This window comes from Actinomadura sp. B10D3 (genome assembly GCF_039871695.1).
GTDB classification, from domain to species: Bacteria; Actinomycetota; Actinomycetes; order Streptosporangiales; family Streptosporangiaceae; genus Spirillospora; species Spirillospora madurae.
In genome coordinates this window covers 1-54,756 of the sequence record NZ_JBDPLY010000004.1, presented here as the reverse complement: position 1 = coordinate 54,756, position 54,756 = coordinate 1, and the positions used below count along the sequence as shown (strand labels likewise).

General features: G+C 74.3%; 53 protein-coding genes and 1 pseudogene (1 of these 54 only partly in view). 31 read left to right on the top strand and 23 right to left on the bottom strand.

Annotation, left to right across the window (positions count from 1 at the left end; all coding sequences use genetic code 11):
* On the top strand, positions 1 to 988 hold the 3' portion of the coding sequence (locus ABGB11_RS08745) for a lactate utilization protein B (RefSeq protein WP_347631312.1). 389 nt of this gene lie to the left of the window's left edge; 988 of the gene's 1,377 nt are visible here — the last part of the coding sequence; the start codon falls outside the window, past its left edge; the stop codon is at positions 986 to 988.
* Positions 985 to 1,635, top strand: coding sequence for an LUD domain-containing protein (locus ABGB11_RS08740; protein WP_347630677.1), 651 nt, complete (start codon positions 985 to 987; stop codon positions 1,633 to 1,635). Before ABGB11_RS08745 ends, ABGB11_RS08740 begins: the two co-directional genes overlap by 4 nt.
* A gap of 18 nt (positions 1,636 to 1,653) precedes the next feature.
* On the opposite strand, the gene ABGB11_RS08735 is transcribed toward ABGB11_RS08740, so the two are convergent.
* On the bottom strand, positions 1,654 to 2,220 hold the full coding sequence (locus ABGB11_RS08735) for a TetR/AcrR family transcriptional regulator C-terminal domain-containing protein (RefSeq protein ID WP_347630675.1): 567 nt from the start codon (positions 2,218 to 2,220) through the stop codon (positions 1,654 to 1,656).
* Between the two features lie 143 nt (positions 2,221 to 2,363).
* Between ABGB11_RS08735 and ABGB11_RS08730 the strand changes: the two genes are divergently transcribed.
* Together ABGB11_RS08730 and ABGB11_RS08725 are read left to right on the top strand one after the other, a co-directional pair.
* A complete protein-coding gene (locus ABGB11_RS08730) occupies positions 2,364 to 2,780 on the top strand; it encodes a plectin (protein ID WP_347630673.1) in 417 nt (138 codons plus the stop codon).
* 178 nt (positions 2,781 to 2,958) lie between these two features.
* A complete protein-coding gene (locus ABGB11_RS08725; RefSeq protein ID WP_347630671.1) occupies positions 2,959 to 3,681 on the top strand; it encodes a maleylpyruvate isomerase N-terminal domain-containing protein in 723 nt (240 codons plus the stop codon).
* Here the strand turns inward: ABGB11_RS08725 and ABGB11_RS08720 are convergent.
* A complete protein-coding gene (locus ABGB11_RS08720) occupies positions 3,629 to 5,002 on the bottom strand; it encodes a nitrate/nitrite transporter (protein ID WP_347630669.1) in 1,374 nt (457 codons plus the stop codon). The two genes, ABGB11_RS08725 and ABGB11_RS08720, sit on opposite strands and share 53 nt — an antisense overlap.
* 192 nt (positions 5,003 to 5,194) lie before the next feature.
* Here ABGB11_RS08720 and ABGB11_RS08715 point away from each other — a divergent pair, with 192 nt between their 5' ends.
* Positions 5,195 to 5,443 (top strand): hypothetical protein, encoded by a 249-nt coding sequence (locus tag ABGB11_RS08715; RefSeq protein ID WP_347630667.1) that lies wholly within the window; start codon positions 5,195 to 5,197, stop codon positions 5,441 to 5,443.
* Positions 5,444 to 5,522: 79 nt separating this feature from the next.
* On the opposite strand, the gene ABGB11_RS08710 is transcribed toward ABGB11_RS08715, so the two are convergent.
* Positions 5,523 to 6,032 carry an NUDIX hydrolase gene (locus ABGB11_RS08710; RefSeq protein WP_250355380.1) on the bottom strand — a complete coding sequence of 170 codons (510 nt, stop codon included), beginning with the start codon at positions 6,030 to 6,032 and terminating at the stop codon, positions 5,523 to 5,525.
* Between the two features lie 289 nt (positions 6,033 to 6,321).
* On the opposite strand from ABGB11_RS08710, the gene ABGB11_RS08705 reads away from it, so the two are divergent.
* The 4 genes from ABGB11_RS08705 (at position 6,322) to ABGB11_RS08690 (ending at position 10,901) form a co-directional block, all read left to right on the top strand.
* The gene (locus tag ABGB11_RS08705; RefSeq protein WP_347630665.1) at positions 6,322 to 8,466 is read left to right on the top strand and encodes a molybdopterin-dependent oxidoreductase; all 2,145 of its coding nucleotides are present in this window, start codon (positions 6,322 to 6,324) and stop codon (positions 8,464 to 8,466) included.
* A gap of 87 nt (positions 8,467 to 8,553) precedes the next feature.
* On the top strand, positions 8,554 to 8,946 hold the full coding sequence (gene nirD / locus ABGB11_RS08700; RefSeq protein ID WP_347630663.1) for a nitrite reductase small subunit NirD: 393 nt from the start codon (positions 8,554 to 8,556) through the stop codon (positions 8,944 to 8,946).
* Positions 8,930 to 10,144 carry a uroporphyrinogen-III synthase gene (locus tag ABGB11_RS08695; RefSeq protein ID WP_347630661.1) on the top strand — a complete coding sequence of 405 codons (1,215 nt, stop codon included), beginning with the start codon at positions 8,930 to 8,932 and terminating at the stop codon, positions 10,142 to 10,144. Before nirD ends, ABGB11_RS08695 begins: the two co-directional genes overlap by 17 nt.
* Positions 10,137 to 10,901: a sirohydrochlorin chelatase gene (locus tag ABGB11_RS08690; RefSeq protein ID WP_347630659.1), complete on the top strand. Its 765-nt coding sequence runs from the start codon at positions 10,137 to 10,139 to the stop codon at positions 10,899 to 10,901. The genes ABGB11_RS08695 and ABGB11_RS08690 overlap by 8 nt, the downstream gene beginning before the upstream one ends.
* Here the strand turns inward: ABGB11_RS08690 and ABGB11_RS08685 are convergent.
* The gene (locus tag ABGB11_RS08685) at positions 10,853 to 11,362 is read right to left on the bottom strand and encodes a MarR family winged helix-turn-helix transcriptional regulator (protein ID WP_347630657.1); all 510 of its coding nucleotides are present in this window, start codon (positions 11,360 to 11,362) and stop codon (positions 10,853 to 10,855) included. The genes ABGB11_RS08690 and ABGB11_RS08685 overlap by 49 nt on opposite strands.
* Positions 11,363 to 11,480: 118 nt before the next feature.
* Between ABGB11_RS08685 and ABGB11_RS08680 the strand changes: the two genes are divergently transcribed.
* The 3 genes from ABGB11_RS08680 (at position 11,481) to ABGB11_RS08670 (ending at position 14,634) form a co-directional block, all read left to right on the top strand.
* On the top strand, positions 11,481 to 12,464 hold the full coding sequence (locus tag ABGB11_RS08680; RefSeq protein ID WP_347630655.1) for an ATP-binding cassette domain-containing protein: 984 nt from the start codon (positions 11,481 to 11,483) through the stop codon (positions 12,462 to 12,464).
* 2 nt (positions 12,465 to 12,466) lie between these two features.
* Entirely contained in the window at positions 12,467 to 13,351 is an 885-nt protein-coding gene (locus ABGB11_RS08675; protein ID WP_347630653.1) for an ABC transporter permease, read from the top strand.
* 77 nt (positions 13,352 to 13,428) lie between these two features.
* Positions 13,429 to 14,634, top strand: a complete 1,206-nt coding sequence (locus ABGB11_RS08670; protein WP_347630651.1) for an esterase-like activity of phytase family protein — start codon at positions 13,429 to 13,431, stop codon at positions 14,632 to 14,634.
* Positions 14,635 to 14,709: 75 nt separating this feature from the next.
* On the opposite strand, the gene ABGB11_RS08665 is transcribed toward ABGB11_RS08670, so the two are convergent.
* Together ABGB11_RS08665 and ABGB11_RS08660 are read right to left on the bottom strand one after the other, a co-directional pair.
* A complete protein-coding gene (locus tag ABGB11_RS08665; RefSeq protein WP_347630649.1) occupies positions 14,710 to 16,086 on the bottom strand; it encodes an RNA polymerase sigma factor in 1,377 nt (458 codons plus the stop codon).
* Positions 16,087 to 16,344: 258 nt separating this feature from the next.
* A complete protein-coding gene (locus ABGB11_RS08660) occupies positions 16,345 to 17,508 on the bottom strand; it encodes an AMP-binding protein (protein ID WP_347630647.1) in 1,164 nt (387 codons plus the stop codon).
* 111 nt (positions 17,509 to 17,619) lie between these two features.
* Here ABGB11_RS08660 and ABGB11_RS08655 point away from each other — a divergent pair, with 111 nt between their 5' ends.
* The 3 genes from ABGB11_RS08655 (at position 17,620) to menD (ending at position 21,198) form a co-directional block, all read left to right on the top strand.
* Positions 17,620 to 18,519, top strand: a complete 900-nt coding sequence (locus ABGB11_RS08655) for a 1,4-dihydroxy-2-naphthoyl-CoA synthase (protein ID WP_347630645.1) — start codon at positions 17,620 to 17,622, stop codon at positions 18,517 to 18,519.
* 64 nt (positions 18,520 to 18,583) lie between these two features.
* The gene (locus ABGB11_RS08650) at positions 18,584 to 19,534 is read left to right on the top strand and encodes an o-succinylbenzoate synthase (RefSeq protein ID WP_347630643.1); all 951 of its coding nucleotides are present in this window, start codon (positions 18,584 to 18,586) and stop codon (positions 19,532 to 19,534) included.
* Positions 19,531 to 21,198, top strand: a complete 1,668-nt coding sequence (gene menD, locus ABGB11_RS08645; protein WP_347630641.1) for a 2-succinyl-5-enolpyruvyl-6-hydroxy-3-cyclohexene-1-carboxylic-acid synthase — start codon at positions 19,531 to 19,533, stop codon at positions 21,196 to 21,198. Before ABGB11_RS08650 ends, menD begins: the two co-directional genes overlap by 4 nt.
* A 188-nt stretch (positions 21,199 to 21,386) precedes the next feature.
* On the opposite strand, the gene ABGB11_RS08640 is transcribed toward menD, so the two are convergent.
* A complete protein-coding gene (locus ABGB11_RS08640) occupies positions 21,387 to 22,181 on the bottom strand; it encodes a tyrosine-protein phosphatase (protein WP_347630639.1) in 795 nt (264 codons plus the stop codon).
* Positions 22,182 to 22,385: 204 nt separating this feature from the next.
* On the opposite strand from ABGB11_RS08640, the gene ABGB11_RS08635 reads away from it, so the two are divergent.
* Both ABGB11_RS08635 and ABGB11_RS08630 read left to right on the top strand, forming a co-directional pair.
* Positions 22,386 to 23,420 (top strand): acyl-CoA desaturase, encoded by a 1,035-nt coding sequence (locus tag ABGB11_RS08635; RefSeq protein WP_347630637.1) that lies wholly within the window; start codon positions 22,386 to 22,388, stop codon positions 23,418 to 23,420.
* A gap of 22 nt (positions 23,421 to 23,442) precedes the next feature.
* Positions 23,443 to 24,258 (top strand): DNA-formamidopyrimidine glycosylase family protein, encoded by an 816-nt coding sequence (locus ABGB11_RS08630; RefSeq protein ID WP_347630635.1) that lies wholly within the window; start codon positions 23,443 to 23,445, stop codon positions 24,256 to 24,258.
* A gap of 14 nt (positions 24,259 to 24,272) precedes the next feature.
* Here ABGB11_RS08630 and ABGB11_RS08625 read toward each other — a convergent pair whose 3' ends face one another.
* The 5 genes from ABGB11_RS08625 to ABGB11_RS08605 form a co-directional block, all read right to left on the bottom strand.
* Positions 24,273 to 25,514: a cation:proton antiporter gene (locus tag ABGB11_RS08625; protein WP_347630633.1), complete on the bottom strand. Its 1,242-nt coding sequence runs from the start codon at positions 25,512 to 25,514 to the stop codon at positions 24,273 to 24,275.
* A gap of 5 nt (positions 25,515 to 25,519) precedes the next feature.
* Positions 25,520 to 26,002 carry a cation:proton antiporter regulatory subunit gene (locus tag ABGB11_RS08620; protein ID WP_347630631.1) on the bottom strand — a complete coding sequence of 161 codons (483 nt, stop codon included), beginning with the start codon at positions 26,000 to 26,002 and terminating at the stop codon, positions 25,520 to 25,522.
* 93 nt (positions 26,003 to 26,095) lie between these two features.
* Positions 26,096 to 27,364 (bottom strand): isochorismate synthase, encoded by a 1,269-nt coding sequence (locus tag ABGB11_RS08615; protein ID WP_347630629.1) that lies wholly within the window; start codon positions 27,362 to 27,364, stop codon positions 26,096 to 26,098.
* Positions 27,365 to 27,548: 184 nt separating this feature from the next.
* On the bottom strand, positions 27,549 to 28,139 hold the full coding sequence (locus ABGB11_RS08610; protein ID WP_347630627.1) for a biotin transporter BioY: 591 nt from the start codon (positions 28,137 to 28,139) through the stop codon (positions 27,549 to 27,551).
* Positions 28,140 to 28,269: 130 nt separating this feature from the next.
* On the bottom strand, positions 28,270 to 29,028 hold the full coding sequence (locus tag ABGB11_RS08605) for a spermidine synthase (protein WP_347630625.1): 759 nt from the start codon (positions 29,026 to 29,028) through the stop codon (positions 28,270 to 28,272).
* Here ABGB11_RS08605 and ABGB11_RS08600 point away from each other — a divergent pair.
* From ABGB11_RS08600 to ABGB11_RS08590, 3 genes are read left to right on the top strand one after another with little or no spacing between them, the layout of a single operon-like run.
* Complete coding sequence (locus ABGB11_RS08600; protein ID WP_347630623.1) at positions 29,027 to 29,827, top strand: SDR family oxidoreductase; 801 nt, start codon at positions 29,027 to 29,029, stop codon at positions 29,825 to 29,827. The two genes, ABGB11_RS08605 and ABGB11_RS08600, sit on opposite strands and share 2 nt — an antisense overlap.
* A gap of 16 nt (positions 29,828 to 29,843) precedes the next feature.
* Positions 29,844 to 30,419, top strand: a complete 576-nt coding sequence (locus ABGB11_RS08595; RefSeq protein ID WP_347630621.1) for a GNAT family protein — start codon at positions 29,844 to 29,846, stop codon at positions 30,417 to 30,419.
* 60 nt (positions 30,420 to 30,479) lie between these two features.
* The gene (locus ABGB11_RS08590) at positions 30,480 to 31,448 is read left to right on the top strand and encodes a trypsin-like peptidase domain-containing protein (RefSeq protein ID WP_347630619.1); all 969 of its coding nucleotides are present in this window, start codon (positions 30,480 to 30,482) and stop codon (positions 31,446 to 31,448) included.
* 23 nt (positions 31,449 to 31,471) lie between these two features.
* Here the strand turns inward: ABGB11_RS08590 and ABGB11_RS08585 are convergent, their stop codons facing one another.
* Positions 31,472 to 32,440, bottom strand: coding sequence for a helix-turn-helix domain-containing protein (locus ABGB11_RS08585; protein ID WP_347630617.1), 969 nt, complete (start codon positions 32,438 to 32,440; stop codon positions 31,472 to 31,474).
* A gap of 91 nt (positions 32,441 to 32,531) precedes the next feature.
* Here ABGB11_RS08585 and ABGB11_RS08580 point away from each other — a divergent pair, with 91 nt between their 5' ends.
* Entirely contained in the window at positions 32,532 to 33,344 is an 813-nt protein-coding gene (locus ABGB11_RS08580) for an NAD(P)H-dependent oxidoreductase (RefSeq protein WP_347630615.1), read from the top strand.
* 39 nt (positions 33,345 to 33,383) lie between these two features.
* Here the strand turns inward: ABGB11_RS08580 and ABGB11_RS08575 are convergent, their stop codons facing one another.
* Positions 33,384 to 34,397 carry an Rv2578c family radical SAM protein gene (locus ABGB11_RS08575; protein WP_347630613.1) on the bottom strand — a complete coding sequence of 338 codons (1,014 nt, stop codon included), beginning with the start codon at positions 34,395 to 34,397 and terminating at the stop codon, positions 33,384 to 33,386.
* Between the two features lie 218 nt (positions 34,398 to 34,615).
* Between ABGB11_RS08575 and ABGB11_RS08570 the strand changes: the two genes are divergently transcribed.
* The gene (locus tag ABGB11_RS08570) at positions 34,616 to 36,166 is read left to right on the top strand and encodes a family 10 glycosylhydrolase (RefSeq protein WP_347630611.1); all 1,551 of its coding nucleotides are present in this window, start codon (positions 34,616 to 34,618) and stop codon (positions 36,164 to 36,166) included.
* A gap of 56 nt (positions 36,167 to 36,222) precedes the next feature.
* Positions 36,223 to 36,417, top strand: a complete 195-nt coding sequence (locus ABGB11_RS08565) for a DUF3040 domain-containing protein (RefSeq protein ID WP_347630609.1) — start codon at positions 36,223 to 36,225, stop codon at positions 36,415 to 36,417.
* 95 nt (positions 36,418 to 36,512) lie between these two features.
* Here the strand turns inward: ABGB11_RS08565 and ABGB11_RS08560 are convergent, their stop codons facing one another.
* On the bottom strand, positions 36,513 to 36,950 hold the full coding sequence (locus tag ABGB11_RS08560) for a helix-turn-helix domain-containing protein (RefSeq protein WP_347630607.1): 438 nt from the start codon (positions 36,948 to 36,950) through the stop codon (positions 36,513 to 36,515).
* A gap of 100 nt (positions 36,951 to 37,050) precedes the next feature.
* Here ABGB11_RS08560 and ABGB11_RS08555 point away from each other — a divergent pair, with 100 nt between their 5' ends.
* The gene (locus ABGB11_RS08555; protein ID WP_347630605.1) at positions 37,051 to 37,947 is read left to right on the top strand and encodes a zinc-binding dehydrogenase; all 897 of its coding nucleotides are present in this window, start codon (positions 37,051 to 37,053) and stop codon (positions 37,945 to 37,947) included.
* A gap of 474 nt (positions 37,948 to 38,421) precedes the next feature.
* Positions 38,422 to 39,063, top strand: coding sequence for an ATP-binding protein (locus tag ABGB11_RS08550; RefSeq protein WP_347630603.1), 642 nt, complete (start codon positions 38,422 to 38,424; stop codon positions 39,061 to 39,063).
* Between the two features lie 14 nt (positions 39,064 to 39,077).
* On the opposite strand, the gene ABGB11_RS08545 is transcribed toward ABGB11_RS08550, so the two are convergent.
* Complete coding sequence (locus tag ABGB11_RS08545; RefSeq protein ID WP_347630601.1) at positions 39,078 to 40,190, bottom strand: WYL domain-containing protein; 1,113 nt, start codon at positions 40,188 to 40,190, stop codon at positions 39,078 to 39,080.
* Between the two features lie 105 nt (positions 40,191 to 40,295).
* The gene (locus ABGB11_RS08540; RefSeq protein ID WP_347630599.1) at positions 40,296 to 43,283 is read right to left on the bottom strand and encodes a hypothetical protein; all 2,988 of its coding nucleotides are present in this window, start codon (positions 43,281 to 43,283) and stop codon (positions 40,296 to 40,298) included.
* A gap of 204 nt (positions 43,284 to 43,487) precedes the next feature.
* Here ABGB11_RS08540 and ABGB11_RS08535 point away from each other — a divergent pair, with 204 nt between their 5' ends.
* A complete protein-coding gene (locus ABGB11_RS08535; protein ID WP_347630597.1) occupies positions 43,488 to 44,543 on the top strand; it encodes a DMT family transporter in 1,056 nt (351 codons plus the stop codon).
* On the opposite strand, the gene ABGB11_RS08530 is transcribed toward ABGB11_RS08535, so the two are convergent.
* The 3 genes and pseudogenes from ABGB11_RS08530 to ABGB11_RS08520 form a co-directional block, all read right to left on the bottom strand.
* Complete coding sequence (locus ABGB11_RS08530; protein WP_347630594.1) at positions 44,441 to 45,214, bottom strand: ABC transporter permease; 774 nt, start codon at positions 45,212 to 45,214, stop codon at positions 44,441 to 44,443. The genes ABGB11_RS08535 and ABGB11_RS08530 overlap by 103 nt on opposite strands.
* A gap of 33 nt (positions 45,215 to 45,247) precedes the next feature.
* Positions 45,248 to 45,508, bottom strand: a complete 261-nt coding sequence (locus ABGB11_RS08525) for a DUF4162 domain-containing protein (RefSeq protein WP_347630592.1) — start codon at positions 45,506 to 45,508, stop codon at positions 45,248 to 45,250.
* Positions 45,509 to 45,671: 163 nt separating this feature from the next.
* Positions 45,672 to 46,286: pseudogene (locus tag ABGB11_RS08520) on the bottom strand (ATP-binding cassette domain-containing protein); the annotation flags it as partial.
* Between ABGB11_RS08520 and ABGB11_RS08515 the strand changes: the two are divergent.
* Both ABGB11_RS08515 and ABGB11_RS08510 read left to right on the top strand, forming a co-directional pair.
* Positions 46,285 to 47,007, top strand: coding sequence for a TetR/AcrR family transcriptional regulator (locus ABGB11_RS08515; RefSeq protein WP_347630591.1), 723 nt, complete (start codon positions 46,285 to 46,287; stop codon positions 47,005 to 47,007). The pseudogene ABGB11_RS08520 and the gene ABGB11_RS08515 overlap by 2 nt on opposite strands.
* 37 nt (positions 47,008 to 47,044) lie before the next feature.
* Positions 47,045 to 48,163 carry a hypothetical protein gene (locus tag ABGB11_RS08510; RefSeq protein ID WP_347630590.1) on the top strand — a complete coding sequence of 373 codons (1,119 nt, stop codon included), beginning with the start codon at positions 47,045 to 47,047 and terminating at the stop codon, positions 48,161 to 48,163.
* A 373-nt stretch (positions 48,164 to 48,536) separates the two neighbouring features.
* Here the strand turns inward: ABGB11_RS08510 and ABGB11_RS08505 are convergent, their stop codons facing one another.
* Positions 48,537 to 49,328 (bottom strand): hypothetical protein, encoded by a 792-nt coding sequence (locus tag ABGB11_RS08505; RefSeq protein ID WP_347630588.1) that lies wholly within the window; start codon positions 49,326 to 49,328, stop codon positions 48,537 to 48,539.
* Positions 49,329 to 49,946: 618 nt separating this feature from the next.
* Between ABGB11_RS08505 and ABGB11_RS08500 the strand changes: the two genes are divergently transcribed.
* Positions 49,947 to 50,360: a hypothetical protein gene (locus ABGB11_RS08500; protein ID WP_347630586.1), complete on the top strand. Its 414-nt coding sequence runs from the start codon at positions 49,947 to 49,949 to the stop codon at positions 50,358 to 50,360.
* Positions 50,361 to 50,430: 70 nt separating this feature from the next.
* On the opposite strand, the gene ABGB11_RS08495 is transcribed toward ABGB11_RS08500, so the two are convergent.
* Complete coding sequence (locus ABGB11_RS08495; RefSeq protein WP_347630584.1) at positions 50,431 to 50,814, bottom strand: thioesterase family protein; 384 nt, start codon at positions 50,812 to 50,814, stop codon at positions 50,431 to 50,433.
* 165 nt (positions 50,815 to 50,979) lie between these two features.
* On the opposite strand from ABGB11_RS08495, the gene ABGB11_RS08490 reads away from it, so the two are divergent.
* Both ABGB11_RS08490 and ABGB11_RS08485 read left to right on the top strand, forming a co-directional pair.
* Complete coding sequence (locus ABGB11_RS08490; protein WP_347630582.1) at positions 50,980 to 51,348, top strand: nuclear transport factor 2 family protein; 369 nt, start codon at positions 50,980 to 50,982, stop codon at positions 51,346 to 51,348.
* 243 nt (positions 51,349 to 51,591) lie between these two features.
* A complete protein-coding gene (locus tag ABGB11_RS08485; protein ID WP_347630580.1) occupies positions 51,592 to 52,473 on the top strand; it encodes a PhzF family phenazine biosynthesis isomerase in 882 nt (293 codons plus the stop codon).
* A gap of 152 nt (positions 52,474 to 52,625) precedes the next feature.
* Here ABGB11_RS08485 and ABGB11_RS08480 read toward each other — a convergent pair.
* Positions 52,626 to 54,756 (bottom strand): DNA-directed RNA polymerase subunit beta (locus ABGB11_RS08480; RefSeq protein WP_347630578.1); only part of this gene is annotated, 2,131 nt, incomplete at its 5' end.

Below are 54,756 nucleotides of genomic sequence, written 5' to 3'. Positions count from 1 at the left end.
GGACGCGCCGTCCCACCCGCTGTCGCCGGCCGCCCACCGGGACCGCGCGGAGATCGGGGAGCTGCTGCGGCGGGAGATCCCGGCGGCGGCGCCGGGGCCCGCCGGCGACCCGGAGGCGCTGGCGGCGGCCGCGCGGGCCCACCTGCGCGACCGGTTCCTCGGCGCCCGGGTCGCGGTCACCGGGGCGAACTTCCTGGTGGCCGAGACCGGCACGGTCGTGCTGCTGGAGTCCGAGGGCAACGGGAGGATGTGCCTCACGCTTCCGGAGACGCTGATCACGGTCGCGGGAATCGACAAGGTCGTCCCGGCGTGGGATGACATGGAGGTGTTCCTCCAGCTCCTCCCGCGCGCGTCGTCCGGTGACCGGATGACGCCGTACGTCTCGTCCTGGACGGGCGTCACGCCGGGCGACGGGCCGCGCGCGTTCCACCTCGTCCTGCTCGACAACGGCCGCACCCGCGCACTCGCCGGCGACACCGGGCGCGAGGCCCTGCGCTGCATCCGCTGCTCGGCCTGCGCGAACGTCTGCCCCGTCTACGAGCGGACCGGCGGCCGGCCCTACGGCCCGGTCCATCCCGGCCCGATCGGCGCGATCCTGACCCCGCTGACGGGCGGGGTGGAGAGCGCGGCGAACGCGTCGCTGCCCTACGCGTCGACGCTGTGCGGCGCCTGCGCCGACGTCTGCCCCGTGATGATCGACATCCCGGACGTCCTGGTGCGGCTGCGCGGCATGGTGGTGGAGTCGCGGCGGCGGCGCCCGGTGCCGACGCCCGAGATGGCGCTGATGCGCGGGCTCGCCTGGACGATGAGCGACCCGCGCCGGCACGAGGCGGCCCTGCGGCGCGGCACCCGGTGGGCGCGGCTGCTGTCGCGCGGCGGGCGCATCCGACGCCTGCCGGGGCTGCTCGGCGCGTGGACCGAGGCGCGCGACCTGCCGGCGCCGCCGGCCGAGAGCTTCCGCGCCTGGTGGGCGAGGACGCGCACGTGAGCGGGCGCGAGGAGATGCTGAGGCGGGTCCGGGAGGCGCTCGGCGGGGCCCGCGGCCCGCGGCCGCCGGTGCCGCGGTCCTACACCCGCCGGCTGCCCGAGGCGGAGGCCGGGAGCCGGGCGGACGTCCTCGCCCTGTTCACCGAGCGGGTCGCCGACAACCGGGCCGCGGTCCGGCACGTCGGCGCGGACGAGCTCGGCACCGCGGTGGCCGCGGCGCTGTGGGGCCGCGAGGCCAAGCGGATCGTCGTCCCGGCGGACCTGCCGTTCGGGTGGCTGGCGGAGCTGGACGGCGTGCGCGCGCTGGCCGACACCCCGCCGGTCGACCTCGACGCCCTCGCCGCGGCGGACGGCGTCGTCACCGGCTGCGCGGCGGCGGTGGCGCGGACGGGCACGGTCGTCCTGGACGGCGGCCGGGCGCAGGGCAGGCGGGCGCTCACCCTCGTCCCCGACTACCACCTGTGCGTGGTCCACGCCGACCAGATCGTCGGAACGGTCCCGGAGGCGGTCGCGCGGCTCGATCCGGCGCGCCCGCTGACATGGATCAGCGGCCCGTCCGCCACCCACGGCGTCGAGGCGGCGCGGGTCGAGGGCGCGCACGGCCCCCGGCACCTGGAGGTCCTCGTCGTCGAGGATCAGCCGTCCTGACCCGGGGGCGGCCGCGGGTCAGCCGACGCCGGCGATCACGAGGTCGAGCCCGGCGGCGAACCGGGCGTCCCAGTCGACCGCGCGGTCGGCGCCGTCCTCGGCGGTGCCGCGCACCTCCAGGGCGGTGTGGCCGATCACGTAGCCGAGCAGGGTGTGGGCGGCGACCGCGGCCGGGTCCTCGCGGACGCCGCCGCGGCGCAGCACCTCCCGCAGGGAGGCGGCCGTCGCGGTGAGCGCGGCCGGGTTGCGGCGCGTGACGACCAGCGGGAGGACGCCGGCGTGCGCGAGCAGCCGGTCCCGGTAGCCGCGGGCCCACGCGCGCAGCACGTCCTGCCAGGGGCCGTCGGCCGCCTCGGCGGCGGGAGAGGAGGCGACGTGCGCGACGAGGCCGTCGAGAAGCTGCTCCTTGCCGCGCGGGAGGTGGTGGTAGATCGCCATCGCCTCGACCTCCAGCGCGTCGCCGAGGCGGCGCATGGTGAGGCGGCCGAGTCCCTGGCCGTCGACGATCTGGAGGGCCGCCTCGATGATCCGCTCGGTGGTGAGCGGGGGGCGGTGCTGGGCGTTGATGCTGGGCTGCCGGACCATGAGCATGAACCTTACTACGTAAAGGGCCGAAGCCGGGTGTCCACCGCCACAACACGCCTGGCCGCCGCGTACGCTTACCTCGGTCGGACACAGCACGACCAGGACGCAGCACAACCGAGCACGACCGTCGAGGGAGTACCACCATGCCGCTGGGCCGCCGGGTGAGCAAGGACGTCGCGGAGCAGTACGAGGCCGACCAGCGGCTGGCCGCCGAGTACGACGAGCGGCTCGCGGCGGCGGGCGAGGCGGAGCGGGCGCTGCGGGACGCGCAGGCCGCGAGCGCGCCCGAGCCGGAGCTCCGCGAGCTGACGCTCGCGTTCGACGAGGCGCTGACGGCCGTCCTCGCCGCCGCGGAGGCGGCCGAGCGGGTCGCGGCGGGCCCGAGGACGTACGTGACGGAGGCGCAGGACGCCAAGGCCCGCCGCGCCGCGGAGATCGCCTACCGCAAGGCCAAGGCGCGCCCGGCGGTGCGCCCGTGGACGGACGAGGTCGACCGGCTGCGCACCGCCCGTGAGGCGCACCGGCTCGCCTTCCGGACGCGGCCGGCCCTGCACGTCTGAGAGGTTCCCGGCGTGTGACGACACAGCGCCACCCGGTGGCGGCCGCCGCCGAACTTTGACAGTCTGCCCTCCCGGGGAACGCCGGGGGCGCCCCGCTCCGCACGCCGCACCGGCGTGGCGTGCGCGCGGTCGCCCGGCGGGGAGGGCGCACGGTGCTCTGGACGTTGGGGGAAGTCAGGTGGAGCGCACGCCGCCGGACCGGTGCCGCGTACTCGAGTCCTACCAGGACGGGGTCCGGGCGATCCGCGCGCTGGCGGAGACCGTCGCGGACTGGGACGCGCCCACGCCCTGCGCGGACTGGCGGCTGATCGATCTCGCGGGGCACCTGCGGTGCGTGGCGGAGAACTTCCTGGAGTACCTCCAGGACGCGCCCGACAGCCGGCTGGCGAAGCTGTTCGCGCAGGACGCGGCGAGCGCGGTGCTGATCAGGCAGCAGGCGCGGCAGAACGCGGCGGAGCTGGCGGTGCTCCCGCCGGACTCGGGCCCGGATCGGATCCTCGCCTTCGGGGTGTCGGCGGGCGCCTACGCCGACCTGATGCCCGACATGTGGGACCGGACGCATCTGATCTACCGCGGCACCAAGTACACCGTCGGCGACCACGCGGGCGCGGCCTGCGTGGAGTGGCACCTGCACGCCTGGGACATGGCCCGCGCGGCCGGGGCGGACTACCGGCCGAAGGACCCGGACCTGCTGGTGCCGGCGTGGCACTGGGGCGTCCCGCACCTGCCGCTGGAGCGGGGGGACGCGTGGGAGGCGGTGCTGCGCTCGTCGGGCCGGTCGCCGCGCTGGCCGGACCCCGGGGAGGGGCCCGGCCGGACGCGGCGGCGCCGCGCGGGGCGGCAGGCGGTCAGACGCCCGCCGGCTTCCCCGGGCGGATCCGCAGGTAGACCAGCCAGGTGAGGACGCAGCACAGGCCGTAGAACGCGATGAACGCGATGTAGGCGCCGTCGCCGGTCCCGTAGGTGAGGAACGACTGCCGGAAGGCGATGTTGACCAGGACGCCGCCGAACGCCCCGACGGCGCCCGCGATGCCGATCAGCGCCCCGGCGAGGCGGCGGGCCTCGTGCTCGGCGGCCACCGGGTCGCCGCCGTTGGCGACGCCGAGCTGGGCCTTCGCCCGGAAGATCGCCGGGATCATCTTGTAGGTGGAGCCGTTGCCGACGCCGCTGAAGGCGAACAGCAGCACGAACCCGGCGAGGAAGAGGGCGAGGGATCTGCTCTGTGAGGCGGCCAGCACGAGGCCCGCGGAGGCGGCCATCGCGACGAACGTCCAGAAGGTGACCTTGGCCCCGCCGACCCGGTCGGCGAGCCGGCCGCCGGCCGGGCGGATCAGCGAACCGAGCAGGGGGCCGAGGAAGGTCAGGTAGGCGGCCTTGATCGGGGTGTCGAACTCGGCCTTGAACTGCACCTGCAGGACCTGCCCGAACGCGAAGCCGAACCCGATGAACGACCCGAACGTGCCGATGTAGAGCACCGACATGATCCAGGTGTGCGCGTCCCTGCAGACGTCCCGCATGGCGCGCCGGTCGTTGCGGGCCTGCGCCAGGTTGTCCATGTACAGGGCGGAGCCGAGGGCGGCGAGGACGATGAGCGGGATGTAGACGCCCGCGACGAGGCCGGGGTGGTCCTTGCCGGCGGTGGCGAGGACGAGCAGCCCGACGACCTGGACGACGGCGACGCCGAGGTTGCCGCCGCCCGCGTTGATGCCGAGCGCCCAGCCCTTGAGGCGCTGCGGGTAGAACGCGTTGATGTTGGACATCGAGGACGCGAAGTTGCCGCCGCCGACGCCGGCGACGGCGGACAGGACGAGCAGGGTGGTGAACGAGACGCCCGGCTCGATGAGGAACGCGGCGAGGACGGCCGGGACGAGCAGCAGCGCCGCGCTGAAGACCGTCCAGTTGCGCCCGCCGAAGCGGGCGACGGCGAAGGTGTAGGGGATCCGCAGCGCCGATCCGATGAGCGCGGGCACGGCGGTGAGGGTGAACTTCCCGGCCGGGTCGATGCCGTAGGCGGGGCCGAGGAACAGCACGATCACCGACCACAGCGTCCATACCGAGAAGCCGATGTGCTCGGAGAAGATCGAGAAGAGGAGGTTGCGGCGGGCGGTCCGGGCGCCGCCGGCCGCCCAGAACTCGGGGTCCTCGGGCCGCCAGTCGTCGATCCAGCGCCCCTTCAGGGTAGGGGCCCGTCCGGGGCGCGCGGTTTCGGTGGTGACGGTCATCAGGCGGTCTCCTTGGTCGCTCGGACGGCCCGACCGTAGGAATCCGGAGTTTCGCTCGTGTGTGTCCGGTCGTACGGCAGTGATAACTCCGCTGCACAGCGTGTCCCGCCGGGCTGTGAGGTGCGGGGTAGGTCAGGGCCGGTCGGGGTAGGACCGGACCGCGAGCGCGGCGGGGGAACGGAGACTGGAGCGATGGCGACCTGCGAGGTCTGCGGCAACGACTACGCGATGGCGTTCGAGGTGCACGCGCAGGGCGAGGTGCACACGTTCGACTCGTTCGAGTGCGCGGTCACCAAGATGGCGCCGATCTGCGAGCACTGCCAGTGCCGCATCATGGGGCACGGCGTGGACGTGGGCGGGCACTTCTACTGCTGCGCCCACTGTGCCCGCGCCGAGGAGCCCGAGCGCGCCCGTTCGATCCAGGACGCGGTCCCGGCGTAGCGGACCGGCCTGGGCGCTCGGGCGCCGGGCTCGGGCGCCGGGCTCGGGCGCCGGGGGTCGGGTGTCCGGTTCGCCAGGCTCAGGCGGCGCCGGGTTCGGGCGCGGGCGCGCCGAACGGCTGCTCGCGGCCGTCCTCCAGGTAGACGGCGCGGCCGGTGGACATGGCCCGCAGGCTGGGGTCCATCCGGCGGGCCACGTGCGGCGGCGCCAGCTCGGGGACCTTCTCCGGCGCCACGAGCATGTGGTCGGACAGCTCGTCGGGCGGCAGCCGGATCGCGGCGATCTGCTCGCCGGTGATGGCGCCGTGGAAGACGAAGACGTTGACGGCGTCGACGCCGTCGTCGCGCGGGGGTCCCCAGTCGACGCAGGCCAGGCCGTCGAGCCGGGGGACGAGGCCGAGCTCCTCCTCGCATTCGCGCACGCATGCCGACAGCGGGGACTCGTCGGCCTCGATCACCCCGCCCGGGAGGTACCAGCCCTCGCTGTAGGTGGGCTTGACCAGCAGGACCCGCCCGAGTTCGTCCAGGAGCAGGGCCGCCGCGGCGCCGCGGGCGCGCGGCAGGGAGGCGTAGTAGGCAAGGTCGGGCATGTACCGAGGTTAGGCGCGATCACCGTGCGATGATCCGGGGCATACCGGGGCGGCGCCCGCATTCACCGCGAGAGCGCCGGGCCACCATAAATCCGTTCGATAGGCGGGCAAATGGCGACGAATGGGCCATGACAGGGCTCGACAACGCTTGACACGCGTTCGTCAAGGTCGGCGAGGTGTCGCCGTCCTGGGCTTTTGACCTCGGCGGACGCGCGGGGGTGAAGCGCATTTAACGCCGGAGTCACCTCCGGGACTCGCCGGCGAAACGGCGCCCGCCGAGTCTCGGCGCATGATCGGGACTCCGACGCACTGCCCGTACTGCGCCCTGCAGTGCGGCATGACGCTGCGGGACGAGAAGGGCGAGGGCGGTCCGCGGGTCGCGCCGCGCGACGACGTGCCGGCCAACCGGGGCGGGCTGTGCCAGAAGGGCTGGACGGCGGCGGAGCTGCTCACCGTCCCGGACCGGCTGACCACGCCGATGATGCGCCGGAGCCGGACCGCGCCGCTGGAGCCCTGCACGTGGGACGAGGCGCTCGACCGGACCGCCGCCGGGATCACGCGGCTGCGGGACCGGCACGGCCCCGACGCCGTCGCGGTGTTCGGCGGCGGCGGCCTGACCAACGAGAAGGCCTACCAGCTCGGCAAGTTCGCCCGCGTCGCGCTCGGTACGTCCCAGATCGACTACAACGGCCGGTTCTGCATGTCGTCGGCCGCGGCGGCGTCCGCGCGGGCGTTCGGGATGGACCGGGGGCTCCCCGGCCCGGTCACCGACCTGGCGGCGTCCGGCGCGGTCCTGCTCGCGGGCGGCAACGTCGCCGAGACGATGCCGCCGTTCATGCGGCATCTGACCGAGATGCGCGAGGGCGGCGGCGCCCTCATCGTCGTCGACCCGCGCCGCACCGCCACCGCCCGGCAGGCCGACCTGCACCTGCAGCCGACGCCCGGCACCGACATCGCCCTCGCCAACGGGCTGCTGCACCTGGCGCTCGCCGAGAGCCTCGCCGACGAGGAGTACATCGCCTCCCGCACCACCGGGTTCGACGCCGTCCGGACGGTCGTGAACGCCTACTGGCCGGACCGGGCCGAGCGGATCACCGGGGTGCCCGTCCCCCTGATGCGCGAGGCCGTCCGGCTGCTGGCCCGCGCCGGCCGCGCCCACGTCCTCACCGCGCGGGGTTCCGAGCAGCACGCGCGCGGCACCGACATGGTCGGCGCCTTCATCAACCTGGCCCTCGCGCTCGGGCTGCCGGGCCGCGAGGGCTCCGGCTACGGCTGCCTCACCGGGCAGGGCAACGGGCAGGGCGGGCGCGAGCACGGGCAGAAGGCCGACCAGCTGCCCGGCTACCGCAGGATCGACGACCCGGTGGCCCGCGCGCACGTCGCGCAGGTCTGGGGCGTCGATCCCGGCTCCCTGCCGGGTCCCGGCCGGTCGGCCTACGAGCTGCTGTCGGCGCTCGGCACCGCCGGCGGGCCGAAGGCGCTGCTGCTGTTCGGGTCCAACCCGGTGGTGTCGGCGCCGCGGGCCGCGGCCGTGGAGGAGCGGCTCGGCGCGCTCGACCTGCTGGTGGTCGCCGACGTCGTGCCGTCGGAGACCGCGCGGCGCGCCGACGTCGTCCTGCCGGTCGCGCAGTGGGCCGAGGAGTCGGGGACGATGACGAACCTGGAGGGCCGGGTGCTGCGCCGGCGCCGCGCCGTCCGCCCCCCGGACGGCGTGCGCACCGACCTGGAGGTGCTGAGCGCGCTCGCCGGGAGGCTGGCGGCGCCGGGGGAGTGGAGCACCGACCCCGAGGCGGTGTTCGGCGAGCTGCGCCGCGCCAGCGCCGGCGGCGCGGCCGACTACTCCGGCATCACCTACGAGCGGATCGAGGCCGAGGGCGGGGTGTTCTGGCCGTGCCCGTCCACCGGCCACCCGGGGACGCCGCGCCCCTACCTGGACCGGTTCGCCACCCCGGACGGGCGGGCCCGGTTCGTCCCGGTCGAGCACCACGGCGCCGCGGAGGACGTGGACGCCGAGTACCCCGTGTACCTGACCACCGGGCGCGTCCTCGCGCAGTACCAGTCGGGCGCGCAGACCAGGCGCGTCCATCAGCTGGCGGAGGCGGCGCCGGGGGCCTTCGTCGAGCTGCATCCCGACCTGGCCGGGCGCCTCGGCATCGAGGACGGCGCCGAGGTGCGGGTGAGCAGCCGCAGGGGCGCGGCGACCGTCCGGGCGCGGCTCACCGACGCGATCCGCGACGACACCGTCTTCATCCCGTTCCACTGGGCGGGGGAGGGGCGCGCGAACCTGCTGACCAATCCCGCGCTCGACCCGGTGTCGCGGATGCCGGAGTTCAAGGTCTGCGCCGTCCGGTTGGAACCCGTCGGGACGGATGGGGAGGGCGGCGGGCGGCGTCCCGCCGGAGCGCTCTCCGTGCCGGCCGTGAGCCCCTTTTAACACGCCGGTGACAAAGGGGACCCAACCGCGAAACGGCCTCTGCCGAGGATCGGACCATCGACATACCCGCCAGGAGGTTGCCGCGCGATGACCACTTCACCCGATGCGACGATCGTCAGGGAGCGGGCGGTCCGGCCCGCGGTCCGGTGGTTCGACATCTGCTCCTACGCCGCGCTGACCCCCGAGCGCGGCGCCTGCGCGATGGTGGAGGGGACGCAGGTGGCGATCTTCCGGACCTTCGACGACGCCCTGTACGCGCTGTCGAACCTCGACCCGTTCAGCGGCGCCTGCGTGCTGTCGCGGGGGATCCTCGGCACCCGGTGCGGGACGCCGACCGTCGCGTCCCCCATGTACAAGCAGGTGTTCGACCTGCGCACCGGGGCCTGCCTGGACGATCCGCGGGTGGCGGTGCCGGCCTTCCCGGTCCGCCGCGCCGGCGACCGGGTGGAGGTGGCGCTCACCGATGAGCACCGGCAGTGAGCCGCTGGCCGGGTTCGCCGTGGGCGTGACCGCGGCCCGCCGCCACGAGGAGCTCGCGACGCTGCTGGAGCGGCGCGGCGCCAGGGTCGTGCTCGCCCCCGCCATCCGGCTGGTCCCGCTCGCCGACGACACCGAGCTGATGGAGGCCACCCGCGCCTGCGTCGACGCCCCCCTCGACCATGTCGTCGTCACGACCGGGATCGGGTTCCGGGCCTGGCTGGAGGCCGCCGACGGGCACGGGCTGCGCGACGCGCTGATCGCCCGGCTCGCCGAGACCGACATCGTGGCGCGGGGGCCGAAGGCGCGCGGCGCGATCCGCTCGGAGGGCCTGCAGGAGCGCTGGTCGCCGGAGTCGGAGGAGTGCGCCGAGGTCATCCGCCATCTGCTGGAGAAGGACCTGGCCGGAGCGCGGGTCGCCGTCCAGCTGTACGGGGAGCGGGAGCCCGAGCTCACCGGCGCGCTGCGCGGCGCCGGCGCCGAGGTGATCGAGATCCCCGTGTACCGCTGGTCGCGCTCGGAGGACTCCACGCCGCTGCGCCGGCTCGTCGGGCAGGCGGTCGCCGGCACGGTCGACGCGATCACGTTCACCAGCGCGCCCGCGGTCGCCGCGACGCTGGCCGTCGCCGCCGAGGACGGGCTGGAGGAGGCCCTGCTGGAGGCGATGCGCACCCAGGTCGTCGCGGCGTGCGTCGGCCCGGTGACCGCGCAGGCGCTGACCGGCCGCGACGTCCCCACCGTCCAGCCCGAGCGCGCCAGGCTGGGCGCGCTCGTGCGTGCGCTGGTCTCGGACCTGCCGAGGCGCCGGTCCCGGCGGCTGTCGGTGCGCGGGTTCTCGCTGGAGCTGCGCGGGCACGCCGTCGTCCTCGACGGCCAGCTGCGGCCGATCGCGCCCGCGCCGATGGCGATCCTGCGGGCGCTCGCGCGGCGCCCCGGGCACGTGGTGTCGCGGGCCGAGCTGTGCGGGGTGCTGCCGAGCCGGCTGGTCGGCACGCCCGCGGGCAGGGACGCCTGGGTGCGGGACGGGCGGCCGCGGGAGGCCCGGCCGCAGGCCGACGAGCACGCGGTGGAGATGGCGGTGGCGCGGCTGCGGCGCGGCCTCGGCCGCCCCGGCATCGTCGAGACGGTCGTCAAGCGCGGCTACCGGCTGGCGTGCGACCCGCGCCTGGCCGACCGGCTCGCGGCGGGCGCCGGTGGCTGAGCCCGCGCTGCTGGCCGTCGCGCACGGCACCCGCGATCCGGCCGGCCCCGCCGTCGTCGGCGCGCTGCTGGCGCGGGTGCGGGCGATGCGGCCGGGACTGCGGGTCGCCGAGGCCTACGGCGAGCTGTCGCGGCCGTCGCTGGAGGACGCGGCGCGCGGGCTGCGCGGCGGCCCGGTGATCGTCGTCCCGCTGCTGCTGGCGCGCGGCTACCACGCGCTCATCGACATCCCCGACCGGGCGGGGCGGCTGCTCCCGGGATCGGTGACGACCCGGCCGCTCGGCCCGGACGCGCTACTGGCGGGCGCGCTGGCCGACCGGCTGGCGGCACCGGCCCGCCCGGCCGGGGAGCGCGGGGGACCGCCTCCCCGCGGAGGGGAAGACCGGCCCCCGTCGCGCCACCTGGACGCCGTGGTCCTGGGCGCGGCGGGGTCCGCCGATCCGGCGGGCGTCGCCGACGTGCGGCGGGCCGCCCGGCTGCTGGCGCGTCGGCTGGGGCGGCCCGTCCCGTACGGGTTCGTCGCGGCGGGCGGCCCGGCGCTCGACGAGGTCGTCGCGGGCGTGCGCTCCGGCGGCGCCCGGCGCGTGGCGGTGGCGTCCTACCTGCTGGCGCCCGGCCGCTTCCACGACCGCATGGCGGCCTGCGGCGCCGACACGGTCGCGCGGCCCGTCGGCGCGCACCCCGCCGCGGCGCGGCTGGTGCTGCGCCGCTACGACGAGGCGCGGCTGCGGCTGGAGACCTCGGTGCCGGTCTGCTGACCGGACGGTTCCGGAGCGCCGGTGAAGCGCTCATCGTGATGGGCGAGGACCCGCAGCAGCATGTCCCGGAACAGGAGCCGCTCCTCCGGTGACAGCGGCTCGAACAGCATCTCGTTGAGGCGGACGCGGGCCTTCATGCTCTCGCCGAGCTTGAGCCGTCCGTCCTCGGTGGCCTCCAGCGCGTAACGCCGCCGGTCCTCCGGGTCGCGGCGGCGCTCGACGTGGCCGGCGAGCTCCAGGGCGTCCACGATGCCGACGAGGTCGCCGGCGTCCATCCGCAGCCGCTCGGCGACCTCGCGCTGCGACAGCGGCCCGTGCTGGGCCACGCACCACAGGACGAGCAGGTGCGGCAGCCTGGGCTGGCCGGGGAACATCCGCGACGCGGTGCGCCGGACGAGCCGCACCGTCTCGTACATCAGGTAGGTCGGCGAGTCGTACAGCGGATCGGGGCGGTCCTGCACGTCCGGCTCCTCGGACTTCGTTGGGGCTTCTAATCTCTCTTGACGTGAGAGATAGGGTACACCTACCGTTGGATGGCCCAAAAGCTGGGCGGTGCTGCTCCACGCGGAGGGAGGCCCCATGCCGGACGGGGGACCGGCCGTCGAGGTCGACGGCCTGACGAAGAGGTTCGGCGACGTGGAGGCCGTGCGGGGGATCGAGCTCTCCGTGCGGCCGGGGGAGATCTTCGGTTTCCTCGGCCCGAATGGCGCGGGCAAGTCCACGACCATCAACATGCTCTGCACGCTGCTGCGCCCGAGCGGGGGAAGCGCGCGCGTCGCGGGCCACGACGTGGTGGCCGAGCGCGACGCCGTGCGCCGCAACATCGGCCTGGTGTTCCAGGACCCGACGCTCGACGGCTACCTGTCGGGGGAGCAGAACCTGCGCTTCCACGCCGAGTTGTACGGCGTGCCGCGGTCGGCGACCGCCGGCCGCATCCGGCAGGTCCTGGAGATGGTCGGGCTGTGGGACCGGCGCGGCGACCTGGTGCAGACCTTCTCCGGCGGCATGAAGCGCCGCCTGGAGATCGCCCGCGGCCTGCTGCACTCGCCGCGGGTGCTGTTCCTGGACGAGCCGACCGTCGGCCTCGACCCGCAGACCCGCGCGTCGATCTGGGAGTACATCCGGCAGCTCCAGGCGGCCGAGGATATCACGATCTTCATGACGACGCACTACATGGACGAGGCCGAGTTCTGCGAGCGCATCGCGATCATCGATTCGGGGCGGATCGTCGCGCTCGACACCCCCGAGGCGCTCAAGGCCGGCGTCGGCAAGGACCGGATCCGGATCCAGACCGCCGACGACGAGGCCGCGATCGCCGCGATCAAGGACCGCTTCGACCTGGAGGCGGTCGTGTCGGAGGGCGCGGTCGCGTTCTCGGTCGCCTCCGGGGAGGCGTTCGTGCCGCGGCTGTTCGCCGAGCTGGGCGTCCCGATCGTGTCGGTGAACGTGGCGCGGCCGTCGCTGGACGATGTGTTCATGTCGTTCACCGGCACGACGATCCGCGACGCCGAGGCGTCGGCGAGCGACGGGATGCGCACCGCGATGCGCGCGATGAGGAGGTGACGATGGCCCGCACCGCCGAGCCGGCGGCGACCGGGGTCGTCCGGGTCCGGGTGCCCGAGCGCGGCCTGCGGCAGGACCTGCGCGCCGTGAAGATCGTCCTGCACCGGGAACTGATCCGGTTCTGGCGCGACAAGCTGCGGATGGTGTCGGGCCTGGTCCAGCCGGTGCTGTGGCTGCTGGTCATGGGCACCGGCCTGTCGAACCTGATGGCCAGCGGCGGCGGCACCGCCGGGACCGTCGACCTGAAGACCTTCATCTTCCCCGGCGTGTGCGCCATGTCGGTGATGTTCACCGCGATGTTCTCCGCCGGGTCGATCGTGTGGGACCGCGAGTTCGGGTTCCTGCGCGAGATGCTCGTCGCCCCCGTCAGCCGCAGCGCGATCGTGGTCGGCAAGTGCATCGGCGGCGCGCTCGTGGCGACCCTCCAGGGCGCGGTGATCGTGCTGCTGGCGGGCCTGGCCGGCGTCCCCTACGACCCGCTGCTCCTGCTGGAAATGCTCGCCATCATGTTCCTCGGGGCGTTCGCGCTGACCGGGTTCGGCGTCATGATGGCCGCGCGGATCACCAGCATGCAGTCGTTCTTCGGCCTCATGCAGATGGCGATGATGCCGATGATGTTCCTGTCCGGCGCCCTGTACCCGCTGAGCGGGCTGCCGACCTGGCTGACCGTCCTCACCCGCTTCAACCCGCTCACCTACGCGGTCGACCCGCTGCGGCACGCGGTGTTCACCCGGCTGGACGTCTCGCCGGAGCTGATGCGGACGTTCGACCCGGGCGTCACCTGGGGCGGCTGGGTGGTGCCGATCTGGCTGGAGATCCTCATCGTCCTCGCCATGGGCGCCGGCCTGATGGGCGTGGCCATCTGGGAGTTCCGCCGCGCCGACTGACGGAACCGCCGCCGTCACCCGCCGTGATGACGCATACTGACCGTGCGCGACGCAGCGCGGTCGATCGGATGCGGAGGGTGACGGTGGTCAACGTGGACGGGTGCAGGACGATGTGGCGCGGGGCGGCGGCGACGGCGGCCGTGCTCGCGGCGATGGCGGGTGCGACGGTCGTGGACGCGCGGACCGCCGCGCGGGCCGCGGACGCGGCGGACGGGCCGCGGGCTGCGCGGGCCGAGCTGCGGATCACGCGGTTCCTCGGCGAGCGGCGCCTCCCGCACATGGCGAAGGTCGCCGGCACCACGCTCGGAGGGCTGTCGGGCCTCGACCGCGATCCGCGCACCGGGACCTGGTACTTCATCTCTGACGACCGGTGGCGCTACGACCCGGCGCGGTTCTACACCGGGCGGCTCGACATCGACCCGGCGACCGGCGCGTTCACCGGCGTGCGGATCAGCGGCGCGTCCACGTTGAGGCGGCCGGACGGCGGGCCGTACCCGGGGTTCGGCAGGCCCGGGTCCGCCGACCCGGAGACGATCCGGTACGACCCGCGGTCGCGGCGGGTGCTCTGGGGCAGTGAGGGCGACCGCCCCGACGAGAGGCACCGGGACGTCGCGCTGTCGCAGATGTCGCTGCGCTGGGCGGCCCGCGACGGCCGGTACGCCGGGCGGCTGCCGCTGCCGCCGGGCCTGCGGCTCACCGAGGAGAACCGGGGCCCGCGCCGCAACTCCGGGTTCGAGGCGCTGGCGTTCACCCCCCACGGCATCGCCGCGATGGTCGAAGGGCCGCGCTACGAGGACGGCGCCCCGCCGACCGTCGCGCGCGGCGCCCTCACCCGCCTCACGCTGTGGAGCCGCGCCGGCCGCGTCCGCGCCCAGTACGCCTACCCCGTCGACCGGCTCCCGGCCGCGCCGCGGCCGCTCTCGGGGACCGCCGACAGCGGGGTCTCGGAGATCCTCGCCGTGGACGACCACCGGTTCCTGGCGCTGGAGCGGACCTGGCTGGAGGGCGTCGGCTACCGGAACAGGCTGTACGAGTTCGACGTGCGGGGCGCCACGGACGTGCTGCACCGCGACCGCCTCGGCGAGGGGGTGCGGTTCCGTCCGGTGCGCAAGCGGCTCGTCGCCGACCTCGGCAGCTACGCCGCCCCCGAGCAGAATTTGGAGGCGCTGGCATGGGGGCCGCGGCTGAGGTCGGGGGAGTGCACCCTCGTCGCCGGATCGGACGACAACTTCGACCGCCGTGAGGTCACCCAGTTCCTCGCGTTTGCCGTCCGGGGCTGCTGACCCGCGCCCGGGAAACTCGCAGGGCCCGCCGAACCGTGATGGTTCGGCGGGCCCTTCGGGTGCCCGTGGGACGCGTCAGACGGCGAAGTCGAGCAGCGGGCGCGCGTTGCTGGGGTGCCGCAGCTTGGACAGCGACTCCTTCTCCAGCTGGCGGATCCGCTCCCGGGTCAGGCCGAGGGCCTTGCCGATCTCGTCCAGCGTGCGGGGCGTCCCGTCGTACAGCCCGAACCGCATCGCCATGATCTTGGCCTCGCGCGGGGACAGGATGTCCAGCGTGCGGCGCAGCTGGTCGGCCATGAGCTGGCGGTCCACCAGCTCGGACGCCTCGGGGCTGTCGGTGTCCTCGATGAGGTCGCCGATGCGGGTCTCACCGTCCTCGCCGATGGTGGAGTCCAGACTGATCGGCTGCCGGCTGGTGCGCAGCAGCTCGCGGACCTGCTCGGGGCTCTTGTCGAGCTCGGCGGCCAGCTCCTCCGGGGTCGGCTCGCGGCCGAGGCGCTGGTGCATGTCGCGCTCGACGCGGCTCAGCTTGCTGAGCATCTCCAGCACGTGCACGGGCAGCCGGATCGTGCGGGCAGAGTCGGCGAACCCGCGCTGGATGGCCTGCCGGATCCACCACATCGCGTAGGTGGAGAACTTGTAGCCCTTGGAGTAGTCGAACTTCTCCACGGCGCGGATCAGGCCGAGGTTGCCCTCCTGGACGACGTCCAGCAGCGACAGGCCGCGGTCGGAGTACTTCTTGGCGACCGACACCACGAGGCGGAGGTTGGCCTCCAGCATGTGGGCCTTGGCGCGGCGCCCGTCGGCGGCGACCCACTCCAGGTCGGCGCGCAGGTCGGGGGAGAGGTCCTCGTCCTCCAGCTTGTGCTCGGCGTACAGGCCGGCCTCGATGCGCTTGGCGAGGTCGACCTCCTGCTCGGCGGTGAGCAGCTGGCGGCGGCCGATCGCCTTGAGGTAGGTGTGGACGGAGTCGCCCATCCCGGTGGTCTGGTCGTCCAGGTCGGCGGCGGGCTCGTCGGCCTCGACCTCGGTGACCTCGAACCCCTCGTCGGCGGGGGCGTCGGGCCGGGCGGCCCGCGCCGCCCTGGCGGCCGGCTCGCCGGCCCCGGCGTCCTTGGGGGAGTCGGTCTTCGCGGCGGCCTTGCGGGGGGCGCGCTTCCCGGTGCTCCTCGCGGTGCCGGGCGTCTTCTGGGCGGTCTCCCCGGTGGCGTGGTCGGCGGCGGCGGCCGCCCGCTTGCGGGCGGTGTCGGACTCGCCGGCCAGGCTGATGCCGGCCTCGGACAGCTCGCGCAGGATCGAACGGCCCTGGGCCGGACTGAGCCCGGCGGACTCGAAGGCCCCCCTCACCTCGTCGAGCGAGAGGTGCCCTTGGGCACGGCCACGCTTCAGGAGGTCGTTGAGCGCGGGGCCCGCCGACTCCGTGAGCGGGGTCTCGACGGCGCTTCGCGGCATGGGGACACCCCCCTCCCTTCGGTGTGTGAGTGCGGCGCGGATTGTGTTCGCTCGTGGCGCACGCACTTAACGGAACGTCGCACGACCGGGTTCTTGTTCCCGGCGCCGTGGGCTGCGGCGCTCCGCACGGGATCGGGGAGGACCGATCCAGGAGGTCGTGGTGCCCCTGACCGGCGGTTTCACACGGCCCTGTCCGATCCTGCCTTACCTTACTGTGTAAAGGGCACTGGTCGCCGACAGCGTGACGAAGACCACGGATCAGGGCGCGGCGGCGCGCAGCCGGGCACGGTCGGGCTTGCCGGACGCCAGCAGCGGGATGGCGTCCACCAGCTCGAGCTCGCGGGGCGCGGCGTGCGCGGGCATCGTCTCCCGGACGAACGCCCGCAGCTCGGCCAGGTCGGGCGGGCGGGCCGCGGCGGGCACGACGACGGCGGTGACCCGTTCGCCCCACTCGGGGTCGGGCCGGCCGACCACGACCACGTCGCGGACCTTCGGGTGCCGGGACAGCACGGTCGCGATCTCGCCGGCGACGACCTTCTCCCCGCCGGTGTTGATCACGTCGTCGAGGCGGCCGCGGACGCGGAGCCGGCCGTCCTCGATCGCCCCGAGGTCCTGGGTGACGAACCACTCGCCGTCCCTGACCTCGGCGGACTCCTCGGGCCGCAGCCGGTAGCCGGTGAACAGGGACGGCCCGGCGAGGCAAATCCGGCCGCCCGCGCCGAGCGCGACGCGCATGCCGTCCAGCGGGACGCCGTCGTAGACGCAGCCGCCGCACGTCTCGCTCATGCCGTAGGTGGTGAACACGCGGGCGCCGCGGGCGCGGGCCGCGGCGAGCAGGCCGGGCGTGGCGGCGGCGCCGCCGAGGACGATCGCGCCGAGCCGGGACAGGTCGGCGCCGGTGTCGAGGATCCGGCGCAGCTGGGTCGGGACGAGCGAGACGTGCGCGCCCTCGGTGGCCGCGACGGCGGCGGCGTCGAAGCGCGGCATGATGACCGGGTCGGTGCCGGCGACGAGGGCGCGGACGAGGACCTGGACGCCGGAGATGTGGCTGGTGGGCACGCAGCACAGCCACCGGTCGCCGGGCGCGGCCTCGATGCGCGCGAGCGTCCCCGCGGCGGAGTGGCGCAGCGCGCCGGCCGGCAGCTCGACGAACTTCGGCGGGCCGGTGGAGCCGGACGTGGCGATCAGCACCGCCGTCTCGGCGTCGGCGGGGACCCGGCCGCCGCGCGGGCGGTAGGGGGCGAGGCCGTCCGGCGTGCGGACGGCGTCCGGGGCCAGGGCGTCCAGCAGGTCGCGGAGCGCGGGCTCGGGCAGGTCGGGGGAGAGCGGGCAGATCGCGGGACCGCCGTCGAGGGCGTCGGCCAGGGCCCGGAACAAGGCGGGGCCGGGAGGCAGAACGGCGGCGTGCAGAGGGCGATCCATGATCTGATCAGGGTAGACGACCCCGCTGAACGCGTTCAAACGCGGGACCGGTTGAATGGGTCACGCGCGCCGCGGACCCGGCCGCGGCGCGGTCGCCGACGGGAGGATGACATGGTCTCGGAGCTGTTCGACGCGGACGCGTGGAAAGAGGTGGAGGGGTTCGGGTTCACCGACATCACCTACCACCGGGCCGTGGACCACGGGACGGTGCGGGTGGCGTTCAACCGCCCGGAGGTGCGCAACGCGTTCCGCCCGCACACGGTGGACGAGCTGTACCGGGCGCTCGACCACGCGCGGATGTCCAGCGACGTCGGGTGCGTGCTGATCACGGGGAACGGGCCGTCGCCCAAGGACGGCGGGTGGGCGTTCTGCTCCGGCGGCGACCAGCGCATCCGGGGCAAGGACGGCTACAGGTACGCCGAGGGGGAGACGTCGGAGACGATCGACCCGGCGCGGGCCGGGCGGCTGCACATCCTGGAGGTGCAGCGGCTGATCCGGTTCATGGGCAAGGTCGTCATCTGCGTGGTGCCGGGCTGGGCCGCGGGCGGCGGGCACAGCCTGCACGTGGTGTGCGACCTCACGCTCGCCAGCCGGGAGCACGCGCGGTTCAAGCAGACCGACGCGGACGTGGCGAGCTTCGACGGTGGGTTCGGGTCGGCGTACCTGGCGCGGCAGGTGGGGCAGAAGTTCGCCCGCGAGATCTTCTTCCTGGGCGAGACCTACGACGCCGACGCGGCGCACCGGATGGGCATGGTCAACGCGGTCGTCCCGCACGCCGAGCTCGAGGCCGTGGCGCTGGAGTGGGCGCGGAAGATCAACGGCAAGAGCCCGACGGCGCAGCGGATGCTGAAGTACGCGTTCAACATGGTCGACGACGGTCTGGTGGGCCAGCAGGTGTTCGCCGGAGAGGCGACCCGGCTCGCCTACGCCACCGACGAGGCGGCCGAGGGACGCGACGCGTTCCTGGAGAAGCGCGACCCCGATTGGTCGCGTTTCCCGTGGTACTACTAATTGTTCGTACGGACGGTGTGATCCGGAATACGTTGATTCAGCGGGCAGGTCAGGGGGTCGGCGCGTGCGGGTGTTCTCCATCCCGATGCGGACGCGGTTCCGCGGTGTGACGCGGCGGGAGGGCGCCCTGATCCAGGGCCCCGCCGGCTGGGGAGAGTTCTCGCCGTTCGCCGAGTACGGCCCGGCCGAGTGCGCGCGGTGGCTGGCCGCGGCCCGCGAGGCCGCGTGCGAGGGCTGGCCGGCGCCCGTCCGCGACCGGATCCCGGTGAACGTGACGGTTCCGGCGGTCGGCCCGGAGCGGGCGTTCGAGATGGTGAAGGAGTCCGGCTGCCGGACCGCGAAGGTGAAGGTCGCCGAGCGCGGGCAGGGCGAGGCCGACGACCTGGCGCGCGTCGAGGCGGTCCGCGCGGCGCTCGGCCCGCAGGGCCGGGTCCGGATCGATGTGAACGGCGGCTGGGACGTCGACCGCGCGGCGCGGATGATCCGGGCGCTGGACCGGTGGGAGCTGGAGTACGCCGAGCAGCCCTGCGCGACGCTGGAGGAGCTGGCGCGGCTGCGGCGGCTGGTGGACGTCCCGGTCGCGGCGGACGAGTCGATCCGCCGGGCCGAGGATCCGCTGAAGGTCCGGGCGGCGGGCGCCGCCGACATCGCGGTGCTGAAGGTGCAGCCGCTCGGCGGGGTCGCGGCGGCGCTGCGGGTGGCGGAGGCCTGCGGGCTGCCGGTGGTGGTGTCGAGCGCGGTGGAGACGTCGGTGGGGCTGGCGGCGGGGCTCGCCCTCGCGGCCGCGCTGCCGGAGCTGCCGTACGCGTGCGGGCTGGGGACGCTGGCGCTGCTGGAGGGCGACGTCGTGCGCGATCCGCTGTGGCCCGTGGCGGGTGAGATCGAGGTGCGGCGGCCGGTGGTGGACGAGGAGGCGCTGCGCCGCTGGGAGGTCCCCGGCGGGCCGTGGCGCGGCCGGGCGCTGGAGGCCCAGGCGCACCTGGAGGGCCCCGCGGTGATCGAGGAGGGGCCGTGAACCCGGCGACCGCGCTGGCGACCGTCCTGGTCGACGAGCTGCTGCGGTGCGGGATGACCGACGTGGTGCTGGCGCCGGGGTCGCGGTCGGCGCCGCTGGCGCTGGCGCTGCACGCCGCCGAGGAGGCGGGCCGGATCCGCATGCATGTGCGGATCGACGAGCGGTCGGGGTCGTTCCTCGGGCTCGGCCTGGCCAAGCGGTCGGGCCGTCCGGTGGCGCTGGTGTGCACGTCGGGTACGGCGGCGGCGAACTTCCATCCGGCGGTGGTGGAGGCGCACGAGTCGGGCGTTCCGCTGCTGGTCTTGACGGCGGACCGTCCGCCGGAGCTGCGCGACACCGGCGCGAACCAGACGATCGACCAGGTGAAGCTGTACGGGACGGCGGTGCGGTGGAGCACCGAGATCGGCGTCCCGGAGAACCGTCCGGGCATGGTGGCGTACTGGCGGTCGCTGATGAGCCGCGCGTGGGGGCTGGCGCAGGCGCCGGTGCCGGGGCCGGTGCATGTGAACGCCTCGTTCCGGGAGCCGCTGATCCCGGACGGCGACGAGACGTGGTGCGAGCCGCTCGACGGCGACGCGACGGGCGCGTGGACGAAGGTGCGGCCGGCGACGCCGGGGTCGGTGCTGCACGTCCCGCCGACGCGGCGCGGCGTCCTGGTGGTCGGGGACGGCGCGATGAACGTCAAGCGGTACGTGGCGGCCGCGTCGATGGCCGGCTGGCCCGTGCTGGCCGAGCCGAACGGCAACGCCCGCTACGGCGACCACGCGCTGTCGTCGCACCATTTCCTGCTGGGCGTCCCGGAGTTCGTGGAGCGGCACCGTCCCGAGGTGGTGGTGACGCTGGGCAAGCCGGGGCTGTCGCGCCCGCTGCTGTCGCTGCTGCGCCGGGCCGAGGAGCACATCGTGCTGGCGCCGGATCTCGCGCACTGGCCCGACCCGGTCCGGTCGGCGACGCAGGTGGCCCCGGAGGTGGAGATCCCGGTGGTGTCGGGCGACGACGCGTGGCTGAAGTCGTGGCGGACGGCGGACCGGGCCGCCGCGGCGGCGGTGGACGCGGTGCTGGACGCGGTTCCTGAGGTCAGCGAGCCGCGGCTGGCGCGGGACCTGGTCGCGGGGCTGCCGGGCGGGTCGCTGCTGTTCACGGCCGCGAGCATGCCGATCCGCGATCTGGACCAGGTGATGCGGCCGCGGCGGGGTATCCGGATCATGGCGAACCGGGGCGCCAGCGGCATCGACGGGCTGGTGTCGACGGCGATGGGCGCGGCGCTGGCGCACAGCGGCCGCTCCTACGCGCTGCTGGGCGATCTGGCGTTCCTGCACGACCAGAACGGGCTGATCGTGGGGCCGCACGACCGCCGGCCCGACCTGGCGATCATCGTGGTGAACAACCGGGGCGGGGGGATCTTCTCGCTGCTGCCGCAGGCGGCGCTGCACGGCCCGTTCGAGCGGGTCTTCGGCACCCCGCACCAGGTGGACCTCGAGGCGGTCGCCGCCGCGCACGGCGTCCCGTACCGGCGCCTGGACGCGGCGGCGGACCTGCCGAAGGCGATGGCGGGGGAGGGGCTGCGGATCGTCGAGGCCCGCACCGACCGGGAGGCGAACGCGGCGCTGCACGCCGACCTCCGCCAGGCGGCCCAGGCCGCCGTCCGCGCCGTCCTCACCTGACCGACTCCGAACGGGAAGCCGTCGCGGTGCCAATAGTCTCCCCTTGAAACTTACAACGTAAAGGCGTCGGGCTGAGTCGCCTCCACCCACAACCAAAGAGCTAAAAACACCCCTCACCTAGGTAATAGCAGCATCGGCGGGGATGCCCAGCGTGCCGGTAGTGAGGAGGTGTGGTGGGGGCGCGGGGGTCAGCCGAGGAGGCGGTCGCGGAGCGCCCGGGTGTCGTCGTCGGTCCAGCCGTGGCCGGCCAGCCAGCCGAGGATGCCGCCGTGCTCCTCGTCGATGCGGGCGAGGAACTTGTCCATGATGGCGGCGTGGGGCTGGTGGGAGTCGGCCGGGCGGGAGTCGAGGTCGGCGGCGTAGGTGTCGCTGCCGCGCAGGCGCCGCAGGATCGCGTCGAGGCGTTCGCCGGTCCGGGCGTAGTCGGCGACGATGGCCTCGCGGGTGACGCCGGCGACGTCGAGGGCGAGGGCGCAGACGACGCCGGTGCGGTCCTTGCCCGCGGCGCAGTGCACGAGCGCGGACCCGTCGGTGCGGGTCATGACGCGCAGGGCGGCGACGACGGAGTCGCCGCGGTCGGCGAGGTAGCCGAGGTAGTGGCCGATGGAACGGTCCTGTTCGGCGCCGTCCGCGTCGCGTTCCTGCCAGGGCAGCACCTTGTCGACGTCCACGTCGGCGGCGACGTCGGTGTGGCGGCCGCCTTCGGAGAACAGCGACAGCTGGTGGATGGTGACGGACGGTACGCGGGTCAGGGGGCCGGGGCCTTCGAGGCGTGCTTCGGCGTCGCTGCGCAGGTCGATGACGTTCTTGAGGGCGTAGCCGTCCAGGAGGAGCCGGACGTCGGCGACGGTGAGGTCCTGGAGGTTGTCGGAGCGCAGGACGCGTCCGCGGCGGGTGGTGCGGCCGTCGGTCGTGGGGAGTCCGCCGAGGTCGCGGGCGTTGACCGCACCGTCCAGTTCGATCCACCGAGAGTCGTCGTCCATGACTTGTGACCTTATATCGGGGCGTAGCAGGCGCTTTCGCGCAGGGTGCGGGTTCCGGCTGATGATCATTCAGGGGAGCGACGGGTCGCTTGGGGAACCGGGACCTGCGAGCCAGACCGGGGATGGCTCTCTGGCGGGGTGACCCCTGGGGTTGACCCTCCGTAGCTTCAGGGGATCGTGTTCCCCGCTCCCGTTGGAGACTTCATGCCCGCGACCCTGCACGCTCCCTCCCGACCGTCCCGGCAGAAAGAGGCCGGCAGTGAGTTCGCGCCGCTGGCGCGGCGTGTCCGCGAGAGCGGGCTGCTCGATCGGCGTCGCGGCTACTACGCGCGGGCGGTCGGGCTGAATCTGGCCGCGACCGCCGCCTTGTGGGGGGCGGTGGCGTGGACGGGGGACAGCTGGTGGACGGTTTTGCTGGGTGTTCCGCTGGCGGTCGTGGCGGCGCGGACGGGGTTCCTGGGCCATGACGCGGGGCACCGGCAGATCGCGCGGAGTGCGCGGGCGAACCGGTGGCTGGGGTTGGTGCTGGGGAATCTGCTGCTGGGGATGGGGCACGGGTGGTGGAGCGACAAGCACAACCGTCATCACGCGAACCCGAACCATGTCGGGAAGGACCCTGATGTGGGGGAGGGCGTGCTGGCGTGGACGGCGGAGCAGGCGGGGCGGCAGCGGGGTGTGCTGCGGTGGGTGGCGCGGCATCAGGCGGTGCTGTTCTTCCCGTTGCTGACGCTGGAGGGCGTGAATCTCAAGATCGGCAGTGTGCTGTTCCTGCGGGGGCGATCACGCCGTGACCAGGTCATCGAGGGTGGTCTGCTGGTCGCGCATGCCGTCGGGTATCTGGCGCTGGCGTTGTCGCTGCTGCCGGTGGAGAAGGCGGTGGCGTTGATGGTGGTGCAGCATGCGCTGTTCGGGGTGCATCTGGGTGCGGTGTTCGCGCCCAACCACAAGGGGATGGCGATGCCCGAGCCGGGGCAGCGGTGGGGGCATCTGCGCCGCCAGGTGCTGACCTCCCGCAACGTGCGCGGCGGCCCGGTGACGGACTGGATGATGGGCGGCCTGAACTACCAGATCGAGCACCACCTGTTCCCTGGGGTTCCCCGCTGCAATCTGCGGAAGATGCAGCCGATGGTGCGTGAGCACTGCGCGGCGGCGGGCGTCCCTTACACCGAGACGGGGCTGGTGGCGTCGTACCGGGAGGCGCTTGGTCACATGCGGGAGATCGGGGAGCCGCTGCGGTAGCGGCGGGGCTATGCTCCGGGCCATGCCCGAGGGACACACGATTCACCGTCTGGCCGCCGAGCATCAGAGGATGTTCGGCGGCCTCGCCGTTTCCGCGTCGAGCCCGCAGGGGCGGTTCGCGGAGGGGGCGCGGTGGCTGGACGGGCGGGTGCTGACGGCGGCGGACGCGCATGGCAAGCATCTGCTGCTGGGGTTCGATGATGAGCGGACTCTGCATGTGCATCTGGGGATTTACGGGAAGTACGTGTTCGGGGAGGGGCCGGTGCCGGCGCCGGTCGGGGCGGTGCGGTTGCGGCTGGTGGGCGGCGGGTGTTATGCGGATCTGCGGGGGCCGAACGCGTGTGCGCTGCTGGAGCCGGGGGATGTGAAGCTGCTGCGTGATCGGCTGGGGCCGGATCCGCTGCGGGGTGATGCGGATCCGGGGGTTGCGTGGCGGCGGATCAGCCGGTCGCGGACGCCGGTGGCGGTGCTGCTGATGGATCAGTCGGTGGTGGCGGGTCCGGGGAACATCTACCGGGCGGAGGTGCTGTTCCGGCAGGGGGTGGATCCGCGGTTGCCGGGGCGGTCGCTGTCGGCGGAGCGGTGGGCGGCGATCTGGGACGATCTGGTGCTGCTGATGGCGGAGGGTGTGCGGGCGGGGCGGATCGACACGGTGCGCCCGGAGCACACGCCGGAGGCGATGGGGCGGCCGCCGCGGGTGGACGGTCACGGGGGCGAGGTGTACGTGTACCGGCGGGCGGGGCAGCCGTGCCTGGTGTGCGGGACGGCGGTGGCGGTGGCCGAGCTGGCGGGGCGGAACCTGTTCTGGTGTCCGGGGTGCCAGCCGCCCGCGGTGTGAGGCCCGCGCAGGGGTCAGTGGGTTCCGGCGGTGTCCTCTTCGCTGACGCGCATGGCGGGTGCGGGGACGTCGGCGTCGGTCTGGGCGGTGCGGCGGTGGGCGCGGCGGGCGCGCAGGCGTCCGGCGAGGGGTTCGGCGCTGCGGGCGATGATGGGGCCGGCGACGGCGAGGATGAGGACGTAGGCGGCGGCGAGGGGGCCGAGGCGGGAGTTGGCGCCGGCGCTGACGGCGAGGCCGGCGATGACGATGTTGAACTCGCCGCGGGGCATGAGGGCGGCGCCGGCGCGCAGGCGTCCGGTGGCGGCGACGCCGGCGCGGCGTGCGGCGATCCAGCCGGTGCCGAGCTTGGTGAGGATGCCGGCGGCGGCGAGGGCGGCGGCGATGCCGAGGACGGGCGGCAGGTCGCTGGGGTCGGTGTGCAGGCCGAAGAAGACGAAGAAGACGGCGGCGAAGAGGTCGCGCAGGGGTGCGAGGAGTTTCTGGGCGGTGTGGGCGAGGCTGCCGGACAGGGCGATGCCGACGAGGAAGGCGCCGACGGCGGCGGAGACCTGGAGTTGCTGGGCGACGCCGGCGACGAGGAGGGTGAGGCCGAGGACTTTGAGGAGGAGGACCTCTTCGCTGGGGCTGGCGACGAAGCGTTCGACGAGGCTGCCGTGGCGGAGGGCGATGTAGAGGATGACGCTGATGGTGGCGGCGGCGATGGCGAGGGCGGCGGCGCCGCCGAGGAGTCCGGCGCCGGCGAGGAGGGCGGTGAGGATCGGGAGGTAGGCGGCCATGGCGAGGTCCTCGAAGACGAGGACCGACAGCACGGCGGGGGTTTCGCGGTTGCCGAGCCAGCCGAGGTCGCCGATGACCTTGGCGGTGATGCCGGATGAGGTGACGTAGGTGATGCCGCCCATGGCGACGGCGGCGACGGGGCCCCAGCCGAGGAGGAGGGCGGCGAGGACGCCGGGGGTGGCGTTGAGGGCGATGTCGGCGAGGCCGACGGGTGCGGAGGTGCGCAGGGTGCCGACGAGTTCGTCGGCGGTGTATTCGAGGCCGAGGGTGAACAGCAGGAGGATGACGCCGACTTCGGCGCCGGTGGCGACGAAGTCCTCGCTGGTGGTGAGGGGGAGGATGCCGCCGGATCCGAAGGCGAGGCCGGCGATGAGGTAGAGGGGGATGGGGGAGATGGAGAAGCGGACGGAGATGGCGCCGAGGAGGCCGAGGGCGAGGATGATGGCGCCGAGTTCGATGAGTTGTACGGCTGTGTGCATGCGGGTCAGCCGTCGGAGAGGATTTGGGCCACGGCGGCGGTGCCTTCGCCGGTGCCGACGACGACGATGATGTCTCCGGCGTGGAAGACGAAGTCGGGGCGGGGGCTGGCGATGACCTGGCCTTCGCGGACGACGGCGACGATGGAGGCGCCGGTGCGGGTGCGGGAGCGGGTGTCGCCGAGGGGGCGCCCGTCGTAGGGGGAGCCGGGGGCGATGGGGATCTGCTCGGTGACGAGGCCTTCGACCTGGCGGTGGAGTTCGGCGAGGTGTTCGATGATGCGGCCGGTGCCGAGGAGTTCGGCGATGGCGTTGGCCTCCTCGGGGTTGAGGGCGACCGTGGCGATGCAGCTGTCGGGGTCTTCTTTGTCGTAGATGACGAGGTCGCGGCGGCCGCTGCGGTGGGAGATGACGCCGATCTGGCGGCCTCGGCCGGTGGTCATGACGTGCTGCAGGCCGATTCCGGGCAGGGCGGTCCGTTCGACGTCCACGGTGGCTGTTCTCCGTCTCGGGGTGGGGTTTTCCGTGGATGACCGTACCGGGTGTGCGGGGGTGTCGGTGCAGTTGGGGCCCGGTGCGGTCGGTCAGCCGTGGAGGGCGTACTGCATGGGGCGGAACTTGGTGCGGGCCTCGGCGAGTTCGGCGTCGGGGTCGGAGTCGGCGACGATGCCGCAGCCGGCGAAGAGGCGGGCGCGGGTGCCGTCGATCTCGGCGCAGCGCAGGGCGATGCCCCATTCGCCGTCGCCGCGGGCGTCGACCCAGCCGACGGGGCCGGCGTAGCGGCCGCGGTCCATGCCTTCGAGTTCGCGGATGAGGTCCATGGCGGTGCCGGTGGGGGTGCCGCAGACGGCGGGGGTGGGGTGGAGGGCGGCGACGACGTCCAGGACGGAGCGGTCGGCGGTGAGGCGGCCGCGGAGGGGTGAGGCGAGGTGGGTGACATTGGGGAGGGTGAGGAGTTCGGGTTCGTCGGGGATGGTGAGGTCGGCGCACAGGGGGGTGAGGGCGTCGCGGACCATCTCGGCGGCGTAGCGGTGTTCTTCGCGGTCTTTGGGGGAGGCGAAGAGGCGGGCGGCGCGGGCGCGGTCGTCGGCGGAGGTGTGGCCGCGGGCGGTGGTGCCGGCCAGGACGAGGGATTCGATGTCGCCGCCGGTGCGGCGGATGAGGAGTTCGGGGGTGGCGCCGACCATGCCGGCGCAGGAGAAGGTGTAGCAGGCGGGGAAGCGGGCGGCGAGGCGCTGGAGGAGGACGCGGGCGTCGATGGGGGCGTCGGCGCGGACGGTGAGGTCGCGGGCGAGGACGACCTTGCCGAGGCCGGTGCGGTGGTGCGGGGGGCCGGCGGCGAGGTGGCCGGCGCGGATGCGGTCGACGGCGGCGGCGACGGCGTCCTTCCAGGCGTGTTCGGGGAGGGCTCCGTCGCTCCAGTGCAGGCCGGTGGGGGGCTGGGGCGGGGTGGTGAGGGTGAGGGGGTCGGTGTCGTCGCCGATGGTGGTGAGCCAGGCGCGGCCGTCGCGGCGGCCGAGGACGCGGCGGGGGACGATGAGGGTGGAGTCGGGGGATTTGGGGTCGAAGCCGAAGGTGCCGAAGGCGACGGGGCCGGAGCCGGGGACGGCGATGGGGTCGTCGACGGCGGCGGCGCCGAACAGGTCGCCGAGCATGCGGGCGGCGGCGGCGAAGCGGTCGTGGCCGCCGGGGAGGGTGAGGCGGGCGGCTTCGCCCCAGCCGACGATGCCGTCGCCGTGGCGGATCCAGGCCAGGGCGGAGGGGTGCGGGAGCCGCGCGATGAGGTCGCCCGGGTCGGGGACCGGGACGGTGCGGACGGTGAGTCGGTCCGGTGCTGTCACGGCGAGCTTCACGCAAGCCACTGTACGACAGATTTGAACCTGTTCAAACGGGCGGGGTGGCGGTGTGCGGTGAGGTGTGCGCCACATCGGCGCAGGGCGGTTGCGGTCGGCGCGGTGGCGTGTGTTCCCGCCCGTCCGGTGTCCATGCGCGGGCGCGGGGGACCGGACGGGCGCGGGGACCGGACGGGCGGGCGGGTCAGCGGCGGTGTCCGGCGCCGGTGACCTTCCATGCGGCGGGCAGCAGGGCGGCGGCCAGCAGGACCTTCAGGGCGTCGCCTGCCAGGAACGGGGTGACGCCGAGGTCCAGGGCCTTGGTGAGGTCGATGTTCAGGGCGGCCGTCAGGTAGGGGACGCCGGCGGCGTACATGACGAGGGTTCCGCTGAGCATTGTGGCGGCGGTGCGCAGGGGGGTGCGGTCGGCGCCGAGCTGCGCGAGGCGTCCGACGAGGGCGGCGGCGCCGACGAAGCCGATGACGTAGCCGAGGGTGGGGGATCCGGTGCCGGAGGTGCCGTCGGTGAACCAGGGGACGCCCGCCATGCCGGCCAGCAGGTAGACCAGCATGCCCAGGGCGCCGCGGCCGGGGCCGAGGGCGGCGCCGGCGAGGAGGACGGCGAAGGTCTGCCCGGTGACCGGGACGGGGGTGCCGGGCAGCGGGACGGCGAGTTGCGCGGCGGCGCCGACGAGGGCGGCGGCGCCGGCGATGAGCGCGGCGTCGCGGGCCAGGGAACCGGGCAGCAGGTCGCCCAGGACGGCGGGGTGCCGCTGGGCTGCGTGGGCGTTGGCCACAGATCCTCCCAAAAGGTTTGTTCAGTCCGAAACCTAGCGAACTGGTCTTCCGGGATGGACGGTGCGGCCTACAGAAACGGGCCGCCCCGCTTTGTCGGGCCCCTCACCGGCCGGGGGCCCCGGCGAGGGTTCAGTCGGCGGAGTCGGGTCCGGCGGCGAGGTAGACCACGTCGGGTTCGCCGCGCGGCACCGGCACCGGGCGGGCCTCGACGCGGGCGAACCGGTCGCGCAGCAGCGCCTCGAACGCCGGCGCGGCGTTGGCGCTCCACACCGCCAGGCGGCCGCGCGGGGTCAGCAGCCGGGTGAGGGCGTCCAGGCCGCCGCCCGCGTAGAGGCGGGCGTTGCCGGGGGTGACGGTCCAGTCGGGGCCGTTGTCGATGTCCAGGCAGAGCGCGTCGAAGCGCCGGCCGCCGGGGGCGGCGACGAAGGCGAGCAGGTCGGCGCATTCGACCGCGACGCGGGGGTCGTCCAGGGCGCCGTCCGACCAGGGCCGCAGCGCGGTGGCGTGCCAGCCGATGACGGCGGGCTCGCGTTCGACGACGGTGACGTGCTCCACGCCGGGCAGGGTGAGGGCCTCGGCGAGGGAGAACCCGACGCCGAGCCCGCCGATGAGGATGCGGAGCGGCCCGTCCAGCCCTTCGGCGGCGGCGCGGACCAGCAGCCGCTCGGACTCGCCGTTGCGGGTGTCCATGAGGAACACGCCGTTGCTGATGATCTCGTAGTGGCCGCCGTCGCGGCGCAGCACCAGCTCCCCGCCCACCCCGGCGGCGCGCTCGACCACCGCCGGCTCTGCGGCCGTCCCCGCCGCGCGTCCCGTGCCGTGCACCATGCCCAGCACCCTAGCGGGGGGCTGGGCGGGGCGGGCGATCTCGGCTACGGTGCCGATCATGCCCGAGACTCCACCCCCCGGCGGGCTGCTCGCGGGACGCCGGGTCCTGGTCGTCGGCGCGGGGACGCGGCGCAGCGACGACCCCGCAGCCCCGGTCGGCAACGGCCGCGCCATCGCCGTCACGGCCGCGCGGGAGGGCGCGATGGTGGCGTGCGGCGACATGGACGAGCACGCCGCGGGGGAGACCGCCGCGATGATCACCGCCGAGGGCGGGCGGGCGTGCGTGGTGGTCGCCGACGTCACCGATCCCGAGTCGTGCGACCGGGTGGTGACGCGGGCGGTCGAGGGGCTCGGCGGGCTGGACGGGGTGGTGTTCAACGCCGGGATCGGCATCGGGTACGGGCTGGCGGGCACGGCGCTGGCCGACTGGGACCGGGTGCTGCAGGTGAACCTGCGGGCGCCGTTCCTGGTCGGCAAGGCCGCGATGCCGGCGCTGGAGGACGGCGGCGCGCTGGTGTTCATCGGGTCGCTGGCCGGGACCAAGCCGGGGTCGCGGTCGCCGTCCTACGACGCGTCCAAGGCGGGCCTGACCGGGCTGGTGCGGCACATCGCGGCCGAGGGCGCGCCCCGCGGGGTGCGCGCGAACGTGGTGGCGCCCGGCCTCATCGACACCGTGATGGGGCGTGCCGCCTCGGCCGGGAACGCCTCCCGCGACCAGGTCGCCCGCCTGATCCCGATGCACCGGCAGGGGACGGCGTGGGAGGTCGCCGACGCCGCGGTGTTCCTGCTGTCGGACCGCGCGTCCTACGTCACCGGGCAGGTCCTGCACGTCGACGGCGGCCTGTCCACGCTGCGCTGACCCCCTGGGAGGGCCGATGACCGACGAGGTGGAGCTGCGGCCGGTCGCCGAGGACGACCTGGCCGTGATCGAGCGGCTGCGGACCGAGCCGCGGCTGGCCGGGGAGTTCCTGTGGCAGGGGTGGCACGACCCGCGCCGCTACCGGCGGCGGTGGGAGGACAACCGGATGCTCGGCGCTGACCTCGGGAACCTGGCCGTCGCGCGCGGCGGCCGGCTGCTCGGCATCGTGTCCTACCGCAAGATCGCCTACATGGAGCAGTCGTGGTTCTGGAGCATCGGGATCTCGCTGCTGCCGGACGCGCGCGGGCACGGCGCCGGGAGCCGCGCCCAGCGGCTGCTGGTGGAGTACCTGTTCGCGCACACCGCGGTGCACCGGATCCAGGCCGAGGTCGAGGTGGACAACATCGCCGAGCAGCGGGCACTGGAGAAGGCCGGTTTCACCCGCGAGGGCGTCATGCGGGGCGTCGGGTTCCGCGGCGGCGAGTACCGCGACGAGGTCCTCTACAGCGTCCTGCGCACCGACCGGAACCCCGGACCGGACGGCGGCTCGGACGGCGGCCCGGACGGCGGCCCGGGGGTCGGGCGGCCGTAGCGGGAACACCTCTTCACCTCCCGGCGTTGCCGTGTAACGATGTAATCATCGGGAGGTGCGATGGTCCCCCACGAGAGCGAGCCCCGGGAGGGCGAGCCGCTGGACGCCTACTCCCGGGTCGTGTCCGCCGTGGCCCGCGAGCTGACCCCGCGCGTGGCGGCGCTGCGCGTCCGGCACGGCCGCGGGGAGGGCTCGGGGTCGGCCGTGGCGTTCACCGGCGACGGGTTCCTGCTCACCAACGCCCACGTCGTCGGGTCGGCGTCCGGCGGGCAGGCCGCGTTCGCCGACGGCGACACCGGCGCGTTCACGGTCGTCGGCACCGACCCGCTGTCGGACCTGGCGGTCGTCCGCGCCGACGGCCCCACCCCCGGCCCGGTCACCCTCGGCGACGCCGACGACCTGGTCGTCGGGCAGCTCGTCGTGGCCGTCGGCAACCCCCTCGGTCTGGCCGGGTCGGTCACCGCCGGGGTGGTGTCGGCGCTCGGCCGGTCCCTGCCGACCGCGCGCACCCGCTCGGGCACCGGCGTGCGGGTCATCGAAGACGTCATCCAGACCGACGCCGCCCTCAACCCCGGCAACTCCGGCGGCGCGCTCGCCGACGCCCGCGGCCGCGTCGTCGGCGTCAACACCGCCGTCGCCGGGATCGGGCTCGGCCTGGCCGTCCCGGTCAACGCCACCACCCGCCGCATCATCGGCGCGCTCATGCGCGACGGCCGTGTCCGCCGCGCGTTCCTCGGCCTGGCCGCCGCGCCCGTCCCGGTGCCCGCGGCGCTGCGGGAGCGGATCGGGCAGGACGAGGCGCTGCGGGTCGCCGAGGTCGTGCCCCGCAGCCCCGCCGACCGGGCCGGGCTGCGCCGCGGTGACCTGGTCCTGACCGCCGGCGGCGTGCCGGTCTCCCACGCCCAGTCGCTGCAGAAGCTGATGTTCGCCGACGCCATCGGCAAGCCGCTGCCGATCACGGTGCTGCGCAACGGCGCCATGGTCGACGTCATCGCCGAACCCGTCGAACTCGACACCGAACACGCCTGACCCCGCGCCGGACGGTGGCGGTGTCAGCGGCCGCGGAACGTGGCGCGGTACGCCGACGGCGACACTCCGACCGCCGCCGCCAGATGCTGCCGCAGCGAGGCCGCCGTTCCGAACCCGGCCCGCTCGGCGACCCGGTCCACCGGCAGGTCGGTCTCCTCCAGCAGCCGCCGCGCCCGCTCCACCCGCTGCGCCGCCAGCCACACCTGCGGCGACACGCCCGTCTCCTGCCGGAACCGGCGGGTGAACGTCCGCACGCTCATCGACGCCCGCGCCGCCATCCCCGCCAGCGTCACCGGCCGGTCCAGCCGTTGCAGCGCCCACTCCCGCGCCGTGCCGGTGGAGGACGCCCGCGGCTCGGGCACCGGCAGCGCGATGAACTGAGCCTGCCCGCCCTCGCGGTGCGGCGGCACCACCGTGCGGCGCGCCACGTCCCCCGCGACCGCCGCGCCGTGGTCGCGGCGGATCATGTGCAGGCACAGGTCGATGCCCGCCGCCTCCCCTGCCGAGGTCAGTACGTCGCCCTCGTCGACGAACAGCACCGCCGCGTCGACCTTCACCTTCGGGAACATCGCCGCGAACCGGCCGCACGACAGCCAGTGCGTCGTCGCGCGCCGCCCCTCCAGCAGCCCCGCCGCCGCCAGCACGAACGCGCCCGTGCACACCGACGCCACTCGCGTGCCGCGCCGGTGCGCCGCGGCCAGCGCCGCCGGGACCGGCCCGTCCCCGGGATGGTCCTCGTCCAGCAGGTGCGAGGCGGGGACCAGCACCGTGTCCGCCGCCTCCAGCGCCTCCAGCCCGTGCCCGACCGCCACACCGAAATCGGCGTCCGCCCGGACCGTCCCCGGCTCGACCGCGCACGACACCACCTCGTACAGCGGCGCCCTGCCCGGCGACCTGGCCTGCCCGAACAGCTGGTGGACGATCCCCAGCTCCATCGGCAGCACGCCCTCGCGCACCAGCACCGCCACCCGCGGCAGCCCGTCACCGCTCATGGCCCGATCCTTGCACATCTTGGCCTACCGGCCACTTACGGGTCGCGGCGGACGCCCGGCAGCATCGGGTCAACGGAAAAGGAGACACGCCATGAACGTCCTGTGGATCTTCGCCCACCCCGAGGCCCGCTCCCTCAACGGCGCCCTGCGCGACCACGGCGCCGCCACCCTGCACCGCCACGGCCACCGCGTCCGCCACTCCGACCTGTACGCGATGGGCTGGAACCCGGTCGTCGGACCCGCCGACTTCGGCCACGACCCCGCCGCCCGCCTCATCGTCGGCGCCGAGTCGCAGCGCGCCCACGCTGCCGGCGCCCTGGCCCCCGACATCCGCGCCGAACAGGACAAGATCGCCTGGGCGGACGCGCTGGTCCTGCAGTTCCCCCTGTGGTGGTACGGGATGCCCGCGATCCTCAAGGGCTGGTTCGACCGCGTCTTCGTCCAGGGCTTCGCCTTCGGCGTCACCGACGACCGCGGCCGCACCCTGCGCTACGGCGACGGCGGCCTGGCCGGGCGCCGCGCCCTGGTCGTCACCACCGCCGGCGCCCGCGCCACCGGCCTCGGCCCCCGCGGCGTCCACGGCGCCGCCGAGGACGTGCTGTTCCCCCTCCTGCACGGCACCCTGTTCTACACCGGCATGGACGTCCTGCCGCCCCTGGTCATCACCGGCGCCGACCGCGCCACCCCCGCCGACCACGCCGCGCACACCGCCGCCCTCGACGAACGCCTGCGCGCGCTGCCCACCGCCGCGCCCATCCCGTATCGGACCGAGCACGGCGGCGACTACGACGACGACCTCGTCCTGCGCCCCCACCTGGCCCCCGGCCGCACCGGCCTGCACATCCACCACCACCCCGCCCCCCACACCACCACCGACACCACCACCACCACCGACGCCGCCTGACATCGCAGGGCGGGTGAGGCGGGGCGCGGGGGCGGCGGGTCACAGGAGGGTGAGCTGTTCCGGGCGCGCCGGCGGCGGGGGAGGGGCGGCGGGGCGGTGGGACGCCCGGCCGCCGACCCCGTACGCGGCGGCCAGCTCGCGGACCCGCGCGGTGATCCGCTCCTGGTACTCGCGGGGGGCGTAGGCGCCGCCGCGGTACAGGCGCGCGTAGGGCGCCACCAGCTCCGGATGGTGCTCGCGCAGCCACGACAGGAACCATTCGCGGGCGCCCGGACGCAGGTGCAGGACGATCGCCGACACCGACGTGGCGCCCGCCTCGGCGATCTGCCGGACGGCGGCCTCAAGCTGGGCGGGGGAGTCCGACAGGTAGGGGATGACCGGGCCCATCAGCACACCGCAGCCGATGCCCGCATCGTTCAGCGCCGCGCACACCTCCAGCCGCCGCTGCGGCGGGGGCGCGCCCGGCTCCACCAGCCGCCCCAGGTCCCGGTCGACCGACCCGACCGACACCGCGGCGCTCACCCGCGTGCGGGCGGCGGCCTCTTCGAGCAGCGGCAGGTCGCGCAGGATCAGCGACCCCTTGGTCAGGATGGAGAACGGGTTGGCGGCCTCGGTCAGCGCCGCCAGGATCCCCGGCATCAGCCGGTAGCGGCCCTCGGCGCGCTGGTAGCAGTCGACGTTGGTGCCCATCGCGATGTGCTCGCCCCGCCACCGCGGCGCCGCCAGCTCCGCCCGGACCCGCTCGGCCGCGTTCACCTTCACCACGATCCGCGAGTCGAAGTCGGCGCCGGAGTCCAGGTCGAGGTACTCGTGGGTCCTGCGGGCGTAGCAGTAGGGGCATGCGTGGGAGCAGCCCCTGTAGGGGTTGATCGTCCAGCGGAACGGGAGGCGGGACGCCTCGGGGACCTTGTTCACGATCGTTTTGGCGTGCACCTCGTAGAAGGTCATGCCGCGGAACTCCGGGGTGTCGAAGGTGCGCGCCACCGCGCGCCGCTCGATCAGCGGCGGCTCGGGCCCGCCGTCGCCGTCGAGTCGCAGATGGTCCCAGCGCACCCCGCCTCCTCGAACAGGTGAGCGATCGATCGTCCGGCCAGTATGGAACGCGTGTTCGAAGATCGCAATGTGTGGACCAGGGTAAATGGGACGGAAAGGGATCACACGGGCATCGGCGTTTCGGTCCGAGCATCGCAACGGGTGCGTAACAATGGGCCGCTATGGCATGGCGAACCAGGACCCGCGCAGTGGCGGCGGCGATGACGGCGGGAGCGGCGATGAGCGCGCTCGCCGCCTGCGGCATCCCCGCCTTCGGAGGCTCCAGAGACGAGGAGGGGCGCGGCGGCGGGCCCGTCCCGCCCGGGGCCAAGGCCGAATGCCCGGACATCGCCGCCCCCGGCGACACCCGCGGCCGGCAGCTGCGCGCCATGTGGATCACCACCGTCGGCAACACCGACTGGCCCCAGGGCTCGGCCGCCCAGCAGAAGAAGCGCTACACCGAGCTCCTCGACACCGCCGCGTCGATGAACATGAACGCCGTGTTCGTCCAGATCCGCCCGAACTCCGACGCGTTCTACGAGTCACCGTACGAGCCGTGGTCGCAGTGGATCACCGGCACGCAGGGCAAGGACCCCGGCTACGACGTCCTGGCGTTCATGCTCAAGGAGGCCCACGCCCGCAACCTGGAGTTCCACGCCTGGTTCAACCCCTACCGCATCTCCCGCCAGGACGACCTGAAGAAGCTGTCGCCCAAGAGCCCCGCCCGCCAGCACCCCGACTGGGTCCGCAAGTACAACAAGGGCCTGTGGTACGACCCGGGCCTGCCGCAGGTCCGCGACCTGGCCACCAAGGCCGTCATGGACGTCGTCAACAAGTACGACATCGACGCCGTCCACTTCGACGACTACTTCTACCCCTACCCCGAGGACGGCGAGTTCCCCGACGCCGCCACCTACAAGACCCACGGCAAGGGGATGGACAAGGGCGACTGGCGCCGCAAGAACGTCGACACCCTCGTCGAGTCCCTCTCGGGCAAGATCCACGAGGCCAAGCCGTGGGTGCAGTTCGGCATCAGCCCGTTCGGCGTGTGGCGCAACAAGAGCACCGACCCCGCCGGATCGCCCACCAGCGCCCTGCAGAGCTACGACGACATCTACGCCGACACCCGCACCTGGATCAAGAGGGGCTGGCTCGACTACGTCACCCCCCAGCTGTACTGGCCGATCGGCGACCCCCGCGCCGACTACGCCAAGCTCGCCGCCTGGTGGGCCGGGCAGGTCAAGGGCACCGGCGTCCAGCTCACCATCGGGCAGGCCGCCTACCGCGTCGGCGCGGACGCCGCCTGGAAGGACCCCGCCGAGCTGTCGCGCCACCTCGCCCTGAACGCCAAGCACCCCCAGATCAACGGCGACGTGTTCTTCAGCGCCCGCGACGTCGCCGCCAACCGCCGCGGCTTCGCCGCCCGGCTCCGCGACGACCACTACAGCCGCCCCGCCCTGCGCCCCGTCCCCGCCCGCCGCGGCGGCGCCGCGCCGCCGGCCGTCCAGGGCACCACGGCCGCGCCCGCCGGCGACGGCAAGGGCGTCAAGGTCACCTGGCGGCCGTCCAAGGGCGCCACGTCCTACGCCGTCTACCGGGCCGACGGCGAACGGCCCGGCTGCGCCCCCGCCGACACCGGGCGGCTCATCGCCGACGTCCGCGGCGGCGGCATCATCGACCCCGGCGCCAAGAAGGGCCGCGTCTACACCTACTACGTCACCGCCCAGGACCGGCTCCACCACCAGAGCCCGCCCGGGCGTGGCGCGACGGTCACCGCACCCGAGGGATAATGATCATGGTCCGTGGGGAGGAATCAGACACCTGATCGCCCCCCGGAGGTATGAGCATGGCGCTGTCGATGGAGGAGCAGCGGATCCTCACGCAGATCGAGGTCCGCCTGAGCGAGGACGACCCGCGGCTGGCCCAGCGCCTGGCACGGCTCGGCGCCCCGCGCGGCCGCCGCCGCACCGTCGTCCTCATCGTGACCGCCATCGCCCTCGTCGCCGCGATCGCCGCCGGCGTCGCGGCCGCCGTCCTGTAGACACCCAGCAGCGCAGGCACCGAGACAGCGCGCCGGGAGACCGGCCGCATGCCGGCGCCCCCGGAGCTCCCGCCGGGGGGCGCCGCGGCGCGCGGTCAGGCGTTCCTGCGGTCGTACTCCTCGCGCGCCCGGTCCACCTCGGGCATGTGCTCCTCCGCCCACATCTTCAGCCGGCAGACGGTGTCCAGCAGCGACCGGCCCAGCGGCGTGAGCTCGTAGTCGACGCGGACGGGCACCGACGGGGTCACCGTCCGGGTCACCAGCCCGTCCCGCTCCAGGTTCCGCAGGGTCTGGGTCAGCATCTTCTGGCTCACCCCCGCGATCCGCGCGGACAGGTCGCTGTAGCGCGACCGGCCGTCCAGCCCCAGCGCCGCGATCACCAGGCTCGCCCACTTGTTGCCGATCGTGTCCAGCAGGCGCCTGCTCGGGCACGACGCGGCGAACGCGTCGAAACGCCCCGCCGGAACCCCGGCGGAAGCGTCCGAAGCCACCCCCGGAGTCACGTCCGAGGTCACGTCCGAGGTCACGTCCATGGCCCACCTCCGGGTGCGTACGCCACCTCAAAGTGCCTACTTCCCAAAAGAGAGTAAGTCACCGATGGTGGTGTCGTCCATCGACGGCAAGGAGCCCACCATGACGTTCGCACTCGTGTCCAAGCCCGGCACCGCCGCGCCCGCCCTGGAACAGGTGACGCTGCCGCCGCCCGCGGACGGCGACCTGCGCGTCCGCGTCACGGCGGCATCGGTCGACCCCGTCGACGTCTTCGTCGCCGCCGGGCCCGCCCGGCAGATCTTCGGGCTCACCGGCACCGTCGGCCTCGGCCTGTCCCTCACCGGCGTCGTCACCGCGACCGGCGCCGCCGTCACCGGCCTCTCGGCCGGGGACACCGTCGCCGCCGTGCACGCCGACTTCACCGCCCCCGTCCGCGCGCACGCCGAGGAGACCCTCGTGCCCGCGGCCGCCGCCGCGCGGCTGCCGGCCGGCCTCGACCCGGTCGCCGCCGCGTCCCTCCCGGTCAACGGCCTGACCGCCGCGCAGCTGCTGGACCGGCTCGGCCCCGCCCGCGGGCGGACCCTGCTGGTCACCGGGGCCGCCGGCGCCGTCGGCGGCTACGCCGTCGCCCTGGCCGCCCACGCCGGCTGGACCGTCACCGGGCTGGCGCGCGCCACCGACCGCGACTTCGTGCTGCGGGCCGGTGCCCGCGAGCTGGTCACCCGGATGCCGGAGCGCTCGTTCGACGCCGTCCTGGACGGCGCGGTCCTGCACGCCGAGGCCCTCGGCGCCGTCCGCGACGGCGGCGCGTTCGCCGGCGTCCCCGCCGCGTCCCCCGCGGCCCCCGAACGCGGCATCGAGGTCTCCATCGTCGGCGTCGAGCCCGACGGCGCCAGGCTCGGCGAGCTGCTCGCCCTCGCCGCCTCCGGCGTCCTCGAACCGCGGGTGGCCGGACGGGTCCCGCTGGCCGACGGCGCCACCGCCTACGGCAAGGTCGCCGGCGGCGGGCAGCGGGGACGGTGGCTGCTGCTGCCGTGAACCCCGCACGCGCGAAACGCCGAAACCCCGGCGAGACGGACTCGCCGGGGCCTCGGCGTTCACGCCGGTGTGGTGGTCGCCTCACGGCGAAAGGCACAACGAAGCTCCAGCCCGGACCGCATGGGACCGGCGGTATTCCCCGAAGGCATCAAGTAGAGCCCGGGGGACACATGCCACACCGACGCACCCACTGTAACGGTTCCGCGCGGGTGCCTCCGCCACCGGCACCCCGCATGTGAAGTTCACCTCACCTCCGGGTGAGGGTTCCCCTACGGCCGTGCACCGTCCCGCCCGCGGATGCGTCACTTCCTATGAACCAGTGCGGGGAACGCCCGGGAGCCACCGGCCGGCGGTACGGGGACCACCGGCCCGGCCGCCACGCCCCGGCGTCCCCGGACGCGGCCGCGACGGACGCGGCCGCGCACCGAGGCCGCCGAACCACGGGGGACCGGCAGAGGGCGAGGAGACGGGGCAGTGCACACCACGGGGACCGGCACCACACGACCCGCAGACACCGCAGCAGGCGACGACACGACCACCGGCGCATTCGGGGGCGCCCACGACACCGTGAACGAGCGGCCCGGCGGCACCGCCGCGGGCTGGGACCTGGACCCCGGCCCCCGCGCCGCGTCCCGGGCCCGCGCCCTCACCGGCGAGGCCCTGCGCCGCTGGCACGTCACCGACCCCGCCGCCCTCGACGATGTCGTCCTCATCGTGGACGAGCTCGTCACCAACGCCGTCGTGCACGGATCCGGGCCCGTCCGCCTCACCCTCCGCCTGGACACCGACCCCGGCGAACCGGCCGGCACGGCGGGCAGTGAACCGGGCGCCGAGGGCGCCCGGTACCCGGTGCGGCTGGTCGGGGAGGTCACCGACGCCGCCACCGCCGTGCCCCGCGTGCCCGCCGAGCCGCCCCGCGTCCTGGACTGGTCCGAGGCCGGCCGCGGACTGCTCCTGGTCGCCGCCCTCGCCACCGAGTTCGGCGCCCGCCCCGGCCCGTCCGGCAAGACGGTCTGGTTCACCCGCCGCCTCTCGCGCCCGCCCGGCCACTCCAACGGCGGCGGCACGGCGAACGGCACGGCCAACGGCGCCGCCACTGGCGCCGGGCGGAACTGACCGGCCGGAGCGGGTCAGGCCTGCAAGGGGCAGCGGTCCACCACCCACGCCTCCTCGTCGTCGCCCGGCGGGACCGGCGGCCCGTCGGCCAGCCGGTCCAGATGCCACTCGATGTGCGCCAGCGGGCCGCGCCAGCCCGCCAGCAGGTCGGCCAGAAAACGCGGCGGGCCTGGCGGCCCGTAGGGGCGGGGATCGGGCAGCTCGTCCTCCCACAGCGCGTCGTCGCAGGAGGCCGCCCAGTGCCCCACCGCCTCCAGCACCTCCTGCAGGTCGCGGGCCAGATCGCCCAGCGACCGCAGCGCCATCGCGTCCTGGATCATCCGCTCCCGCGCGTCATAGGGCATCTCCCGCCCGAAATCGGGCGGGAACGCGGGCGGGCGGCCCGCCAGCACAGGGTCCTCGCCGGTCGCCGCCGACCGGATCGCCGCCGCCTGCCACCGCGTCCACTCCGCCAGATGCCCCAGCACCCCGCGCAGCGCCGCCGCCCCCTCACCGCCGCGGACCTCGGCCGCCGCGTCGCGCAGCCGCGACCGCACCAGCTCCAGCCGGTCCAGCGTCCACGCCCGCGCCCGCGCGGCCCCCGCCGGGCCGCGCGGGCCCGGCTCGGCCGGGGGACGCGGCATCGGCACCCGCAGCGCCGCCAGCAGCTCGTCCAGGTCGCGGACCTCCGCCCCCCGCCCCGACAGGAACGCCGCGCCGATCCGGTCCAGGCGGAACATCCGCGGCCCGTCCCGCATCCGGCACCACCCCACCAGGTACTCCCCGTACGGGGCGATGACCAGGCCGTGCGCCTCCACGTCCCGCGAGCTGCGCGCCCCCGACCGGTCGGTGTAGGCGAGCCGGACGACCCGGCGGGTCCGGACGGCCTCGGCCAGCGTGTCGCGCACCGGGCCCGTCAGCGACCCCGCCTCGGTCAGCGGCGCCGGCGGGCCGGGGTCGGGCAGCACGTACCCGCGGCCCTTCTCCGCCCGCACCGGCAGCCCGCCGTGCGTCAGCATCTCCAGGTCGCGGCGGACGGTCCGCTCGCTGACCCGCAGCCGCGCCGCCAGCACGGCCGGGTCGAGCGGCTCGGGGGAGGCCGCCCGCAGCTCCGCGACGAGCTCCAGCAGCCGGTCTACACGGTCCACGTCACCCATCGTGACCCCGCCCACCGACATTCCGCCGCCGGGAAGGGGCCCAATTCCCCCGCGGGCAAGGGGAATCGGGCCCGCACGGTCACGGGCCCCGCGGGGTCAGCGGCCGGACAGCTCGGCCGCCAGCCCCTCGAAGTCGGCCGCCGTCAGCGACAGCGCGCTGCCGATCGCCTGCGTCGCCTCCGCGCTGCCCAGATGCCGCGTCGCCGCCCGGTCCAGGTAGGCCTCCACCAGCCGCGCGCCTGTCAGCCGGCCGCGCGGGCGCAGCGAACCGACCTCGCGGTTCACCACCGCCCAGGCGTCCGACCCGAGCCGCAGGCTGCGCTCCTCGGCCAGCAGCCGCACCAGCGCCGAGCGGGCCTCCGGGGCCGCCAGGTCCGGCAGCCGCACCGCCCGCAGGTCGGTGACCAGCTCCGGTGACGCCGCCGACAGCTCCCCGACCCGGTCCGGCTCGCACGTGGCAAGCAGCGCGGTGTCGTTCACGCCCTCCAGCCGCGTCCGGTACAGCACCGACGCGTACGCCGCGCCCTGCGCCTCGTCCAGGATCAGGCCGTCGAGGCCGTCCAGCAGCAGCACGTGCCCGGCGTGCTCCTCCAGCGCGGCGCGCAGCCCGTCGGGGCCCTGCTCGCGCAGGTCCTCGGCGTGGACGGCGTGGACCTCGCCGCTGGAGGCCTCCACCTCCGCCAGCGCCCGCGCCACCATTCTGGCCAGGCGCCGCTGGCCGCTGGACGGCGCGCCGATCAGCAGCAGCGCCGGCGCCGACGCGCTCGACACCTCCTGCCCGCGCAGCCGCCGCGCCCACTTGCCGCGCCGCCGCACCTCGGTCACCACGCGCTCGATGTCGTCGGCGCCGCACAGGAACCGGATCCCGTACGCCTCGGCGACCTGCGGGCTCTGCTCTGGGACGGGCGCCGGCGGCACCGGGGGCGGCGGCTCGGGCACCGGCGCGGGCGGCGGCGGAAGGTCCGCGAGCGGCGCCGGCGCCGGGGCCGGGGCGGGTCCGGGGGCGGGTGCCGCCGGGGCGTCCGCGCCCGGCCACGCCGGCCCCGGGTCGAGCTGGGTCCGGAACGCGTCGTCCATCTGCGTCTGCTGCGGCTCCGAAGGCCACGCCGGCTCGGGACCGGCCTGCGGCCACGCCGGAGCGGCGGACTCGGCCGCGGGCGGCGCCGGAGGCGGAGGTGGCGGAGGAGGAGGCGGCGGGGCGGGCGGAGCGGACTGGCTGCCGGGGGCGGGCGTTCGCCGCGTCGGCGGCGCCTCCTCGAACAGCAGGTCCGCGGAACCGGCGGGGTCCGGTTCGGGGGACGGGTCCGCCGCGTGAGGCGCCGCGGGGGGAGCCGCCGAGGGGGCGGCCGGGGGAGCGGGCGGCGGGGGGATCCGCGGCGGCGGCATGTCGGAGGCGAACGGGTCCGCCGGCGGGTCGGTGCGCGGGCCCTGCGCGTCCTGCGGGGGAGGGGGCGGCGGCTGCGGGCTCGGGAACGGCGGCGGCGACTGCGGCGGGGGCGCGGGCTGGGCCTCCTGCGGGGCGGGCGGCTCCGGGGCCGACGGCGGCGGGACCGGCGCGGCGGGAGGCGGGGCGGGGGCGACCGCGGGAGGCGGGCCCGGGGCGTCCTGCGCGGGCTCGGGCACCGGTGCGACCGGCTGGTCGGCGCCGGAGGAGGCGCGCTCGGCGGCCATGTGGGCGCGGGCGGCCTTGATGATGTCCCACGCCGACAGCTCGTCGGTGGACGGCGGCGTGTGCATCGCGGGGGACGTCAGTTCCGCCGCGACCGCCTGCGGCACCGCGAACCCCGTCGCCGGCGGCGGCACCTGCGCCAGCCGGCACCACGTCAGCCCGAGGGTGTAGGTGGTGGACAGCAGCGCGGCCAGGGCGTCGGGGTCGTCGCTGCGCAGGCTCTCGGGGAGGCGGCCGTCGCGCGGCCACAGCGACCGCAGCGGGTTCGCCGGGTCCGACAGCACCGCCTGCAGCGTCCGGGCGCTGTCGGTGTCCAGCCAGCGCTGCAGCGCCGGCAGCGCGCCCGGCGCCGCCTGCAGGTCGGCCGCCAGCACAGCGATCCCGGCGCGGCGGACCTCGTCGTGGCCGCGGCCGGGCGCTGCCGGGCGCGGCCCGGTCAGGCCCGCGACGATCTCCTGCAGGTCGTACAGGGCCAGCCGCAGGTACTCGCCGGGGGCGGTGTCGCGGACCATCGGGGTGGCGTACTCGGCGGGGCAGCGGCGCCGCCACTCCTGCAGGATCGCCTCGGGCCCGTACCGGACGGTCGCCAGGTCCTGGTTGACCATCCGCAGCGACGCCGCCGTCACCGCGGCCAGGGCGTCGGCGCCGGGACGGAACCGCGGGTCGGCCTGCAGCCCGGCGGCGACCTCGTACATGACGCGGGCGATGTGGGCGGCGCCTCCGCCGTCGCCGGCGCCGAGCCGGTGGACGTAGTAGCCGGCGAGGGTGCCGAAGTCGGGCGGCATCATCCAGTGCAGCTGCTCGGCCGAGGTCGTCAGGAACGGGATGAACGACTCGATCAGCGGGTGCTCGGTCAGCACGACCGGGGACCCGGCGCACCACAGCAGCGCGCCCCACGCGGCGGCGACGGTGCTGGGCGTCCCGGGCTGGAACATCGGGTCGCGCTGGGCGAACTGCTGCGGGTTGACCGCCAGCGCCGTGGTGAGGGCCTGGGAGATGCGGGCGACTACGGCGGTTTCGGGGACGGGGCCGAGGAACCCCAGCGGCGCGACGCGCCCGGCGGCCAGGTCGGGGCCAGTCGGGAACAGCTGCGGCGGGACGGGCGGCGTCCCGGCGCCGCTCGGCGCGGGGACCGCGACACGGCGGTCCTCCGGCTGCGCCGGCGGCGGGCACGGGTGCCAGGTTCCGTCCAGGCCGCACCGGTACCAGCGGCCCCACGCGCCGTACAGCCACCACTCGCCGGCGCCCCACAGCATCCGCGCGGCGACCTGTGCCGCGCGGTCGGCCGGCTGGGCGGTCTGCCACCACGGTGAGGCCACCAGCTCGCGCACGTTGCCCTCGACCGAGGCGAACAGGTCGCCGCTCGGGCCCCCTCCGGTTCCGCCGGGCGCCGCCCCGGCCGCCTGCCAGCTCATCCGGCGAATAGTAGTCGCAGCGGGCGGTTCGTCCGGCATCGCGCACGTGACCGGCCAGTAGTTCCGTGTCTCTGTGGGGGACGTGCCCCCCACACCCCCGGGGAAAGGGACCGTGCCGTCGACCTGTAAGGACCGTTATGGCAAGATGCTCATTAGCCCGCCGGGGGTGGGCGCAATGGCGGACCACGCGACCCGGGGGTGAGGATGGACGCCGCCGCACGTGGTGGGGCCGGCAGCGACGGGGCCGCGCGGACCCGCGCGTGGGGCCTTTTCCTGGCGGTGCTGTCCTCGGTGTGCTTCGGCGCGTCCGGGCCGTTCGGCAAGGCCCTGATCGAGGCCGGGCTCAGCCCGCTGCAGGCCGTCTGGATGCGGATCGCGGTGGCGGCGCTGGTGCTGGTCCCGGTCGCGGCGGTCTGGCGGGGCCGGGCCGCGGCCCGCGGCCTGCGCCCCCACCTGCGCGCCCTCGCCGTCTACGGGCTGACCGGCGTCGCGGGCTGCCAGGCGTGCTACTTCGTCGCGGCGTCCCGGCTGCCGGTCGGGGTGGCGATCCTGCTGGAGTTCAGCGGCCCGGTCATCGTGCTGGGATGGCTGCGGCTGGTGCGCCGCGCCCCGGTGCACCGCACCGCCGCGGCCGGGGTCGCGATCGCGATGGCCGGCCTGGCCCTGGTCGTGCAGGTCTGGACGGGCCTGTCGCTGGACCCGGTCGGCCTGGCCGCCGGACTCGGCGCCGCCGCCTGCCAGGCCAGCTACTTCCTCATCGTCGACCGGCTCACCGGCAAGGTCGACCCCCTGGTCATCACCACCGCCGGCAGCGTCGTCGCCGCGGCCGCCCTCGCCGGGCTCGCGGCGCCGTGGGCGCTGCCGTGGGACGTACTGGGCGCGGCCGTGCCGGTCGGTGGGCACACCGCGCCCGGCTGGACGCTGGTGGCCTGGATCGGGATCGTCAGCACCGTCGTCGCCTACCTCACCGGGGTCGCGGGCCTGCAGCGGCTGTCGGCGCAGGTCGGCGGCGCGATCTGCTACACCGAGGCCGTCGCCGCCGCGCTCATCGCCTGGGCCGCGCTCGGCGAGCGGCTCACCGCCGTGCAGATGCTCGGCGGCGCGGTCGTGCTGACCGGCGCCTACATCGCCCAGCGCGCCGCGGTGCCGCCGGGCCGTCAGGCGTCCTCGCCACGGAAACGGCGCACGCCCAGGACCACCGACACCGCCAGCAGCACCCCCGCGACCAGCGCGCCCTCGGCGACGGCCGCCGAGGCGTAGTCGCCGAGGAACGCCGCCCGCGCCGCGTCCACCACGTACCGGAACGGGGTGAGGCGCGACAGCGCGTCCAGCCATCCCGGCGCCAGGCTCATCGGCAGCAGGATCCCCGACAGCAGCATCAGCGGCAGCGTCACCGTCGACAGCAGCGGCGCGAACGCGTCCTCGGTGCGCGTCCGCATCGCCAGGACGTAGGACAGCGAGGCGACGCTGACCGCCAGCGACACCACCAACAGCAGCCCGGCGGCGACCCCGCCGGCGGGGGCGCGCAGCCCCAGCGCGAACCCGGTCGCGACCAGCAGCACGCCCTGCACGGCGATGACGGCGGTGTCGCGCAGGACGCGTCCCAGCAGCAGCGCGGTCCGGCTGGCCGGGGTGACGCGCAGCCGCTCCACCACCCCCGACCGTAGGTCGGCGATCAGCCCGAACCCGGCGAACCCGGCACCGAACAGGGCCAGCTGGATCAGCACGCCGGGCACGAACACCTGCCAGGCGCTGCCCGCGCCGAACCCGCGCACGTCCACCAGCTCCGACAGCAGCGGCCCGAACAGCACCAGGTACAGCAGCGGCTGCATCAGGCCGAACAGTACCGCGACCTTGCTGCGCAGCGTCTGGCGCATGTACCGCAGGAAGATCAGCCGGGTGTCGGACACGGTCCGCGCGACAGAGGACATCGAACACTCCTTGAATTGGGGGGCGGGGGCTGGTCAGGCGGCGTCGCGCAGGGAGCGGCCGGTGACGGCGAGGAAGACGTCGTCGAGGGTGGGACGGGCCAGGCTCAGCGACGCCAGGTCCACTCCGGCGCCGTCCAGCGCCCGCATCAGCGGCACCAGCGCCTTCTCGCCGTCCTCGACGGTGAGCCGCACCGTGCCGTCGCCGACCGCGACCTCGCGGACCCCCGGCAGCGCCGACAGGGCGGTGCGCGCCGCTCCGGCGGCGGACGCGTCGGCCAGCGCCAGCGTGACCACGTCGCCGGCGACGCGGCGCTTGAGGGCGGCGGGCGTCCCCTCGGCGACGATCCGGCCCCGGTCGATGATCAGCAGCCGGTCGCACAGCGCGCTCGTCCAGGTAGTGGGTTGTCAGGAACACCGTCGTGCCGTCCCGGTCGCGCAGCGAGCGGACGTGCTCCCACAGGTTGCCGCGGCTCTGCGGGTCCAGCCCGGCGGTCGGCTCGTCCAGGAACAGCAGCGGCGGCCGGTGCACCAGACCGAGCGCGATGTCCAGGCGGCGCCGCTGCCCGCCCGACAGCGACCCCGCCGGGCGCGCCGCGAGGCCGTCCAGGTCCAGCCGCGCGCACAGCCGCGCGATCTGCTCCCGGCGGCCGGTGACGCCGTGCAGCCGCGCCTGCAGGTCCAGCTCCTCGGCCACCGGGACGGCCGGGTCGGTGCCGCCGCCCTGGGCGACGTAGCCGATGCGGCGCCGCACCCCCGCCGGGTCGGCGCGCAGGTCGCGTCCCGCGACCCGCGCGGTCCCCCCGGTCGGCGCCAGCAGCGTCGTCAGCATCCGCAGCGTCGTGGTCTTCCCGGCCCCGTTCGGGCCGAGGAACCCCACGATCTCGCCGGCCGCGACCGACAGGTCCACGCCGCGGACGGCCTCGACCGTCCCGTGCCCGGCGGTGAAGGTGCGGGCCAGCCCGCGCGCCTCGATCACGATGTCCTCCTTCAGAGCGATGCCCGATACAGTAACCCCAATTTTGCAGTCACACCAAATTTTGAGTGACCCCAGTGAAGGTATATTCGCCGGCATGGGCGAGCACCACCTGCCGGACGCCGGGACCGGACCGGAACCGGGGCTGCGCGAACGCAAGAAGCGCGAGACGCGGCGCCGCATCTCCGACATCGCCACCGGCCTGTTCATGACGCGCGGGTTCGACGCCGTCACCATCGCCGACGTCGCCCGCGCCGCCGACGTGTCGGTCAACACCGTCTTCAACTACTTCGGGACCAAGGAGGACCTGTTCTTCGACCGGCAGGACGAGATGATCGAGGCCGCCGGGCGCGACTTCCGCGACCGCCGCCCCGGCGAGAGCGCCGCCGCGGTGTTCCGCCGCCGGTTCTTCGAGAACCTGGACGCCCGCTCCTACCAGACCGCCTTCCACGAGGGATCGGAGGCCTGGACCCGCACCGTCCGCGACAGCCCCGCGCTCACCGCCCGCAGCCGCGAGATGATCCGCCGCGCCGAGGACCACCTTGCCGGCCTGCTCGCCGCGGACACCGGCGCCGCCCCCGGCGACATCGCCCCCCGCGCCGCCGCCGCGATGATCCTCGCCGTGCAGACCTCCCTCGTCGAGCACATCGCCGACCGCAAGAGCGCCGGGGAGACCCTGGAGGAGATGCGCGAGGACGTCTACGCCGCCACCGCGCGCGCCTTCGACCTGCTGGAGCACGGCCTCGGCGGCTACGCCGCCGCACCCCCCGCCGACGGGACGGGGGAAAGCGACGGAGCACCGCCGGCGCCCGGAAAATGAGTGTCGGACCGCTCCCGGTCGTTCCTACACTCCATGATTGCGGAGGCCGACAATCATGGACATCCCCACACTTCTCGCCCACCTGCAGCGCCACGACACCGCGCTCACCCTGCCCCGGGGCGCCGGCCCGCGCTGGGACGACGCCGACCTGCACCGCGCCGCCCACACCGACGACGCCGAAGGCTACGCGCTGCTCGGCCTCGCGCCCGGCGTGCGGACCTGGCAGCGCGCCCGCGTGCTCCTGCAGATCCTGGCCGCCTCCCAGACCGGGCTCGGCGACCGGGCCCGCGCCGTCCAGGCCCGCACCGCCCGCGTCCTGACCCTCGGGCTGCCGCCCGGCCACGTCATCACCGTCCTGCTCACGCTGCGGCGGCTGCGCGCCAACCACAAGCACACCACCCGCACCGCGCTGCGGTTCGTCCTGGAGCACCCCGGCGCCGACGCGCTCATCGCCGCGCGCCGCCCCGCCCTCCTGGACTGCTTCGAGCACGCCCTCGGCACCGACACCGCCCGCGGCTGCGCCCGCCGCTACCGGGGCGGCCCCGCCGAGGACCTGTACGCCGCCCTCGGCCGCCAGGTCGACCAGGCCGCCCGCGCCTTCCCCCGCTTCGCCGGCACGCTCGCGCTGGTCCTGGACGCCTCGGCGTCCATGCGCGGCTACGGCGACCGCGAATGGGCCGTGCTGTCGCAGGCCGCCGCGCTGCGGATGGTGCTGTCGCAGGTGTGCGACCGGCTGGAGGTCATCGAGACCGGCGGCGACGAACGCTCCCCCCGCGGCGCCACCGACCTGGCCACCGGCCTCCTTGACGCCCTCGGCACCGACCCCGACCTGGTCGCCGTCGTCTCCGACGGATACGAGAACGTCTACCCCGGCGACCTGGCCCGCGTCGTGGCCGGCATGCCCCGCGCCGGCATCACCACCCCCGTGGTGTTCTGCCATGCCATGTTCACCGGCAGCGACGATCTCACCCTGCGGCGCCCCGCCCCGTCCCTGCCGCAGCGCGGGTTCTCGCACCAGGACGACTTCGCCGAGCTCCTGCCCTGGATGTTCGGGCACTGCGACGCCGGCGCGCCCTGGCTGCGCGCCGCCCTGCACGCCCGCCTGGACGACCTGGAGCGGCAGGCCGACGCCCTCGCCGCCCGCCCCGCCGCCTGAACACCCCCAAACACCCCCGGGCCCGCGCGGACCGCACCGTCCGCGCCGGCCCGCACCGACCGAAGGGAGCACCGCATGACCCAGATGACGGCGCTCGACACCCTCCTCCCCGGCCCGCTCAGCCTCGCCGGGCACCGCCTGGGCACCCCCCAGCAGGCCGGCACCCTCACCATGATCCCGATCACCGGGCCCGTCCACCCCGGCTTCGCGCCGCCCCGCACCGGCCTCAAACTGACCGAGTCCGCGGATACGGGCAGGTCGAGCTCACCAACGCCGCCCCCTCCGGCGTCGCGACGAGTAGCGGGGTTCTGGAAGAATTCAGATCACTCGATCACCGACTCCTGCCAGTCCACGACCCCAGCACAGTCGGTCGCTAGGTCCAATCGGCGATGGCGCGGGTTTGGAGGTTTCGTGGCCAGCCGTCGTTCGCCGGAAGCGTGGCCCACCGCTCGTCGGTCATGGTGATGGTGAGTGTGGCCTTCGGCCATTCCGCGGTAAGGATCGCGTACACCTCACGCTGCGGGAGATTGTCCAGGTCCTTACCGGGTTCATAGGTGATCGTGTAACCCGCGATGTAGGTGTCGGCGATGTGTTCCAGCATGCGGAATTGATCGTGGGGCGCCATGCCGAGGCGTTCGTCGTCATCCGCGACCGCCTTGGCGAGTTCGGTCCGTTCGTCCTGCTCGCCGGCGTCGTATCGGGCCTGCCAATCCTGGGCGAGCAGGTCGAGCACATGGTACGGCTCGTACAAAGCCAACTTCCGCCGGTCGGGCGGGATGCGGAACACGAGTTCGATCTCCCGGCCACTCTGTCGGGCGGCGACGAGTTCGGCCTCGATGTGGTCGAACGTTTTCGCGTATCTGACTCTGCCGCCGCGTCGCCCGGCCTTCGGGACGAGGCGCGCGACCGACTTGATGCTGCCACCGCTGACGCTGTAGCTGCCGAATGCGTCCATTGTCGCGTACGTGTTCCGGTCGATGAGAGTGCCGTCCTTGATGCTGCCGTAAATCGATGTGACGCGCACTGCCCGGCCGATCCAGTCTACCGGGATGTGCTTCGGGTCGTCGATTGTGTCCCCGGTCGTATAGGCGGTCGGTGCGTATGCGGCAATTTCCAGCATGTCCGGGCCGGTCGTGAGATGTTCGACCCACGCGGCGCGTGGCATGTGCATGAAGGAGTCGCCGGGGGTCGATCGTTACATCGGGTTCGCCGGGTGCGATCGGTGCGCACTCAGCGAACTCCATCGGTTCGTCGTACGCGTAGCTCTCCCATTCGTCGCCTTCGCGGATATGCTCCAGCCACGCCGGGTGGGTCACCTCGATGTGCAGCATTCCGGACGGGTGGCGTCCGGCGGTCTCGTCGGTTACCCGAATTGACCTGATGAAGCCGCGGGCGAACTTGTGCTGCCACTCTTCGTCCATGGTGTCGTCGAACGACACTTCCTTCGCGAGAGCGCCTCCGCGTTCGGGGATTTCGCGGGCGGCCTCCTCAAGGAGCCTGATCGCGAAGTCTTCGGCCGCTGTCGCCCACTGTTGGTCATCCGCGGCGTCAATCCTCAGCGAGGCCGTCGTGCCGTGGCATGCCGTCACCGTCACATCAAAGTTCTTCGAGCCGCATCCCGGCCCCGGTCGGCGGTGGGTGACGAACACCGGCCCGCGGATGCGGCCCTTCAGCAGCCGGGGCAGGAGCCGGGCAGTGCCGGCGCGGCTACGAGGGGCCGACGGTCCCGGCCTGGGCGAAACGGCTGGCGGTGCCGGACTCCGAGACCCCGGCACGCTCGAAGATGGCGATCGACCGACTGGTCACGCGGCGCGAGGTTCATCTGCGGGAGAAGACCCTCTGGCGGATGCTGTACGAAACCGCCGGTCGTGCGGAGGAGATCCTCGGCCTGAACATCGAGGACTTGGACTTCGCTGGGCGTCGCTGCCTGGTCAAGGCCAAGGGCGCGCGGAGCAAGGCCCGCCGCGGGGGCCAGGCGCGCGAGGACTTCGTGCTGGAGACCGTGTACTGGGACGCTTCCTGCACGACCCGGAGAATGTCACCGCAGGTAACGGATCAAGCTACCGCAGATATTGGGGTGTTATCTGTGGGAAGACTTCAGACGGGTCCGCCCGCCGACGCTCCGTCAGCCGCCCACCAGGGCCGACTGATCCTTAGCGCCGGTTTTCGTTCGGATGTTCCTCAACCCCCTACCTGAACCTGCGGCTGTCCACCGTCACCGCACCCCGCCTGGCCGGGCAGATCGTCACCGACGGCGACTGCACCATCTACGCGTCCCTGTTCGCCTGCTGACCCCCTGGGGCGGCCCCGCGGAAAAGGGGTTGCCCCGGGGACGCGGCACCCGCTTCAAGGCGCCCACCCACCCGGAACACCGGACGCACGACCATGCTCGTCGTCCCCAGATGCGCCAGCGGCATCGACACGTCCACCAGCTCGTCGAACCGCGCACCCTCCCGGTAGCGGATCCGCGCCTCCGCCACCACCAGGTCGTACCCCTGCGCCACCATGTCGGCGTAGTCGCCGAACAGCTCCCGCCACATCTCCGTCAGCGCCACGTCATAGAAGAACAGGTAGTGGCCGTTGAACACCACGCCCTGCTGATCGCACTCGCTGTACCGCACCCGCAGCCGATGCGTGAACACCTCACCCATACCGGGCATCCTGCACCATCCCCGCAACCACCCCGCGCCCGCACACCCCCCGAGCCCTCTCTCCATAACCCTCGCTTCTGGCTCGCAGAAGAACCATCTCTTGGACTTCTGGACCAGCGCCGACCACGATGGGGGACGTCAGCCGCACACAACGGGGAGAAAGCCATGACGGACTACGAAAAGGCCATGCGGCCCGAGGACATCACCCGCCTGTTCGTCGAGCGCTCCAACGCCGGCGACGCCGCCGGCGTCGCCGCGCTCTACGAGGAGAACGCGGTCCTGGCCTACCCGCCCGGCTCCCAGACCGTGGGACGCGACGCCATTCGCGAACTGTGGGAGAAGGTCCTGGCCGGCCGCCCCCGCTTCGAGCCCGAGGAGCCGCTGCCGACCCTGGTCAACGGCGACATCGCCCTGACCTCCACACCGCCCCGGGACGGCGCCGGTGCCCGCGCCCAGGTCGTCCGCCGCCAGCCCGACGGCTGCTGGCTCCGCATCATCGACCAGCCCGAATTCGTCCCACCCACCGGGCCCTAGAACCCCGCCAGGGCCCGGGCCGCCCACCCCCTGACTGTGCAGGAGCGAGGGAGACGACGCTCCCGCATTGGCGGGCGCGAACACGCCGAACACTCGCATGAGCTGCCGAACCAGGCGGTGGCCCCAGCGGGATGGGCGGGCCGGTACGCTCGCGGACGCGTCCGGTCGTCCGTAGCGGCCAGGCCCGGCCGTCGGCGGACGCCGCTCGCTACTGCCGGTTCGTTGAGTGTCAGAGGTGGGCCGATGTCCTGGCCGGATGTCACGGTGGTCGATGCCTGCGTGCGGCGAGACGGCCGGGGCGGCAGCCTCACGGCCGTCACCGACGACGACCCGGCGGCGACGGACGCGGACCGGCGTGCGGTCGCCGCCGCGGCCGGCACCTCGCACGCGGCGTTCCTCGGCCCGGGGCGGACGCCGGACGGTGGCCGGCCGGTCCGGTTCTTCACCGCCACCGCCGAACTGTCCGGCTGCGGCCACGGCACCATTGCCGCGCAGGCCGTCCGGCTGGCCCGCACCGCGCGGGCCGAGCTGAACGACCGCCAACACACCGGCGGGCGCACGTTCGACACCGTCGCGATCCGCCGCCCCGCCGGCATCGAGGTGTGGTTCGACCAAGGCCTCGTCGAACTGCGTCACCCCGCACCTGACGAGCGCGCCGCGATCATCGCCGCGCTCGGACTCACCGCGGACGATCCGCATCCGACCGACGTGCCACGGATCGCCACACCCGGCGCACCACGCATGCTCGTACCGGTCCACGACCGGTCGGCGCTACTCCGAGTCCGCCCACACCTCGGCAGGCTGACAGCGGCGTGCCGGCGGTACGGGCTGCTCGGCTGTTTCGTGTACGTACCGCCGCCGGGCGAGCGACCGGGTGCGGCGCGGATGTTCGCGCCGGCGATCGGTGTCGACGAGGATGTCGCCAACGCCAACAGCACCGGCTGCCTGGCCGCTCACCTGCTCGACACGACAGGGGAGCAGGCGATCGCGATCGAGGTGGAACAGGGCGACACCCTCGGTCGACCGGCCAGCGTACTCGCTTCGGCCCGACGAGGGCCGGCGGGCATCACGACCCAGGTCGGCGGGCTGGCGGTGGTCCGCGACGGACACCGAGGCAACGACTAGCTGTACTGCCCCGTGAGGTCGGGGACGCGGCCGGCGGAGCTGTTGCGGCCGCCGGCGGCGCGGCCGTGCATGCGGTGGCCGCCGCCGTATGGTCCTCACGCAGGGAGCCCCGCCGCGCAGCGGCGGGGCTCCCTGTACGGGGCGTTCCTTGCTCAGACCTCGTCGATGTTCATCGCGCCCTCGTTAGGACGGCGGGACAGGTCGATGCCGAGCTCCTCCGCGGCGCGGAAGACGTCCTCGTCGGTGTCGCGCATCTCGATGGACATGCCGTCGCTGGAGAGCACCTCGACGTTGAGGCACAGCGACTGCATCTCCTTGATGAGCACCTTGAAGGACTCGGGAATGCCGGGCTCGGGGATGTTCTCGCCCTTGACGATGGCCTCGTACACCTTCACGCGGCCGAGGACGTCGTCGGACTTGATGGTCAGCAGCTCCTGCAGCGCGTAGGCGGCGCCGTAGGCCTCCAGGGCCCACACCTCCATCTCACCGAAGCGCTGGCCGCCGAACTGGGCCTTACCGCCGAGCGGCTGCTGGGTGATCATGGAGTACGGCCCCGTCGACCGCGCGTGGATCTTGTCGTCCACCAGGTGGTGCAGCTTGAGGATGTAGATGTAGCCGACCGAGATCGGGTCCTTGAACGGCTCCCCGGACCGGCCGTCGAACAGCCGGGCCTTGCCGCTCGGCATCACCATCCGGTCGCCGTCCTGGTTGCCGATGGTGCTGCCCAGCAGACCGATGATCTCCTCCTCGCCGGCGCCGTCGAACACGGGGGTGGCGACGCCGGTGCGCGGCTCGATGCGGTCGAAGCCCTTGTCGCGCAGCCGCTCCGCCCACTTCTCCTGCACGCCGCTGAGGTCCCAGCCCTGGGCGGCGATCCACCCCAGGTGGGTCTCCAGGACCTGGCCGACGTTCATGCGCCCGGGGACGCCGAGGGGGTTCAGGACGATGTCGACGGGGGTGCCGTCCTCCAGGAACGGCATGTCCTCCACCGGCAGCACCTTGGAGATGACGCCCTTGTTGCCGTGCCGGCCCGCGAGCTTGTCCCCATCGGTGATCTTGCGCTTCTGCGCCACGTACACCCGGACCAGCTCGTTCACCCCGGGCGGGAGCTCGTCGCCGTCGTCGCGGGAGAACACCCGCACGCCGATGACCTTGCCCTGCTCGCCGTGCGGCACCTTCAGCGAGGTGTCGCGGACCTCCCGCGCCTTCTCACCGAAGATCGCGCGCAGCAGCCGCTCCTCCGGCGTCAGCTCCGTCTCACCCTTCGGCGTGACCTTCCCGACCAGGATGTCGCCATTGACCACGTCCGCACCGATACGGACGATCCCGCGCTCGTCGAGGTCGGCCAGGACCTCTTCGGAGACGTTCGGGATGTCCCGGGTGATCTCCTCGGGGCCCAGCTTGGTGTCGCGGGCGTCGACCTCGTGCTCCTCGATGTGGATCGAGGACAGGACGTCGTCCTGCACCAGCCGCTGGGACAGGATGATCGCGTCCTCGTAGTTGTGGCCCTCCCACGGCATGAACGCCACCAGCAGGTTCTTGCCCAGCGCCATCTCACCGTTGTCGGTGCACGGCCCGTCGGCGATGACCTGCCCGACCTCGACCCGGGCGCCCTCGTCCACGATCGGCTTCTGGTTGTAGGACGTGCCCTGGTTCGACCGCCTGAACTTCATGACGCGATATGTCGTCCGCGTGCCGTCGTCGTTCATGACGGTCACGTAGTCGGCCGAGACCTCCTCGACGACGCCGGCCTTCTCGGCCGTGATGACGTCGCCGGCATCGGTCGCCGCCCGGTACTCCATCCCCGTGCCCACCAGCGGCGCCTCGCTGCGCAGCAGCGGAACGGCCTGCCGTTGCATGTTGGAGCCCATCAGCGCCCGGTTGGCGTCGTCGTGCTCCAGGAACGGGATCATCGCCGTGGCGACCGAGGTCATCTGCCGCGCCGAGACGTCCATGTAGTGGATCTCCGCCGGCCGCACGAGCTCGACCTCGCCGCCCTTCTTGCGGATCATGACCCGGTCCTCCGCGAACGACCCGTCCTCGTTCAGCAGGGAGTTGGCCTGCGCGATGACGTAGCGGTCCTCCTCGTCGGCGGTCAGGTAGTCGATCTGGTCCGTGACAACACCGTTCTCCACCTTGCGGTAAGGCGTCTCGATGAACCCGAACGGGTTGACCCGCCCGAACGCGGCCAGCGACCCGATCAGGCCGATGTTCGGCCCTTCCGGGGTCTCGATCGGGCACATCCGGCCGTAGTGCGACGGGTGGACGTCACGGACCTCCATG

Coding starts and splice junctions, on each gene's coding strand:
- ABGB11_RS08535 (WP_347630597.1), top strand. CDS start 43,488: ATGGACGCCGCCGCACGTGGTGGGGCCGGCAGCGACGGGGCCGCGCGG.
- ABGB11_RS08595 (WP_347630621.1), top strand. CDS start 29,844: ATGACCGACGAGGTGGAGCTGCGGCCGGTCGCCGAGGACGACCTGGCC.
- ABGB11_RS08565 (WP_347630609.1), top strand. CDS start 36,223: ATGGCGCTGTCGATGGAGGAGCAGCGGATCCTCACGCAGATCGAGGTC.
- ABGB11_RS08640 (WP_347630639.1), bottom strand. CDS start 22,181: ATGGACGACGACTCTCGGTGGATCGAACTGGACGGTGCGGTCAACGCC.
- ABGB11_RS08660 (WP_347630647.1), bottom strand. CDS start 17,508: ATGGATCGCCCTCTGCACGCCGCCGTTCTGCCTCCCGGCCCCGCCTTG.
- ABGB11_RS08630 (WP_347630635.1), top strand. CDS start 23,443: ATGCCCGAGGGACACACGATTCACCGTCTGGCCGCCGAGCATCAGAGG.
- ABGB11_RS08485 (WP_347630580.1), top strand. CDS start 51,592: ATGTCCTGGCCGGATGTCACGGTGGTCGATGCCTGCGTGCGGCGAGAC.
- ABGB11_RS08635 (WP_347630637.1), top strand. CDS start 22,386: ATGCCCGCGACCCTGCACGCTCCCTCCCGACCGTCCCGGCAGAAAGAG.
- ABGB11_RS08680 (WP_347630655.1), top strand. CDS start 11,481: ATGCCGGACGGGGGACCGGCCGTCGAGGTCGACGGCCTGACGAAGAGG.
- ABGB11_RS08695 (WP_347630661.1), top strand. CDS start 8,930: ATGAGCACCGGCAGTGAGCCGCTGGCCGGGTTCGCCGTGGGCGTGACC.
- ABGB11_RS08540 (WP_347630599.1), bottom strand. CDS start 43,283: ATGAGCTGGCAGGCGGCCGGGGCGGCGCCCGGCGGAACCGGAGGGGGC.
- ABGB11_RS08735 (WP_347630675.1), bottom strand. CDS start 2,220: ATGGTCCGGCAGCCCAGCATCAACGCCCAGCACCGCCCCCCGCTCACC.
- ABGB11_RS08730 (WP_347630673.1), top strand. CDS start 2,364: ATGCCGCTGGGCCGCCGGGTGAGCAAGGACGTCGCGGAGCAGTACGAG.
- ABGB11_RS08605 (WP_347630625.1), bottom strand. CDS start 29,028: ATGATCGGCACCGTAGCCGAGATCGCCCGCCCCGCCCAGCCCCCCGCT.
- ABGB11_RS08655 (WP_347630645.1), top strand. CDS start 17,620: ATGGTCTCGGAGCTGTTCGACGCGGACGCGTGGAAAGAGGTGGAGGGG.
- ABGB11_RS08580 (WP_347630615.1), top strand. CDS start 32,532: ATGAACGTCCTGTGGATCTTCGCCCACCCCGAGGCCCGCTCCCTCAAC.
- ABGB11_RS08570 (WP_347630611.1), top strand. CDS start 34,616: ATGAGCGCGCTCGCCGCCTGCGGCATCCCCGCCTTCGGAGGCTCCAGA.
- ABGB11_RS08505 (WP_347630588.1), bottom strand. CDS start 49,328: ATGCCACGCGCCGCGTGGGTCGAACATCTCACGACCGGCCCGGACATG.
- ABGB11_RS08585 (WP_347630617.1), bottom strand. CDS start 32,440: ATGAGCGGTGACGGGCTGCCGCGGGTGGCGGTGCTGGTGCGCGAGGGC.
- ABGB11_RS08555 (WP_347630605.1), top strand. CDS start 37,051: ATGACGTTCGCACTCGTGTCCAAGCCCGGCACCGCCGCGCCCGCCCTG.
- ABGB11_RS08720 (WP_347630669.1), bottom strand. CDS start 5,002: ATGACCGTCACCACCGAAACCGCGCGCCCCGGACGGGCCCCTACCCTG.
- ABGB11_RS08500 (WP_347630586.1), top strand. CDS start 49,947: ATGGCGATCGACCGACTGGTCACGCGGCGCGAGGTTCATCTGCGGGAG.
- ABGB11_RS08600 (WP_347630623.1), top strand. CDS start 29,027: ATGCCCGAGACTCCACCCCCCGGCGGGCTGCTCGCGGGACGCCGGGTC.
- ABGB11_RS08515 (WP_347630591.1), top strand. CDS start 46,285: ATGGGCGAGCACCACCTGCCGGACGCCGGGACCGGACCGGAACCGGGG.
- nirD (WP_347630663.1), top strand. CDS start 8,554: ATGACCACTTCACCCGATGCGACGATCGTCAGGGAGCGGGCGGTCCGG.
- ABGB11_RS08675 (WP_347630653.1), top strand. CDS start 12,467: ATGGCCCGCACCGCCGAGCCGGCGGCGACCGGGGTCGTCCGGGTCCGG.
- ABGB11_RS08665 (WP_347630649.1), bottom strand. CDS start 16,086: ATGCCGCGAAGCGCCGTCGAGACCCCGCTCACGGAGTCGGCGGGCCCC.
- ABGB11_RS08705 (WP_347630665.1), top strand. CDS start 6,322: ATGATCGGGACTCCGACGCACTGCCCGTACTGCGCCCTGCAGTGCGGC.
- ABGB11_RS08490 (WP_347630582.1), top strand. CDS start 50,980: ATGACGGACTACGAAAAGGCCATGCGGCCCGAGGACATCACCCGCCTG.
- ABGB11_RS08495 (WP_347630584.1), bottom strand. CDS start 50,814: ATGGGTGAGGTGTTCACGCATCGGCTGCGGGTGCGGTACAGCGAGTGC.
- ABGB11_RS08530 (WP_347630594.1), bottom strand. CDS start 45,214: ATGTCCTCTGTCGCGCGGACCGTGTCCGACACCCGGCTGATCTTCCTG.
- ABGB11_RS08715 (WP_347630667.1), top strand. CDS start 5,195: ATGGCGACCTGCGAGGTCTGCGGCAACGACTACGCGATGGCGTTCGAG.
- ABGB11_RS08710 (WP_250355380.1), bottom strand. CDS start 6,032: ATGCCCGACCTTGCCTACTACGCCTCCCTGCCGCGCGCCCGCGGCGCC.
- ABGB11_RS08625 (WP_347630633.1), bottom strand. CDS start 25,514: ATGCACACAGCCGTACAACTCATCGAACTCGGCGCCATCATCCTCGCC.
- ABGB11_RS08560 (WP_347630607.1), bottom strand. CDS start 36,950: ATGGACGTGACCTCGGACGTGACCTCGGACGTGACTCCGGGGGTGGCT.
- ABGB11_RS08590 (WP_347630619.1), top strand. CDS start 30,480: ATGGTCCCCCACGAGAGCGAGCCCCGGGAGGGCGAGCCGCTGGACGCC.